The sequence below is a fragment of the Gallintestinimicrobium propionicum genome, assembly GCF_025567525.1.
In the GTDB taxonomy this organism is placed as follows: Bacteria; Bacillota; Clostridia; order Lachnospirales; family Lachnospiraceae; genus Gallintestinimicrobium; species Gallintestinimicrobium propionicum.
The window spans coordinates 1-57,239 of sequence record NZ_JAOQJY010000018.1; the positions used below are offsets into that span (position 1 = coordinate 1).

Consider the following 57,239-nt stretch of genomic DNA (forward strand, 5'->3'; position numbering starts at 1 on the left):
GCAGCACCTGTGGAATACAGAATGCAGACATCTGCATCAGAGCCGGTACAGGGAAATGGAAAAAGCACAGGATACAAGGCTCCCGTACAAGGACATTTTTATCAGGTAGTAGGTCAGGACGGAAAAAACATGATTTTTGCTACTGCGCAGAAGAAAGACGTGCTGGCAATTGCGACGGATTCCGATTTTGCCATGCTGACGGGAAAAATGGAAGACATCGAAGCGCTCAGAAAACAGGGCGTGAGAAGGATTATCTTCGCTACAAAGAGAGCAACCTCGACCTTCCTTCTTTCGGAGCTTCTTGAAAAGAGAGCATACGGAGAAATCTGGAGCCTCATCCACGATGGAGAGAACGTTGCGTTTACTGCAGTCGAAAAGAAGATGGATATAAGCAGCATCCTTACCCGGTTACAAACGAAATAAAACCGGATATAACAGGTACCGGTATTTGAAAACCGACATGACAGAAACAGGAAAGAGGACATGATTGGAATGTGTGGAGATCATGCTTTGCAGACTTTGCACAGATGATTTTCCGGTAAATTTTATAGAAGGATATCAGAGGGAACCCGGCAGTGGTCAGACAGCAGTCCTGATGCTGCCGGGTTGCTGTCTGAACAGTAACCATTTAGAGAAATTTCAGAAATTTATTTTCTGAAATAGATAACTCGTTTTAACTCGTAAATATGAATTAGAAAAAATTTTTAACTCGACAAATCGTTAATGAAAGCCGCTTGATGACTAAGCGGCTTTTCTAATACGTCATTGGATATTTCAGGTAATTACTGTATAATTGATATAAATAGTGATTTGTATATGGTTTCAATGTCTGATGGGCTACGTGTAGATTCTTTTTATGAAGACCAGCTCGAAAGAGCATGGTAGAATGGTTTGAAAAAATGCAGATATTAGTAGATGCTGATGCTTGTACAGTCATTTGAAAAACTTATATTGATGGCGAAGGAAAGATGATATGAATATACAGATATTCGGGACAAAGAAATGTAGTGATACAAGAAAAGCAGAGCGTTTTTTCAAAGAGCGTGGCATAAAGTATCAGTTCATTGATATGAAGGAAAAGGGCATGAGCAAAGGGGAATTCAATTCCGTAGCTCAGGCAAATGGTGGATTGGATAACATGGTCAACTGGGATGGCAAGGACAAGGATTTGCTTGCCCTTATAAAGTATATTGCTGCTGATGATAAGCTTGAAAAGGTTCTTGAAAATCCCCAGGTGATTAAGACACCAGTGGTTAGAAATAGTAAGCAATCAACCCTGGGTTATCTGCCGGATGTTTGGAAAAACTGGAATTAGAGGACAAGAATATGGTAAAAAAAATTATGCGGGATCCATTGTTTCTCGCTCAGAAATCTACAGATGCAACGGAGGCAGACCGACAGGTGATTACAGATCTGCTTGATACATTAAGGGCAAATCTGGATCATTGCGTTGGCATGGCAGCCAATATGATCGGTGTAAAGAAAAATATCATTGTGGTGGCAGCAGGTCCATTTCAATTTGCTATGGTAAATCCGGTTATTACAAAGAAGACCGGAGCATTTCAGACAGAAGAAGGATGCCTATCTCTGGAAGGGGTGCGTCCGTGTACAAGATATAAAGAAATTGAAGTGGATTTTTTGGATGCAGATTTCAAGAAGCAGCATGGCAAATATTCCGGTTGGACTGCACAGATCATCCAACACGAAATAGATCATTGTAATGGAGTTGTAATATGAAACCTAAGTCGCCTAAGAGCCTGGAACTATATGACATTATGATAAAACGGGGATATCCAGCGGAGTTTTGCGATCAAATAACGAAAAATCTTAACACCGACTGGACAGCCGGACGGATGATAGGTTATTTGTCCCATTACAAAAAGCTGCCGCTTGAGGAAATTGCAGATGAAATGCTTGCAATACTAAGTGACCGCAACAGAATTATGCAGAAACATGAAATGGAAGAAATCAATGCCAGATGGAATGAATATTTGAATGGATAGAGGATAAGGAGTAATACATGGACGGATATAAACCACCTTTTACAATTACAAACAGTATATTATCTCATGTGGCATCTGTATCTGAAAAAGTCGGGCGTATTACTGTAATGAGTAATATGGAAAACAAACCTCATCTAAGGAAAAATAACCGGATCAAATCCATTCATTCGTCTTTAAAGATCGAGGCAAATTCTCTTTCGCTAAGCCAGGTGCGTGATGTTATTAACGGGAAATTGGTTTTTGGAGAGGCAAAAGAAATACAGGAAGTAAAGAATGCATATAATGCCTATGAAAAAATAGCTGAAATAGATCCTTACAGCATAGAAGAATTAAAGAAATTTCATGGTATTATGACAAAATACATCGTAGAGGAATCCGGTGATTTCCGCAGTGGTGAAGAAGGTGTATTTAATGGTAAAGAGTGCATATTCATGGCTCCACCGGCACGCTTTGTTCCACAATTGATGAATGAATTATTTGGCTGGATGAAGAAAGAGAAAGATCAGATGCATCCGCTGATTTTGAGCAGCGTATTTCATTATGAATTCGTATTTATTCATCCTTTTACAGATGGCAATGGCAGGATGGCAAGGCTGTGGCATACAGCTATATTGGCTAAATGGAATCCTATTTTTGAATATATTCCGATAGAAAGCCAAATTGAAAAATTCCAGGATGATTATTATGATGCGATTGCAAAATGCCATGTAGAGGGAGAATCTACGGTATTTATTGAATTCATGCTGACTCAAATAGATAATACTTTAGCGGAACTTTTGAATCAGATGACAGATAGCGCCACGGATGACGCTATTCTTGACGCTGATGGCGCTAATCATGGTGCTGATCATATGGAAGGCAGATTGTTATCAGGCTTGAAACAGAATCCGTATATTACACAGACAGATTTAGCTAAAGAATTATCGTTGTCAAGGAGAACTGTCCAGAGAATCATGAAAGAACTGATGAATGACGGCAAGATAAAGAGAGTTGGTTCAACCAGAACAGGTCATTGGGAAATAAATGATTGATGCAGAGGCATAGTCTGCAAAAACTATGCCATTTCGTTTCCATTTCAGGAGATAGTATAGTGGCTCAGTTGTCAAGACAAAAATCTGAGATTTTTATAATGAACTGATAGGGTTAATAAGTTACAGGGAACTCAGGGAAAGTAGTGGAACTCTCCCCTGTCCCATTTATGCTAAGCTACATATGGCAACAGCATTGCCGGATAGTAGCATTCAGCCGGTGTCTGATAGTCAAGTGCAGAATGATGCCGCTCAAAGTTGTAAGTGCGGATATACTGTCCGATAGCGGTTCTGGCTTCTTTGATGTTATTGTATTGAGTCAGATAGGCTTCTTCATACTTGAAGCTGCGAAACCAACGCTCAATCATGATATTGTCTGCCCAGCGGCTATGCCAATCAATAACGGCTGTCAGATATAAAAAGCCCCGTTTGATTGGAATATATGTAATGTCAATAGACCGTGCCTGATTTGGTTTGTCTATGACAGCATTACGGAGCAGATAAGGGCATACCTTAGCCTGTTGCATACGCTTGGAAAGATTCATTTTAGGATAGATTGGGTAAATATCCATTTCGTTCATGTAACGTCGTGCTTTCCGACGTCCTACATGATATCCTCTAGCCTTTAGCTGTGCAGACATTTGCCTTGCACTCCAGGCCGGATTATCTGTATGGAGATGATCAATGATCTCTTTACAAGCCAGTTCTTCATCGGATATAGGCGTACCTTTGTAATAAATACTTGTATTCACCAAGCCGGTTGAGGAAACAAAGCCGGAAGCGGTTGAAACGGTTCCTGAAATTACAGAACCCACTCCAGAGGAAAAGCCGAAATCCACGAATATGCTCCCGGAACTTCTGACTCTGATTGTGTTTGCCTGTGGCGGCGGATTCTTCGTATTCAAGAAAGTCCAGGAAAAGAAGAAGGCACAGGAAGCGGCAAAGCCTGATCCGGATGCAGATTATGTGGACGATGACGAGGACTATGGGTACGATCCGGAACTTCGTTACAGGGACTCCTATCCACGCATCCGCAAAAAGGTAGTACGTTGCAAAACAGATTCGTTTCTCACTTGTCAGACTTGGAATCTGTGTCAAGCATGACAAACCACGTTTCGGGAAAAGCAAGGGCAAGATTGAAAAGTTCCATCAAGTGGTGGATGACTTCATCCGTGAATCAAAGTTCAAAAATATCAGGACACTGGAAAAACTATCATTACAGAGTATCAGGAAGTATATATCTTTCTGTATTCCTTGGGAGTAACGCCAACAATCTGACGAAAGCGTTTAATAAAATATTTTGGTTCTGTGTATCCAATTTCTGAACAGATCTCATATATTTTTTTGTCTGTATTGATCAACAGTTCTTTTGCATGTAATATTCTTATAAAAGTCAGATATTCAATGATAGTCTGTCCTGTAGCAGAGCTGAATATATTGCTTAGTGAGGAATAGTTTATACCGAAAATCTCTCCTAAGTCTGAAAGTGTGATATTTTCATTCATATGCTGGAAAAGGTAGTTTTGTACCTGTTCAACAAGATAGGCATTTGTGCTGCGTGTCTGTTCAGCAATTTTCTCAAAAATGCTCTCGATCATGGACAAAATGGTACTTTCAATTTCTTCAAGAGAGTGATAATTGTAAAGAAACTGCAGACTTTCTGTATAATCGATATAACAAGATGCCGGTATTTTTTTATCATTACAATATTTTATGATGATCAGAGTAATCTTGTTTAGCCAGGAATGCAATTCATAATAGGAAGGTTGTTCATTACGCACGTAATCCATAAAGGAATAGACAGCATCTCTCGTATTCAGTAAATTGCTGCCGGTCAGCTGCAACTGTAAATTCTGGTATATAGAGTATGGAAAGGTGCACAAAGTTTGATCCTGATATATGTGTATGGGATCCTTTGAGTAAAAAAATTGTGTCAAGGCTGAAACGCCACTGTAAAATGCATTTTTAAGCGTGTCATCATGATCGCTGTGGTATATTCCCGCGCAGATTTCCAATCCGGGGTTAAATTTCCATAAGAGTCTTTGTACCTGTTTTTTCAGAAACTTATCATCTAAATCCTCTTTTTTTAATAAAATACAGTAAATCTTTTCGCAGAATAGAAAAACATGATGCTCGGATGAAATTCCGGCAGCAAACTTTTGCAGCACCGTTCTGTAGTTGAAAATCTGGCTGCTGAATTCGCTGTTGCCAGTCAATAGTAAGAACCATGCTTGCGGAAATGTAAATCCACATTGTTTTTCCAGTATTTGAATCTTCTGCTTTTTATTCGAAGCAATGGCTTCAGAAAACAACAGATCTAAAAACTGGTCGTATTCTGACTGGGTGAGATTATATTCACTAAGAGGATCCGCCAGTCGGAAAAAATTTTCTACGCTTGTAATGACTGCATCGAATTCGGAGGGAAGAATAGGCTTCAATATATATCGAAATACATGATGCTCAACTGCTTTCTTGGCATAGGAAAATTCCGAGTATCCGCTTATGATAATGATAGGAATGGTTCCGTTGTTTTTGCGAATTCTGCTAATTAGCTCAAGACCGTCAAATTTGGGCATGCGTATATCGGTAACAACCAGATTTACTTCCGGATGTTGTTGAAGATAGTCTAATGCAAGGCTACCATCTTCAAACAGACCATCTATCTCCCATCCTGGGGAATGATTTTTAAAAATTTCGGCAATTCCATTGCGACTTTGTACTTCATCATCAATGATAATCACATGATTCATAGGTTTTCCTCACTTCTGAACAGGCAATTTTATGATTACTTTTGTACTTTCCATAATGCGTGATGTAATTTCTATACCATATGACTGACCAAACCGCTGTTTTAAATAGGTATTTGTATTTCCAATTCCTATGCCATCATTTTTACCATGAAGCACGGAATGTATCAGAAGATCTGACATGCCCTTTCCGTTATCTTCTATAGTTATGAAAATGGAATTATCCTTAGTAAATATGCTGAGGATAATAATACCACCCTGATGAATTTCAGAAAAACCGTGCAGCAATGAATTTTCTATAAACGGCTGCAAAATAAAACGGGGTATTTTATACGATTGCATATCCGGTTCAATATGATAATGTATTGTAAAAGAATCCTGAAACCGGATCTTTTGAATATACATATAATTTTTCAACCAGGATAATTCATCATTTATAGTGACAAAATCATTTTCTTTGATAATGCTGTATCGCAAAATATCAGAAAGCGCATTTATAATATAGGGTACTTTGTCTGCATTTCCATTTTGGGACATCCAGCTGATGGAATCCAAAGTGTTATATAAAAAATGTGGATTCAGCTGTGCGTGGAGCAGAGCAAGCTGCTGTTTTGCTTCTTTTTTTGAGTATTCTTTTAACTGCTCCACCAGAGTCAGAGTACGCTGGCTCATAGACTGGAAAGAATCATATAAATTGCCGATTTCGTTGTGGACAGGATAAACTGGTGAAGGAAAGTAGTTCAAATAATCCTGTTCCTGCATAATAACGGAAAGACGGCGAATCGGCGTAATAAACTGTTTGGTGAGCATGAAGAAGATCAGGCATAAACACAAAAAATCCACACCACAGATCAATAACAGTAAAGTTTTAATGAACTGTGTTTTGCTTTCTATATTTGAAAATGGTAGAAAAGAGTAACAATTATATTCTAGTGTATCAATCTGTGAATTAAAACGATAATATTTCTCACCGTTTATAGTTACAACAGAGTAAGAATATGGGGGCGTACCAAGCACGTCGGTGGAAATAATGTCTCCAATATGATAATTCAGATTCTCCTCCTGATAACCCCATATTAATGTATTGTTTTGGGTTGTCAGGAAAAATGTGGAATCGGAACTGAAATTGGAAAATATAAGGATATCTTCAAAGGAAGCGATATCGACTTCAACTAACAAAATTCCAATAGGCCGGAAGTTGTGTGTCAAACTTCGTAAAAGGCGACCATAATAAATGGACGTATTTGAAGCAGGGTATTTACGCTTACTGGTATGTGTAATGGGATTAGATAAAACACCTGATCCATTATGTGCATATATTTTCTGTAAAAAATCAGGATCCAAGGAGTTTATATGTATAGCATTACTGTACCCGTCATTCCAGTATAAAGTATCTCCTGCCATTGTTGTAAGAGATACTGACAAAATCATGTCATCTGTTCTCATTAATGAATCAATAGCAGGCTGGATTCTTTTTTTATCAGGAGAGGATAATAATGTTGCTTGTCCTTTTTCCAGACAGCTCATAATATCATCATTGTAGTAAATTGAAGCGGTGAGATTGTTAAAGTAGGTGAGTTTCTGATAAATATTGGATGTAACTAATTTTAATACCTGGATCTGGGATTCGATTTCAGCATTCAGGGCATTTTGAGTTTGGAAATGATAAAGTAGCAATGCTGTAACTGTCATAGGAATGAAGGCTATAAACAGAAAAATGATGAGTAATTGCTTTTTTAGTGAAATGCCTGCTTTTTTCATGTTATATTTCCCCATATAGTCAATCATTGATTCATCTGATGAAATTATTATCCTATCTGAGATCATTATACTATATCAAATCAAAAATAAAATCTAGAAAAAAGTGCACCATTCAAAAAAAGTGGTATTTTATGCAATAATCCGGCAAGGTACAATAAGCTCACAAAACAAAGCCGCTGCGTCGGGGGTATAAAGGTATAAAGGAGGTACTTATATGAAGAGAAAAGTAGCAGCATGTTATCTGAAAAAGGGAATGGCGTATTGTCTTATGGGAGCCATGCTCTTAGGTCTGAGTATCGGGACTGCCGGATGTGGAAAAGAGCAAAAAGGAACCCAGGAAGCAGAAGGAAATACTGAGATCCAGGAAGTGGAAGGTAATGATGGACCAATAGAGATTGTTTACTGGAATCAGTGGACACAGGAAGATGAGACTGCCTTTTTAAAGAAGTACGTAGAAGAATACAATAGTTCCCAGGATAAATATCATGTATCGTTTCTGGCTATTCCGTATGAAGAGTATACGACTACAAAGCTGGCCACTGCATTTGCTACCAATGAAGCTCCGGATATCTTTGAGTGTAGTCCGGCAATCATTAACCAGTACCTTGATGCAGGTGTATGTGAACCACTGGATGATATTATTACCGATGAAATAAGAAATGATTTTACAGATGCAGCATTTGACCGGGTGTCGAGAGATGGGAAAATTTATGGAATTCCGTTAGACAGTGATCTGGTGGCATTATACTACAATAAAGAAATACTAGAGCAGAATGACATTGATCCACCGACAACGTGGGCGGAACTCAAAGATGCGGCAGCAAAGCTGAATACAGCTGATTATGCCGGATTTACCTTTGAAGTTGATAAGGGTGATTGGCAGTGCTTTACCTTCTATCCTTTTGTGTGGATGCAGGGTGGAAGCCTGTTTACATCGGATGGTATGGCGAATTTAAATTCTGAAGAAGTTGTAAATGCATTGCAGTTATGGAAGGATCTTCTGGATTCCGGAGACTGTAATGAGACACCTGGAAGATCTGTTTCAGATATTTCAATTCTGACAAATGGAGAGACAGCAATGCAGATTAACGGCAGTTGGTCGGTTCTTCGTGTGGATTCAGAAAAGTATGGTGTTGTGCCATTACCAGCAGCAACGGCAGGAGGTGATACAGCCAGTGTTGCAGGTGGGTGGAACGTACTGGTAAGTAATCAAAGCAGTGAGGAAAAGATAGCAGGAGCCAAAGATTTTATTTCATGGATGTGGCTGAATGTAGATCATGTGACGGAATTTGATACAAAAGCCAAGTTTTCATATTGTATGAGAAACTCTGTCATTGAGGCAGGTGCGGAGGTATATCAGAGCAATCCAAATGCCATAGTATTTTCTGATGAGGTATTACAGACAGCAAAACCTGAAATTGCATTATCCGGAGAAGCAAAAGAAATTGTATCTACCATGATTCAGGATGCACTTTACAATATGAGTGCAAAAGAAGCGGCAGATATTGCACAGGAAAGTATGCTGAAATATCAGGAAGCAAACGGAGCAAGATTCGGCGGCTGAAATAACAGGAAAAGCAGACATTGCAGGCAACTAGATATTTGATTTTTGTCCTGCTGTGAATAACAGCAGGACAAGATACAGGAGGTTTGAGTTAATGTGGGAAAAAAGCATAAACGTATAAAACGGGAGACTCTGATTTCTTATCTGATGATTGCGCCAGAAATGATACTGATGCTGATTTTTATTTTCATACCGATCGTGTATGCATTTTATATAAGCCTGTTTGACTGGAATGCAATGGGAACAAAAACATTTGTCGGAATCAGTAATTATTTAAAAATGATGCAGGACTTAACTTTCAAAAGCAGTCTGCTGGTTACTGGAAAATATGCTTTGATATATGTTCTGACTGTCTATGTTCTTTCTCTTGCGGCAGCAGTTTTTGTAAACTCGATCAGAAGCAATAAGCGGCAGCAGGCATGCAGAATAGGCATATACCTGCCCAATACAGTTTCGACAATTGTCGCAGCGACCTTATGGACATTCCTGTTCAATTCAAGAAATGGATATATCAATAAAATTTTAGATGGAATAGGAGTCGGAAGACAACTCTTTCTGGGATCAAGGTCACAGGCACTGATATGTGTTGCGATTGTAGGAATATGGGTAGTTTTTGGCTACAATATGATCATCTTTTTATCGGCTTTAAAAGATGTGCCAAGTGAATATTATGAGGCAGCTAAAATAGATGGAGCAAATGCTGTGCAAAGATTTTTCAAAATAACTCTTCCATCTATAAAGGGAACGACTATTTTTGTATTGGTTACATCACTGATTGCATCCTTTCAAGCGTTTGATCAGATCAGAGTCATGACATCCGGGGGGCCGGGCAAGACAACGGAGGTAACGGTGTACTATATTTTCCAGTTGGCATTTGAACAATATAGATTTGGATATGCTTCCACGATTGCTGTGTCCTTGTCACTGATCATTATGGTGGTTACTGTCATACAGATGAAATTGCTTAGGTTTAAGTAGGTGATATAGTGAAAAAATATGGAATATTGTTAGTAAAGAGTTTGGTCGGATGTGTATTTCTGGCTTTTACATTGTTCCCGATCGTTTTACTCATAAGCAGCTCGCTTAAAATAGATACAGAAGTATTTGATTATCGGATCATCCCCAAACATATTACTCTTGATGCTTATAAGCAGGTGTTTAGAATTCTAGATATTTTTACGGGAATTAGAAACTCGTTGTTTGTGGCAACTATGGTGACGGTATTAGCCCTGATTGTACATTCGATGGCTGCTTTTGCATTTGCAAGACTGGAATTTCCAGGGAAGAAGGGAGCATTCATGTGGGTTCTGAGTACCATGATGATTCCTTTTCCGGTAATCATAATTCCTTTGTTTTTTATAATCAAAAGTCTTGGACTGGTGAATTCGCTTTGGGGCATGATACTTCCTATGGTTCCGCATGCATATGGCGTATTCCTTTTTAGGCAATACTTTATGGAAATGCCGGATTCTCTGTATGAGTCAGCCAGAATCGATGGATGTTCGGTATTTCAGACTTTTAGAAAAATATATGTCCCGCTTGCAAAGCCCATGTTTATTACATTAGGTGTATCCTTTTTTGTCACAAACTGGAATTCCTATTTATGGTCTACTATTGTAGCGCAGGACGAAACTAAATATACAATCCAAATACAGATTGCAACTTTGATGGGATCTCTGAGAATTTCATGGAACCAGATTTTAGCAGCATCTGTGATTGCGATTGTTCCGACTGTTCTGTTGTTTGGTGTACTTCAGCGTTATTATCTTGAAGGCATTAAGACAACCGGGATGAAAGAATAAATTATATTATTTATATACATAAAGGAGGATTTTTATATGTTAGGAAACGAAATGTTTAAATTTCCAGAGGGCGTTGTATCAAGATGGGCGAGTTATGAGAATCCAGATGGAGCAAAAGGCGCGGGAGGAAAGGAAAGAAATGGCAGAAAAGGGGCTGCCTGGTTTACACTGAATCCCGGTGAAGAATTTGTTTTAGCTCATGCTGAAAATACAAGTGGCGTTATTCGTCGTATCTGGATTACGATCAACGATCAGACTCCGGAGACTTTAAGGGGACTGAAACTGGAGATGTTTTGGGATGGCTGCGATAAGCCGGCAGTGAGTGTTCCTTTTGGTGATTTTTTCTGTGTTGGACTTGGAAAAGTTGCAACTTTTAAGAATGCATTATTCTCAAATCCGGAAGGACGTAACTTTAGTACCTATATTCCAATGCCATTTAAGACAGGTATGAAGATTACGGTTACCAATGAATCCAGTGTCCTGATCAAGCATTTTTATTATGATATTGATTATACTCTGGGGGACAAATTTACGGAAGATACACTGTATTTTCATGCTTACTTTAACAGAGAGAATCTTACAAACTTGAAAAAGGATTTTGAACTTCTTCCGTATGTGGAAGGAAAAGGCAGATATCTGGGAACGAATATGGGAGTAAGATGTAATACAAAATTATACTCCGATACATGGTGGGGAGAAGGCGAATTTAAGGCATATATTGATGGAGATACCGATTACCCGACCATCTGTGGAACCGGAGTGGAAGATTATATCGGAACGGCATGGGGACAAGATTATTATTATGATCTGTATTGTGGCTGTCCGGTATATGATAAGACAAATATGGAGTTATGTTTCTATCGGTTCCATGTTCCGGATCCGATCTACTTTAACAGTAATTTTAAAGCAACTATACAGCAGATCGGAGCTGTTGATAGAGATGATTATTTCCATCATGCGCAGCTGTTGTATAAAAATCAGATGGCAAATAATCAGGTGATTTCGGTGGATGGAGAACCTGTAGATTTTACCAATATTCCGATGCTGGATGGAAGACCACTTTTATTTGAAAGAGAGGATGACTGGTCTTGCTGTTCCTATTTCTATTTGGATAAACCTATGAATAATTTGCCGGAATTAATGAATGTTTCGGATCGGACAAGGGATTTGGTTGGCCGCCCTGGCTTTATGGGAAAATATCCTCAGGAAATGCCGCTTTTTGATTGATGGGAGAAAATTAGTATGGTTAATAATAAAATTAAGGTTGGAATGGTTGGAATAAGCTTTGGAATGGAGTTTATTCCGATCTATATGAAGCATCCGGATGTATATGAGATAGCGATTGCTGACACGAATTTGGAACTGATTAAAACAGCCCAGGAAAAATTTGGAATCAGCAGTAAGGATTGCTATGATAATTATGATGACATGCTGAAAGATGACGCAATAGATGCAATCCACATTGTTACACCTCCGTCTACGCATGCTGAATTTTCCATAAAAGCTCTGAAGGCAGGAAAACATTGTGGGTGTACAATCCCGATGGGAATGAGTATTCAGGAGTTGGAAGATGTCATTAAGGCGAGAATAGAAAGCCAAAAACAGTATATGTTTATGGAAACAACTGTATTTGGGAGAGAGTATTTTTATGTGAAGGACTTGCTGGATCAGGGAAAGTTTGGAAAGATACAGTATATGACATGTGCTCATTATCAGGATATGGAAGGCTGGCCTTCTTACTGGGAAGGATTTCCACCATTGATGCACCCGACACATGCAATTGGAACCTGCCTTATGTTACTGAACGACTATCCAAAAGAAGTATATGCAAAAGGCTCAGGAAGAATCAGAGACGAACTGATATCCCAGTATCATTCACCATTTGCATTTGAAGCGGCTTTTGTAACAATGGAACACAGTGATGTTGCAATAGAAATGGAACGTTTTCTTTATGGTGTCGCCAGAAGCTATTCAGAATGTTTCAGAATATATGGAAGGGACATGAGCTTTGAGTGGCAGCAGCTGGCTTCTGAGAATCCGGTTATTTATACACGCACCGGAGAAATCCAGCAGGAAATGATGGATATTGATGGTGATCCGAACAGATATAACCGAGGCGGAGAAATTGTCGAAGAAAGAATAGAAGTCCCGGATTATGGATGCAGACTGCCGGATAGTATTGCCGGATTTACAACAGAAACTGTATATAACGATGAAAATACACATCTTTCATTTAAACAGGGAGGTGGGCATGGAGGTTCCCATCCTCATATGATACATGAATTTGTCCGTGCTATCATAGAAGATAGAAAGCCTGTAGTAGATGACATTGTTGGCGCTTACTGGACTGGCACAGGGATATGTGCTCACCAGTCAGCGATGGAAGGCGGAACGGTTGTTAAAGTGCCGGAATTTAAAAAATATCTCTAATACGTAATAGAATTGTAATCAACAGAAACTGGGGAATTCCTGTAGGGGATTCCCCTTTATTCTTTTGCTGTTCCTATGGGAATAGTATTTACATTTGCACAGGCGAACAGCCGTATATTGTGCAAGTTTTTCAATAAGAAAGCATTTGCATTAGAATGCTATTTCAGGTATAATAATTCGAGTATAAGTCTGCAAAATGGGCAGACGTTTCTACCAACCGCCAAACGGGTTGACTACATTTTACGTAGTCAACCTTTTTTTATGACAATAGAATGTTCGCAGAGCGTGCATTCTATTGTTTATGAAAGAATATTTTATGGGAGGAAACATAATGTATGATGTTGTAATTGTAGGTGCAGGACCGGGAGGAATATTTACTGCATACGAATTATTAGAGAAAAGACCGGATTTAAGTATTGCTGTTTTTGAAATGGGAAATGAATTAACAAAACGCCACTGTCCGATTGATGGTGACAAAGTGAAATCTTGTATTCATTGTAAAAACTGTTCTATCATGAGTGGTTTTGGAGGCGCAGGTGCATTTTCTGATGGTAAATATAATATCACCAATGATTTTGGCGGGACGCTATACGAGTATATTGGTAAAAAATCTGCATTGGAATTAATGGAATATGTAGACAAGATCAATCTTGCTTTTGGTGGAGAAGGAACAAAACTGTATTCTACTGCAGGATCAAGTCTGAAGACACGCTGCATGCAAAATGGTTTACATTTATTGGATGCTTCTGTTCGCCATTTGGGAACAGATATTAACTATATTGTGTTGGAACATTTATATGATCATCTGAAAGAAAAGATTGATTTTCATTTCAATTGTTTCATTGATAAAGTAGAAAAACTGGATAGCGGATATCGAATCTATCATGAAGATTCCTATTATGATGGTAGAGAATGCGTTATTTCCGCAGGGCGCAGTGGAAGTAAATGGATGGAAAATGTCTGTCAGGATTTGGGCATTAATACGAATTCGAATCGTGTGGATATCGGAGTTCGAGTGGAACTTCCGGCAGGAATCTTTGCACATCTGACGGATGAATTATATGAAAGCAAGATTGTGTACAGAACCTCAAAGTATGAAGATTTGGTGCGTACCTTCTGTATGAATCCAAAAGGAGAAGTTGTAAACGAAAATACAAATGGCATTGTTACTGTTAACGGACACAGCTATGAGGATCCGGCAAAGCAGACAAATAATACAAACTTTGCGTTGCTTGTTGCAAAGCATTTTTCAGAGCCTTTCAAAGATTCTAATGGATATGGAGAAAGTGTTGCTCGATTAAGCAATATGCTGGGTGGCGGCGTGATTGTCCAGCGTTTTGGGGATTTGATCAGAGGCCGTAGAAGTACAGAAGAAAGAATCAGCGAATCCTTTACCGTTCCGACTTTAAACGCAGCGGCAGGTGATCTGAGTCTTGTCCTTCCGAAACGTTTATTAGACGGTATTATTGAAATGATCTATGCCCTGGACAAAATCGCACCGGGAACTGCAAGTGATGATACCTTACTGTATGGTGTAGAGGTGAAATTTTACAACATGGAAGTGGAGCTGGACCACAACCTGATGACTCGCCATGAAGGACTTTATATTATTGGTGATGGCAGCGGTATTACTCATTCTCTGTCTCACGCTTCGGCAAGTGGAGTATATGTTGCGAGACAAATTATTTCAAAAATGTAGAGGTGACTATGACAGAAAGAGAAAAAATGCTGGCTGGAGAATTGTATGATTGCGGAGACGAGGAACTTTTAACACAGTGGCATAAAGCAAAAAATGTTGTGATTGGAGCAGGCAGTGTTGTAACAAAGGATATTCCTGACAATGTGATTGCAGTAGGTAATCCCTGTAGAGTGATCCGTGTAAATCAATAAGTGAATTTAAAAAAAGCTAGCCCAATGTCTATGCAGATCTCTGCTGGCTGCCCCTTATCAGCACATCGGCAGCGAAACGATTCCTGCGGGAAGCGCTGGAGATCGGTGGAAGCAATCGCATCCTCTGGGGCTGTGATACATGGACCTCTGAGGAAAGTTACGGTGCTGTTTTGGCATTCCGTCGGGTGGTGTCGGAAGTGCTCTCAGAGATGTGTCAGGAAGGCTACCTCAGCTGTGAAGAGGCCTGCTATACGGCTGGGCAGATCTGGCGCGGCAATGCGCTCAAGCTATTTGGCTTTGAAGACTGATGCAGGCAAGCGCAATCAGTTTGGCTGAATATCCTCATTTGTAAAATCAATATTGGTTCAGAGTTGGCGGAAGCTGAGAAAACCGATGGTGTAGACTGATAACAGTCAAAGCCATCGGTTTTCTTTATCCAAATATCGTGGAGCAGATGCTGCTGTGAAAAAGAATACACAATGTTGTGGTAACAAAAATAGAAATCGGATTTTAGGGAAGTTATTTATGACAATTTATTATAGGTAAGGTATAATAAAGAACAAGAGATTCTTTTTAATAGACATTTAGAAATTTGAAATAAGAGGAAGAATTAGATCGGTGAATGCGAATGTGATCAATGAATTGAAAAGCGGCCTGAGCGCCGCTTATATAAATGGTTCCTCTGCGGCAAATCTGGCGTATAAGCCGGCATTTGTATCGAATAATCCGGAAGAGGGGAAGAAGGTTATTTCATCCGTGGAGGATGAGCTGTTGCGCTGCGAAGAATTTCAGATCAGCGTTGCATTTATCACGATGGGCGGTGTGACACCACTTCTGCAGACGTTAAAAGAGCTTGAAGAAAAGGGCGTTCAAGGGCAGATCCTTACGACAAATTACCTGAATTTCAGCGAACCGAGAGCACTTGAAAAACTCAATGGATTAAAGAATATTACATTGAAGATGTACGATGTGGAAGCAGCAGGAAATGGGTTTCATACGAAAGGATATATTTTCAAAAAAGAAGAAATTTACCGGATCATCATCGGAAGCTCCAATATGACAAGTGCGGCGTTGACGGTAAATAAAGAATGGAATACAAAACTGATTTCTACAGAAAGCGGAGAGATTGCAGAAGAAATTGTAGACGAGTTTCAGAATCTTTGGAACAGTGAGTATGCTTTACCCTATGATGATTTTTATGAAGTTTACAAAGAACGTTATAATATCGTAAAACACCAGAGAGAAATTGCCAAAAGCGAAGAAATCCTGTCGCTGGAGAAATATTCAATCAGCTGACCAGTGATGAGCGAGTAAGGCATATCATTGAGCAGTCAGAGTATTACGGATATAGCGGTGAGCGTGTAAAAGGACTTATTTTTTGCAGTCGTGTAAAAGAGTGCGAAGAATTGTCGAGAAAGTTTAATGCGCGCGGATATCGAACAGTTGCTCTTAGCGGTAAGGACAGTGAAGAAAAACGGCAGGAAGCATTTGAGAGACTTGCAATGGAGGAAACGGATGCAACGCAAGAGATGCAGCCTTTGGATTATATTTTTTCACGAGATATATTAAATGAAGGCGTGGATATCGTTGAGGTGAATCAGGTTATTATGCTTAGGCCGACCCAGTCTCCGATTGTATTCATTCAGCAGCTGGGGCGAGGACTTAGAAAGGCGCCTGGGAAAGAATACGTTGTTATTTTGGATTTTATCGGAAACTACAATAATAACTTTATGATTCCGGTAGCTTTATCAGGAGACCGTTCCTATAACGCGGATGTAATCCGCAAATATGTAATCAGTGGGAATAGTACAATACCCGGTGCATCAACGGTTCATTTTGATGAGATTTCCAAGGATAAGATATTTAAGTCTATCGACAAGATAAAAGGGATGAAAACACTGATCAAAGAAAGCTATGTTTCTTTGAAGAATCGGTTAGGACGGGTTCCGCTTCTGTATGATTTCTATGAAAATCAGGAAATTGACCCACTGGTAATTATCAGAGAATATAAAACATATGATGCCTTTATGGTGGCGATGGAACAGGGTAAATACAAGAATGTGCTAAACGAACAGGAGAAATTAACGCTGGAGTATTTGTCCAAAACAGTTCTTTCTGGAGTGCGTCCTGATGAGCTTGTAATATTAAGTCAATTGCTCCATAGAGATCATATCGCGGTGGCAGATTTTATAAAAGAGTATCAAAATACCTATGGAATTGAAATCAGCACATCCCGGGTAAAGGAAGCAGTCCAGGTGCTGCAGGGACATTTTGTAAGTAAAGAAGCAGAATATCAGAAATATTGTCAGATTGATATTCTGGAAAACGATCCGGCAGGAATGATCAAAAGACTGCAAAGCTATACGGAGAGACTTACACATATTCCGTTCTATACACAGGTAGAAGATATTATAAAAGTCGGCATTGCCAGATATAAGGAAAAATATTTACCGGGGATAAAATCGGAGGATCCATTTGTATTATACGAAAAGTATTCCAGAAGAGATGTAAGCCTTCTTATGAATTGTGGTAAGGATTTATCTTCTATTATGTATGGTATGAAACGAATTGAAAATGATGTTTTTATTTTTATTACCTATCACAAAGAAGAAAGTCAGGATGAAAAAAACTATGTCGATGGAAAACCGGATTATGCAGATGCCTTTGAAGATAATCTGATTTTTAAATGGGATTCTCAGATTGGGAAAGGTCTGGACAGTTCCTATATGAAGGATGTACTTGGAGCAGATAGAAAGCATTTATTTGTAAAAAAATCAGATGCGGAGACCAGCTTCTACTATATGGGACAATTTGATGTATTAGAAGCCAGAAATGCCCAAAAGGAAGATAATCGTGGCCGCATGCAGCCAATTACGAAGGTCACTATGAAAATGCATCATGCAGTGCGTGAGGATTTATTAAGATATTTACAGTCACATATTACGGCATAATGGTTGGAGGAATAAAAGACATGAAAACGATCAAAGTAGTTGCAGCGGTTATTTGCGACAACATAAAGGAGAAGAATAAAATATTTGCGACGGCACGAGGTTACGGGGAATTAAAAGGGGGCTGGGAATTTCCGGGCGGAAAAGTAGAACCGGGAGAAACACCGCAGCAGGCTCTTGTAAGAGAAATTATGGAAGAGCTGGATACAGAAATTAAGGTTGGTGAATGGATCGATACAATCGAATTTGATTATCCGACCTTTCACCTTTCGATGGATTGTTTTTGGGCGGAGGTTACAAAAGGCCATCTTGAGTTAAAAGAGGCAGAGGCGGCAAAATGGCTCACAAAGGATCAGTTAGACAGTGTTGCCTGGTTACCGGCAGATATTACATTGATAGATAAAATTCAAGGGTATATGAAATAAGCCAGTGCAATTTGACTGGCGATAGATTCAAGGGGAAGAGAATTTTTCTAAAAAATCCAGTAATTACTGATTGATTGTGTATAGACAGTGTCATATAATAAATATACAAGAAAGAGAGGTGCTTTTATGGAAAATATGGGAATTGTTCAAGCGAGAACACCAGAGAGCGTAAAAGAAAACGCGACAAACATTTTAGAAAAGCTTGGCCTTAATATGTCTACGTATATCAATATGGCACTGAATCAGTTGATTATACAGGAAGGAATTCCTTTTGCTGTTAAGCTGGCAAAGTCATCCTATACGGATGAAGAGAAAATAAAGGAAGTAGCCGCAACCTTAAGGATGGAAGGTCTAAAGCTGAGTGACAGTGATCTTAGTATGCTGCAGAAGATTAAAAGTGGTAACATGAGCATTGATGATGCGAGAACGAAAATATTAAGCGAGGTATAATATGCCGGATACAAAATATTGTTATCCTGATACAGATGTACTGATCAATAAGCTTGATATAAGGGATCTTGATAAGCTTCATATATTTGAACGGAAGTTGACAATGCTTAGATTGCTGGAACTGCTGGACAAACCAATAAATGGTAAATTTGATTTCAAGCATTTGCAGGCTATTCATGCTTATATTTTCCAGGATGTGTATGACTGGGCAGGAAAAGTAAGAACCGTAGACATTGCGAAAGGAAATATGTTTTGTAATGTCAGATTTATTTCAAGTCAGGCTGATGTGATTTTTTCTGGACTTAAGGAAGAGCATTATTTAGCAGGACTGGATGAGGATATGTTTATTAAGCGGCTTGCGTATTATTTTTCTGAAATAAATGCGCTGCATCCGTTTAGAGAAGGAAACGGACGCAGTCAGCGAGAATTTATTCGTTCTCTGGCATTGAAAAACGGATATTTAATCTATTTTGACAGAGTATCGGAAGAAGAAATGTTATTAGCCAGCCAGAAGTCTTTTCTGTGTGACTATGAGGATATGGAAAAGATTATAGCAAAATGTATCAAGAAAAAGTAAATATAGAACAGGGCATAAGGCCGACCGGTGAACTACTTACTGACCGGTCTTTTCTTATGCCAAAAACAACAAAATCCGACAAAAATGAACAGCCGGAAATCATGAAAGATCAGGAGAAATTTTATTATGGCATTTTTTCAGAGCGCAGTAGGAACTTTACAGACATTTGTGATCGCACTGGGAGCAGGTATTGGAATCTGGAGTTTAATCAAGGAAAGGGAGTGAATATTACGGTGCGGCGGGAATACTCAATGAATTAAAAAAAGCCATGGCAGAGTCACGATGATGATTCTGCCATGGCTTTTTTTCTTTCATAGGAAAATGCGTCCTATGAAAGAAAAACGCTCCGCAAGGATCGCACTGCGGCGGAATGGTAGAATGTCGCTTACGCGACCCGCCGCAGGCGGAGAATCCTGCAGAGCAGGATTCTTTTTTAAGAAAATTGTTCAGAAAAGGGAGCTTAGTTTTTCTCGCGAAGGAACAGATACCAGTACAGGAAGCCGACAACGATGACACCGCCGAAGATATTACCGATGGTGGCAGGGATCAGATTGTTGAGGATAAAGGTTCCGATATTTAAGCCCTCTGCAGCGATGCCGTATGCAGATGCGGTCATCATACCTGCGGGAATGTAGAACATGTTTGCAACACAGTGCTCGAAGCCGCAGAGAACGAATGCGGAGATCGGAGGGTATACGGCGAGAATTTTGCCGGAAACGTGGGTTGCGCTCATGCCCATCCAGACAGCTACGCAGACCATAACGTTACACAGGATACCGCGGAAAAAGACCTCTGAAAAGCTCAGGGAAACCTTTGTGACAGCGGTATTTACCATGTTTTGTGCGAGCAGTCCGTCATACAGCCCGGGAATATGTCCGTATACGAACAGAACGGACACAAACAGGGAACCGATCAGGTTGCCGAGATAAACAAACAGGTAGTTTTTCATAAGTGCCTTAAAGGTGATCTTATGGTCGAGCAGGGAAATGACCATAAGGCAGTTACCGGTGAACAGCTCACTGCCGTTGCAGATAACCATCGCAAGTCCTGCCGGGAAAACGAGGGCGGATACGATCCGGGCTGCGGACGGATTGGTGATGTCTGCGGAAGCAACAGATGCTGCGGCACCTGCCAGTGCGATAAACATGCCGGCGAAGAAGCCAAGCAGCAGCATGTGCAGACCGGGAAGGTTGGCCTTGCGGACGCCGGCAATATCATAGTTTTTTGCAATTTGATCTGATGAAATCATGGGATTTGCAGTTCCTCCTTTTTGGAACCCACAGGTTCCTGTATTTTCTGCGTTCATTAATGGTAATATTGTAACATGCGCCCCGAAAAGCCGCAAGGAGACAGACTTTCTTGTATGGTAAAAAAAACATTTCAGATTCCTTGCAGAATCATCCGTTCAGCTTTTTCCGGCGGATGCAGCGTTCTTCACGGTTTGCAAGCGCTTTGATTTTTCCTTCCAATAAGATGGCGCGTCCTTTTTCGTTTCTTGTATACACAACATCATAGGCTCCGATATACGGCTTCATACATTTAGCGAAAAGCTGCGCGTCCTCCTTGCGCTTGGAAAAACATTCCGGGACGACGTAAAATCCGTTCAGCCCGCGGAAGCGTTTGGGACTTACCAGAAGGTAGCGCTGGTTATCGACCGCATCGAAAAAATCGTTGACACACTGCGCGAATAAGGCCTTATCACGTCCGCTTCCTCCAGAAAGAAAAATAACATGATGATCAGAACCAGAAGTACCAGATACGACTTTGCAGTGCGGCTCTTCTAAAAGGTTTTGTGTCTCCAATGCTTTTAAAATGCCATTTCCGAATGCTTTGAGGCGGCGCAGCGGGCTTCCGAGCATGAAAAGCTTTGGAAAGGCTGCGATCAGGACGCCGCCTGTATACAGAGCCATAAAAAATCCGATGACGCCGGAGACTGCGGAACGCGAAGCAAAACCGGTTCCCAGAGCGAAAATCAGACCGATCAAAAGCAGGGCAGAGGTCAGAAGCAGCGCCCGGAGCGCATCCCAGAACAGGACAGAGGTCACATATTTATCCGGAATTTCATTGGTATTGACAACTTCCATTTTGTCGTACACGGCGAGAGAACGCATCCAGCGGTCTTTTAGCTCGCTGCGCTTTTGGGAAAGGGCGAGCATTTTCCGGTTCATGGAAGCTGAATTGCTTTTGGTAAAAGGAGGGCGGATGATGGAAAGGCGGTCGATGCCGTTTTCGATGGTATCTTCCGTATAATGCAGTCCGAGAAACTGTTCCATGCGCCGACAGAGCAGCGTGTAGTCCTCGCTGATTGTGTCCTCCGGGTTTTGCTGTACTTCTTTCCGGGGCTTTAGGCAGACGAGATGCCAGATATTGCTCGTTTTGTTCGGGTCTTCTTTCCAGACGCGGATGGCGCGGCCTCGCATCTGGTTGCTGAGCATAAAGGAGCCGACAAAGCTTGCCAGAATCAGGGAATTGATGCAGGGAGAATCCCAGCCTTCCCCGAGCAGGGATTTCGTGCCGATCAGAACCTGCATTGCGCCCTGGGCAAAAATGGCAGTAACAGCTGCGGTGAGGGCGTGCGCGTCCCCCGTGGCGGTCACTTTTAAGTAGTCGTTTTCCGAAAGGCTGCCGATGGCGGAAAACGTGAGTTTGATTTTTGCGCCGGTCTGCTGCAGCAGCGCTTCTTTTGCCTCTGCCGGGATGATGACGACACTTCCACATAAAACGCCCAACCGGATTGCTTTGTGCTGCTTTTCGTTTTCCCTGCGGAGCATTTCAAAAAAGGGAAGAACGCCGAGGGACGCGATCGTCGCTTCGGGATTGCCGATGGCCTTTTCATATTCTTTTCGGATATAATCGGTCAGAATCAAAAGGCGCAGGGAGCTGCCCATCGAATCGTACTCCGAAAATACGATATCCCGGATGCTGTTGGCTTTGCCGAGGGAATTGGTCAGCAGCTTTTCGACTGCTGCACTTTTGGTCAGGATGACTTTTTTCTTTTCGATCAGACCCTGGGATTTTAGCTGGTCGATCAGCATTTCCCGGTAAACCTTATCACATAGATAGGAATCGGTGTCATCGTATAAAAAGCCCTGCAAAAGCCGTTCCATCCACTTCGCGCTCATGGCGGGCAGCTTTTTTGTCCCGAGCAGCCGTTGCAGACGTGCAGGGAATGCTGTATTTTTGCTCTGCAGATAAATCAAAATTGCCTCGAGATATTCCGGGTCATCGAGAAGAAGGTCATCCGAAATCTGACCGTTTAAACCTTTGTGTGTCTCAATCACAGTGAGCAGCTGGGAATCCTGCATCAGGCTTTGCAGCATCTGACTGCTGCGCTCTTCAAAATTTTGAATTTCTTTTGTTTCCGCTGTGGTCGGATAATTGAAATAGACATAATCCTGATGCGGGCAGAGACTTCCCTCTTTTACCAGCTCCGGAATCGTGATTTCCTCATCGATATCTCCGCACATATTCATGTAGCGCGTCCACATCGCAGGCGTGGAATCATAGGGCGGGGTAGCGGTCAGGGAAATGGTTCTCAGGGAAGAAAGCTGCGATTGGAAGGCTTCGAGGGATTTCCACCATTCGCTGCGAAGATGATGGCATTCGTCGAGGCAAAGCAGTTCGATGTTGGCATTTTTCATGGTTCGAACTAAGTCAAAGTCAGAATAATCGACTTCTTCGCTGTCGGTCGGGGCGGTATCCTCGCCGGGCGTTTCCGTGCCGCAAAAACGGGTCATTGCACTGTGAAGCGCCTGATAGGTTGCGACCGTAATGGCCTTCGGCTGCTTCAGGCTCAGGGAGACGTAATCCTCCAGCGAATATCCGTCGCATAGAAAAGCTTCCTGAATCCTGGCTGCCCACTGCTCCCGAATCGTGATGGAGGGTGCTAAAATGAGCGTGTTTGCATTCAGGCGTTTGATCAGCTCGATGCCGAGGGTCGTTTTGCCGGAACCGGGCGCGGCGACGATGTGGATTTTGTCGTCGGACAGATAGCGGCTGACATTTTGCAGAACCCGCGCCTGGTAGCTGCGCCAGGTTCCGTGAAATTCCAAAATTCCTTCATAATTCATAAGCGGTTCTCCTTAAAGAATCAATTCATGAAGCTTTTCCAAAAAGGCACGGTTATTTTATTCTATCTTATGGTGCGTTTATCCTTCCTGTCAACTCATTTCCCAGCTTTACGAAACCGGGAAATGGCGCTATACTGACGGTAATACGACACACGGTCACAGTATTATGTAAACTGGAGAAAAGGTGGAAACAGTATGGAACGACCACAGGCAGAATGGCTGATTGAGTTTTTGGAAAAAGCCGGAAAGTTAAAATCGGTGCCGCGGCATTGCATTACACCGGAAGGCGTGCGGGAAACGGTCGCGGGGCATTGCTGGAGAGTTTCTCTGATGGCGTGGCTGTTGAAAGAGGAATTGCCGGATGTCGATATGGAAAAGGTAATCCATATGTGTCTGCTGCACGATCTCGGAGAAGCGGTAACGGGCGATATCCCTGCATTTGAAAAAAAGGAACAGGATCGCAGCGTGGAGCGAAAAGCCGTGGATGGACTGCTTTCGATGCTTCCGGGCAAAACCGGTGAAGAGGCGAAAGTGCTTTTTGCAGAGATGAATGCGCTTAAGACAGAGGAAGCGAAGGTTTACAAAGCGCTGGATAAGCTGGAAGCTTTGATCGCCCATAACGAAAGCGACATCAGCACCTGGCTGCCGCTGGAATATGAGCTGCAGCAGACCTATGCAGCGGAAAGCGTCAAGGGCTTTCCGATTTTGGAGGAAATTCAGAGACTGGCAGTAGAAAAGACGCTGGAAAAAATCGCGGAAGAAAAAGCGGGGAGGAATCCGGATGATGGAAGAAGAGAAGAATAACGTAGAGAATTCTGCAGAACCCATAGGCGATCAGGTAGCTGATGCGCAGTCGTCAGGCGATCAGGCAGCTGATCTGCAGTCGTCAGCCGTGGTGCCGCAGCAGCCTGACAAACCGCTTTCTGGCAAAGAACTGCGGCGTCAGAAAAAAGAAGCCGCTGCAGCGCAAAAGGCTGAAGCTGCCGCACAGAAAGCACGGGAAAAAGCCGAGGCAGAAGCGCAGAAGGCACGCCAGAAGGAGGAATCGCTCGCTGCGAAGCTGCAGCGCCGCCAGGAGAAAAAAGAATACCGGCAGGGCGTCCGCCAGGAACGCGGACAGGAAATAAGACTGCTTTGGCATATCGTGGAATTCATCATGCTTGTGACGTTTATTGTGCTTGCGATTGATCAGGTGGGATTGTACGGATTTTTGTTTGTATGGTTCTTTATCGCGCTTGCGGCGGCGTCCATCGTGCTGCTGCTTGCAGGACTGATCCGCGTGTTTCGCAAAAAACGCGCCGGAATTATGATTTTGGTATCCCTGATCGGAATCATCGGATGTATCGCGTGGTTTATTTTTCTGGTTTCGTCAAAACTGATCTGAGCACGCCAGAACGAAAATTAGGAGAGTCGCAGGGCTCTCCTAAAATTTTATTCATGACAATAGAATGCTCGCAAAGCGCGCATTCTATTGTTTCATAGGAAAATGCGTCCTATGAAATAAAAACGCTCCGCGCGGATCGCACTGCAGCGGAATGGAAGGATGCGTACTCGGCGCAAGGGTAGATGGTTGCTAAAGCAACCGCGCCTCGGCGCAAGAATGTGCCAAGGCACATTCTTTTTTAAAAAAACAGATTCAAAAAATGGCTGAACAGGGAAACGCCGGAGGAAAATTCTGCGTTTATAAGGAGTAGGAACGTACATTGCGCCGGGAAATGCAGAATTGCGACCCCGCGTGGTTTACACGATCGGAACCCCTGCAGGCAGCATAATTGATTCAGCAAAAAAGCAGGCCGCAGTCGCGGAAGAGGAGAGGAACAATGGAGGACGATAAAATCATCGCCCTTTACTGGGCACGAAAGGAAGAAGCAATTTCGGAAACGGACAGAAAATACGGCAGCTATTGCCGCAGCATTTCTTTCCGGATTTTAAACGATAAAGAGGACAGCGAGGAATGCGTCAACGATACCTGGCTGCATACCTGGAACGCGATTCCCCCCGGGAAACCGGAATTTCTGGCGGGATTTCTGGGAAAAATAGTGAGAAACCTTTCGATCAGTAAATATCGGGCGGGGCATGCCCAAAAGCGCGGAAGCGGCGAGACGCAGGCGCTTTTGGACGAACTGGAGGAATGTATTCCATCCGGCAAAAGTGTAGAGGACGAGATCGAGGGCAGGGAAACCGCCGCAGCGATCAATCGTTTTCTGGAAACGCTGGACGCCGAAAGCCGGAAAATATTTGTCCGGCGGTATTTCTGGGCAGAGCCGGTTAAGGAGCTGGCAGGCAATTTGAATATCAGCGAAGGCAAGGTAAAGTCGCAGCTGTTTCGGATGCGGGCGAAGCTGAAAATGCATCTGGAAAAGGAGGGGATTGCACTGTGAAAAAGAATGAAAAGCTTTTCGACGCCATCGGACAGATCGATGAGCGATATATTGCGGAGGCGCTGGAACCGATGTATCAGGAAAGCGTAGGGACTTCGGATGAAAATAAAGCGGCGATGCCCCAAAAAGGAAAATTGTTTTTTTACCGACAGCGGCGCACAGTGGCGGCAGCAGCTGCTCTCGTTATCTGCATTGGCGCAGCCGGAATTGCACAGTGGCGGCTGCATTCGGAAGAACCCGGACCGGAGATGGCGGCCTATGATATGGAAGGGCTGAGTGCGGAGGATGGAATTGCACTGCAGGCAGAAGATGCAGCGGCTGTTGCTCCGGATGCGGACGAAAATCAGGGGGCGGCAGCCGACCAGAATGCGGTACAGGGACGTATGGCCAACAACGCAGAGACCTGTTTCGCAGAAATTTATCTTGAGGTTGCAACGGCAAACTCCGGAAAAATTACCTGGCGGATTGTCAATGAAAGCGACACAGAAATCGTCGGCTGGGGAACAGATTATACGCTGGAACGTTTTACAGAAAACGGTTGGGAAATCGTTGAAAATTCCGACGCAGATTTAGAAACACAAAAAGAAAGCAGTCAGGCGGTCGCAGGAGAAACCAAAGAAGGAACACTGGATTTGGCTGCTGATGGTATCCGGCTGGAGGCAGGGCAGTATCGTTTGAAAAAAGAATGCCGGATTTTTGACGACGAAAACAGCCGCCAGACCGAGCTGACCGCAGAATTTCAGGTTGAACCGTGACCTTTGGCTATAAAGATTTTATTGTGTGCCACAGGTTGTTTTCGAAACCTGTGATTCTGACATCATGATTGTCACAAAGCTGATTTTGTGGTAAACTGATAACAGTTTAGACACAGCGGTGGAGAACTCTGTGAAGCAGGCTTTAAGGCCGGGGCTTTTGACTCAGACATCATAATTCATGACAATAGAATGCTCGCAGAGCGTGCATCCCATTGTTTTACAGGCAGGAAAAGGAGGACAGACGGAAGATGGACGGAACATTTTTTCTTTTGGCAGGCGGACTGCTGATCATTCTTTTTGCAGTAATTGTGGCGGTTGTTTCCTCTGTGACATCGGCAGTAGCGGCGGATGTAGACGATGAGGAAGAATGATTTTCCTGAGAAAAGCGGCAGAAAAGCGGCGATTCAAAATATCAGACGAAGATAAAAGGGCAGCAGGCGCAATAAAGAGCCTGACTGTCCTTTTTAAAGTTTATGCCCGGATATGTTTAAAAAGCAGAACGAATAAATTTTACGGCAAGACGAGCTTTTTATCTTTCCATTTCGATATCTATACAAATAGTTTGTAAAATCTTGACAAAATACAAACTAACTGATTGTAAAATACTGGAAAATACAAACAGTTAGTTTCTCTTCATCTGTGCAGTCAGAAGGTATGATAAGAATATCAGACTAAATTCTGGAGGTGGACATCATGGAGAAGGATGTTTATGTCAAAATTGGTGAACGGCTCCGAAAGCAACGCAGGATAATGGGCCTGACGCAGGAACAGGCAGCAGAGCTTCTTGGAGTATCAACCACCTATTATGGGGAGATTGAGCGTGGAAACCGCAAACTGACAATTCCGCGGATTCTGACCGTTTATGAAAAGATGAACCTTGAACCTACCTATCTTCTGACCGGAGAAATCCTGACAGACAAGGTTTATGATGAAATTTTTGATGGTTGTCCCAGAGAAAAGGAGCAGGCCCTGGAGGAGGTACTTAGAAGTATTTCACGCCTGTACTGAAGACCGACTGTTTCGAGACAAAGGGGGACCATGATGAGTGGGGAGAAAAATTCGTTTGATAACTTTGAAGAACTGTATACAAACTGTTATTGGCTTGTATACCGATATGTCCGTCATATGATTGAAAAAGATCTGGCGGCAGCAGAGGATGTGACACAGGAGGTGTTTCTGGTTGCATATCAGAAATGGCAGGAGGTGCGCAGACATCCGAATCAGAAAGGTTTTTTGCTGCTGACAGCTAAAAATAAATTGAAAAAATGGTATGAGCAGCAAGGAAAAATACAGACAGAAGGCTCAGGGCAGGAAGAAAAAGCTGCCCGAAGGCCGGATTCCGGTCAGGAAGGATATTATGTACAGGCAGAATGGAACGCCTTTCTGGAGCAGATTTTTTCCATGCAGGAGCTTTTGATCTGGAAGTTTTATTATGAAAACGGATTTTCCTGCGCGGAGATTGGGGAAAAGATTGGAATATCGGAAAGCAACACAAAAGTCAAGCTGTTCCGAATGAGACAAAAATTAAAAAGCTGTATGGAGGAGTAATCTGACAGGCAGGGGTATGAAGAATCCGGGGATGATTTTGGAAGGATAGCTGTTCGCAACGTATGACGGGCAACAAAGAAGGAGGACAGAAACGTGTCTGAAAAGAAGAATTCACTGGAAGAAAAACGTATTCTGCAGAAAAAGCTGCAATGGTATACGCTGGAAGCGGAGGATGGGGAGTTTAACGCGACGGAAGTGGAGGCAATGTTGGAGCGTTTGGATGAGCTGGAATCGCTGCCGGAAAAGGAGGACGGAGCAGATTTTTCGGAGCCCAAAGAAGCTTTAAAGCGATTTTACCAAAAATATGCAGGGGAAAATGTGGAAAATTGAGTAAAAAAAAGAGGGCGGATGTGGAAATCCGGTCTCTTTTGTTTTGACAACGTATAGGCGCTATGTTAAACTTAGGAAAGTAAAAAGTGGGGCAATATACCCGATTTTGAAAAAATATAAGACGGAAAAATGGAACGTTCGCGGAATATTTTGAAATTCTGTACCGAAGACACAGCTGCGGATACCTGACCGATAAGATAAAATCATGAGGTGAGTACCTTGGATAAGTACGAATATAAGCTGCGCCTTGAAGAGATCAAGACGCTGAACAAAAAGGGCCGTTTTCAGGAGTCCGCACAGATCGCGGATACGATCGACTGGAAAAAGGTCCGTAATACCTCCACACTTGGAATTATCAGCGATGTTTATAAGATAAACCGAAGATTTGACGACGCCAGGGAGATCCTGCTTCTGGCAAATGAAAAAAGTCCGCAGAACAGGCGGATTGTCTATGCGTTGTGCGATCTGGCGATCAAGACCGGCCAGGTTGTGGAAGCTGTGGAATATTATAAGCAGTTTGTACAGCTTTCGCCAAACGATAACAGTAAGTATATCCTGTTGTATAAAATTTACGAGGCACAGGATATCAGCCTGGAAGAGCGGATCGCTGTTTTGAAAGAGTACAAAAAACGCGAATATAATGAAAAGTGGGCATATGAGCTGGCATTTTTGTATCACAGGGTCGGACTTGCCACGGAGTGTGTAGAGGAGTGCGATCAGCTGATCCTCTGGTTCGGTGAGGGCAAATATGTGCTCAAGGCGATGGAGTTAAAGCGCCTGTATGTACCGCTTTCGCCTGCACAGCAGCAGCTTTACGACAGTCAGTACGGCGGCAGAAACGCAGTAGAGGAAGAACCGCAGGAAGCGCCTGCACAGGAACAGACTCAGGCAGTCCGGTCTGCTGAAAGCAAAGAAAAAGCAGATCTGGATATCCATGTAAAACCGATGGATATGGGACAATATAATACGATCAATTTACAGGAAGCGCTTGCCGCGAGCATGCGTGACGTGTTTGCGGTTGACAGGGAAGAGGTAAAGACGGCTTCTCCTGAGCAAGAAGAACCTGACCTGATGAAAAATCAGCAGACCGTTTACGCTGCAGAAAATGGAAATGGGGAATATCAGGAAGACATTTCCCGTGTCCTTGAAGAATCTGACCAGTGGGACGCACAGGCAACGGGACAGCTCGATACGGAAGAGACGAAGCTGGCGGCAGATGCAGTGGACGCGGCAGAGTCCGTCAGCGTGCAGCCTACACAAAGCACACCGCAGGTGTATGCTGACGTAGAACCGACATTACCTGTCGCATCGTCCAGCGAGGCATGCGCTTACGTTGCCGAGCCGGTAAACGCGCAGCCTGAGGCACCCATCCTCGCGGCGCAGGCCGCGCCGGAACAGACTCCTGCGGTGACAGATCCTGCGGATGCCGGAATGCAGGAAATCCATCCGGCGGTGGTGGAGACTCCCTGGATGCCGATGGAAACCGACAAAATCGAACACATACAGGGCGTGGAAATACAGGAAAAGGCTGCGGCAGTCCCGGAAAGACAGCCGGAAAGGAAGGCTGTTGTGGGAAACACTAAGATAGAACGCCAGACGACCGGCCAGATGAACATCGAAGAGGTGCTCAAGGAATGGGAACGGCTGAAAAAGGAAAATGAAGAAAAGAGAAAACAGGAAACCAGACAGTGGATGCTCCAGCAGACAGGTTCCCTGTTTGATGATTTTGATGAAAGCTCCAGAAACGGCGTGCTGGAACAGCTGCAGAGAGAAGAATCCCTGCCGGTAGAAGACGAGAAAGCTCCTGCAAATGCTGAAAATCAGGAAGCGCCTGCAGGAGAAAGAGCTGCTGTAGAGACGACTGCAGCAAAAGCACCGCTTGTCGATCCGTCCAGAGAAACCGAGACGGAAGAACTCGAAGAGATCGAGGAAGCGCCGCCGGTGGCGGATGCCGCACAGGGCTACACAGAGCAGAATGCAGAAACAGAAGCGCAGGATGCAGAGCCGGTACAGCATTATGCGAAACAGGCCGCACCGGAAAGGATCGGAGCGCCTGCAACAGAAGAAACCAAAGCACCGCGTCAGGAAGCACCTACAGCGCAGCCGGAGGCCTCCGGCGAAGAAAAGCGACTGCAGGAGCGTGTATCCCAACAGCAGGCAGCCGAGCGTGTGCGCAGCATGACAAAGGCAGAGCGCAAGCTTTTTGCCCAGTTCATCCCGACCAAACGCGCAATGCGCCAGCTGGTCGCAGCGCTGGATGAAATCAGCCTTTCTGCGTACACTGGAAACGTTGTGATTACCGGTATGCCAGGCTCCGGTACACTGAAACTGACAAAATGTATGATCCGCGAAATTCAGGCGTCCGACGGAAACTTCTCCGGCAAGGTTGCCAAAGTGAACGCGGAGCTGATCAATAAAAAAGATGCAAAAGCGCTTGTGGAAAAGGTTGCAAACGGCGCGCTCGTCATTGAGAAAGCCGGAAAGCTTTCCAACGAGGGATGTGAGAAGCTTGCAGACGCATTGAATCAGGAACATACCGGCATCATTGTATTTGTATTGGATGAAAAACGGGCGATCGACCGTTTATATAAGAAAAACGGAAGACTGATGGAAAGCTTTACCGCGCGGTTTGATATCGCGGCGCTGGACAGCGCAACGCTGGTAAAATACGGCTGTCAGTACGCATATACACAGGAGTATTCGATCGACGAGCTCGGCAGGCTCGCCCTGCATACCAGAATCGAGGATATGCAGACCAGTTCGCATGCCGTTACGGTGGGGGAAGTGCGTGACATCGTGGATGAGGCGATTGCTCATGCAAACCGTAAGACGATCGGACACTTTATAGATATTGTGCTTCGGAGACGCTACGATGAAGATGACATGATTATTTTGCGGGAGAAAGACTTTATCTGAGCGTTTCAAATATATCCAAACAGGGGGTTATTATGGCAAAGGCAAAGACAGCGAAAGCAGTAAAAGCGGCGAAAGTGCCGGAAACGGTATACATTTCGGAGGCCGACCAGTATCTGTTTGCTCAGGGGACGCATTACGATATTTACAAAAAGCTGGGCGCACATCAGTCTGTAGAAGACGGGAAGAAAGGAATGAGCTTTGCCGTCTGGGCACCACACGCAGCCAGCGTTTCTGTGATTGGAACGTTTAACAGCTGGAATGAGACTGCAAACCAGATGGAAAAGCTGGGACCCGGCGGAATTTATAAGACGTTTATTCCGGACGTTGGTCTGGGAGAGCTTTACAAATTTCTGATTATCACGCCGGACGGCAGAAAGTTGTACAAGGCAGACCCGTTTGCAAACCAGGGGGAGGTACGTCCGGGAACTGCTTCTGTTACGACAGATATTACCAATTTTAAATGGTCGGACAGCAAGTGGATTGAAGAAAGAAGCGCGCAGGATCCGGAAAAAGCGCCGGTTGCAATTTATGAGTGTCACATCGGTTCCTGGATGAAGCATCCGGAAACGGAGGATGGATTTTATAATTACAGAGAATTTGCGGATCGTATCGTAGAATATCTGAAAAAACTGAAATATACCCACATCGAGCTGATGGGAATCGCAGAGCATCCGTTTGACGGCTCCTGGGGCTATCAGGTAACCGGCTATTATGCACCGACCTCCCGTTATGGAACACCGGAGGATTTTGCATATCTGGTCAATAAGCTGCACCGCAATAAGATCGGTGTCATTTTGGACTGGGTACCTGCCCATTTTCCGAAGGACGCCCACGGTCTGGCAGATTTTGACGGCGAGGCACTGTTTGAATATCCCGATCCCAGAATGGGCGAGCATCCTGAGTGGGGAACAAAAGTATTCAACTATGCCAAGAACGAGGTTAAGGGCTTCCTGATCACAAATGCCCTGTATTGGATTAAGGAATTCCATGTAGACGGACTGCGTGTGGATGCGGTTGCCTCTATGCTGTATCTGGATTATGGCAGAAAAGATGGAGAATGGGTGCAGAACCGTTACGGCGGCAATACAAACCTGGACGCGATCGAATTTTTCAAGCATTTCAATTCCGTAATCCGTGGAACTTATCCGGGTATCATGACGATCGCAGAAGAGTCTACGGCGTGGCCAAACGTGACCGGAAAAATCGGCAGTGACAGCCTTGGATTTACGTTTAAGTGGAATATGGGCTGGATGCACGATTTCTGTGAATATATGAAGCTGGATCCTTATTTTAGGAAGAATGATCATCATGCGCTGACCTTTGCGATGTCTTATAACGATGCGGAGGACTATATTTTACCTCTGTCTCACGATGAGGTCGTACATCTGAAATGCTCGATGGTCAACAAAATGCCCGGCTACAAGGTGGACAAGTACGCAAACCTGCGCGTCGGCTATACTTATATGCTCGGGCATTCCGGCAAAAAGCTTTTGTTCATGGGACAGGAGTTCGGACAGGAGCGCGAATGGAGTGAGGCCCGTGAGCTGGACTGGTTCCTGCTGCAAAATGAGCTGAATCAAGGACTGCAGGATTACGTGGCAGAGCTTTTAAAGCTTTATCGAAAATATCCCTGTATGTATGAGATCGACAACAGCTGGGACGGTTTTGAGTGGATCAATGCGGATGATGCAGATCGCAGCACTTACAGCTTTATTCGTAAAACCAGTGGAGAAAAGACAAAGAGACTGCTTTTTGTATTGAATATGACGCCGGTAGAGCGTAAGGATTACTGCGTTGGGGTACCGGAAAAGAAGAAATATAAGCTGGTGTTAAACAGCGCGGAAAAACGCTTTGGCGGCAGCGGAGAAGAACTGAAAACCGATTATACAGCAACTGCAGAGCCCAGCGACTACAAGCCGTATCGAATCACCTTTGATCTGCCTGCATATGGCGCACTGGTATTTGCATTCTGAGAAATGTGTTGTGCGGGTATTCTGATGTCGCAACCAATAGAATACACGCATTGCAGATATTGTTAGAGAGAGAAAAGGACCAAGGGTTCCAAGGGGAATCCAAGGTCCTTTTTTATTCATGACAATAGAATGCTCGCAGAGCGTGCATTCTATTGTTTCATAGGAAAATGCGTCCTATAAAATAAAAACGCTCCGCGCGGATCGCACTGCAGCGGAATGGAAGGATCTTATGCGCTAAATTACACGTCTCCTGCAGAGACTTTATCAAGTCCGTTCCACTGATTGAGGAGATAACGATAACGTTTCATGGCGGCATTGAGCTGAAAAATGTAGCAGTCGATCAGATCGGGATCGGTCGCGTATTCGAACCCGGCATAGGCATTGTCCAGCTCCCATTTGGCGAGCTGCAGATTGTTTCTCAAGGCTTCTTCTGGCGTTTTTGAGGCAAGCTCAGCGGACGGTCTGCCGCCGATGCGAAAAGAAACTTTCATGTGTGTTCCTCCCGGAAAGATAAAGTGGTAACGTTCGAAATCCCCGGTATTCTGACAGCTTTGGCAGGGGAGTTTGTTACAGTATAGAGAAAAACTGGAAGAAATATACATCCGAACAATGAATATCCGGGCAGGGAGAAAAAATATCTGCGGTTGTTTCCATCGTATGATACGAATATCTGCGTGACAGGCAGGAATATATATAGATCAACGAAGTCCGGGCGGGAGGGCTTATGAAAAAGGGAGCGGAGCTTGCGCTGAATTTTATGCTGCGGCTGGTTTTTGGAATGATCGCCATTTTTCTGATAAACGGATATCTGCAGGAAAAAGGACTGGATGCGTGCGTCGGAATCAATGCGCTGAGTGCGTTGACGTCTGGATTTCTCGGACTACCGGGTGTTGCATTGTTGTACGGCGTGCGGGTGTATTTGATGGGGTAAAAATACATAAAGATTGCATACCAGGTTTGTCAAAACTTCACAAGTAACATTTAAGGTACTATCTTGCGCTGGACAGTACAGAAAATCCGGTCTATACTTTGTCTTACCATCAGGCGGGATCAATGCAGAGGCATCTGATCCCGGTCCATACCGCTGATTAGCGGTTCTTATATTTTCTGAATTCTGTATTCTGTTATTCATGACAATAGAATACTCGCAGAGCGTGTATTCTATTGTTTAGGAAATTACCAGGAGGAATACGAACAATTGAATAGACGGACATTGGCGATTTGCGATCCGGAGGAGGCGTATGCATGCAGGCTGATGGATGCGCTGAGCAGACGGGAGGATTTTCCGTTTGAGGTGTTGGCTTTTACGGGAGCAGAGCGTTTACAGGATTCTCTCGCCCGAAAGCCGGTACAGATTTTGCTGATCGCGCAGGGGCTTTTTCGGGAAGAGATGAAGGACTGGGTACGGCATGTCATTTTGCTGCAGGAGGAAGAAAACAGCCCGGTACAGGAGCTTCCGTGCGTGAGCAAGTACAGCAGTGTGCTCCGGATTGCAAAAAAAGTCACGGAGACGGCGATGCAAACAGAGAAATTGCCATTTTTGCAGACGGTAGGGAAGGCTTGCGTGTACGGATTTTATACGCCGGTAGGACGCAGCCTGCAGACAACGCTTGCGCTGACGATGGGACAGCTTCTGGCGGCAAATAAAAGGGTGCTGTATCTGAATTTTGAGTGCTGTGCAGGGCTGACCGAGATGCTTGGAAAACAGGCGGATAACACAGAGTTTGCAAGTTTGCTGTACTATTTGCAGGAGTCTAAGGAGCAGTTTTTAGGCAGACTGTATCAGGCAGCGGAGTGCATCAACGGAATGGATTTCATTCTTCCGGCGTCATGCGGGTACGATCTGTACGGAATTGCCAGAGAGGAATGGCGGCGTCTGCTGGATTTATTGGATGACGGGCAATATGACGTCATTCTATTGGATCTGTCGGATGGGGTGCAGGGATTATTTGATGTCCTGCGGCGTTGTACGAGGATTTACACGATCGTACGGGAGGACGGCTTTGCCGCCGCGAAGCTTGCTCAGTATCGGGAGACGCTGGAACGGACGGATTATTCGGACGTCTGGGAGCGCTCGAAAAAGTTAAAATTGCCATTTTTCTGCCAACTGCCCAAGGACATCGGAAATCTGTTGACCGGGGAGCTGGCGGAATATACGAAGAAAGTGTTGGATGCAGATGAGCAGGGCGGTGTATGAACAGTTCCGCGTGCAGGTGAAGCAGGAAATTCTGCAGAAGCTGGACTGCGGACAGGATTTTTCGGACGGGCAGGTACGACGGCTGATAGATGAAAGGCTCTGCAAAAGCGACTGCATCGGCAGGCTGGACGTGGCAGAGCGAAGAAAGCTTGGCAGAGAGCTGTTTGCGGCAATTCGCGGTTTCGATGTACTGCAGGAGCTTCTGGAGGACAAGCGGATTACAGAGATCATGGTCAATGGACCGGATCGGATTTTTATCGAAAAGGACGGCAGGCTTACGCAGTGGCAGGGACGGTTCGAAAGTCCTGCACGGCTGCTGGATGTGATTCAGCAGATTGCGGCGGGCTGCAACCGGGTTGTCAATGAAGCGTCTCCGATTCTGGATGCAAGGCTTTCCGATGGTTCACGGGTAAACGTCGTGCTTTCTCCGATTGCGTTAAACGGTCCTGCGATGACAATCCGGCGGTTTCCGGAAGAGGGAATGACGCTGGACAGGCTGGTGGCGCTTGGGTCGATTACAGAAGAATGCAAAAGCTTTCTCGAACTGTTGGTAAAGTGCCGGTACAACATTTTTATCAGCGGGGGTACGGGGAGCGGAAAGACGACGTTTTTAAATGCGCTGTCGCAGGCGATTCCGCCGGAGGAACGAATCGTGACGATCGAGGACAGCGCGGAGCTGCAGTTAAAATATGCGCAAAATCTGGTTTCCCTCGAAACCAGAAACGCCAACATGGAGGGATGCAAAACGATTTCCGTGCGGGATCTGATCCGCAGCAGTTTAAGAATGCGGCCGGATCGGATTATCGTCGGGGAAGTTCGCGGTGCAGAGATCTGTGAGCTGCTGACCGCCTACAATTCCGGGCACGCCGGGAGTATGTCAACCGGGCACGGAAACACAGCACGGGACATGCTGCTTCGGATGGAGACCATGCTCCTGATGGGAATGGACATTCCATTGTCTGCCATACGAAGACAGATCGCATCGGGAATTGATATTTTAGTGCATCTTGGAAGGATGCGGGACAAAACCAGAAAGGTACTGGAAATCGCAGAAATTACAGGATTTTCGGAAGGGGAGATTACGACCAGGACGCTGTATGCCTTTGAAGAGGACGAAAACAGTACGCGGGAAAAGGTCAGCGGTAAACTGGAAAAGAAAGGAGAACTTTATCATGTGGAAAAGCTGGAAGCGGCGGGCTTTGGCCGAAAATAAAACAGACTATTCCAAATACCGGTTTTCCTGGCAGGAATATTTGCTCTGCTTTTTCAAAGCATTTTTTGCAACAGGCGCTTTTACAGGGATGTTCTACCGGTCATGGCTTGGAATGCTGGCGTTTCCGGCAGTATGGAAGGTTTTATACGGACGCGACAAAAAGAACAGAATTCAAAAAAGAAAGGAAAGACTCTCTCTGCAATTTAAGGATACTATCCTGATGGTAACGGCAGGTATCCAGGCAGGGAGCTCCATAGAAAATGCATTCCTGGATGTGGAACGCGAAATCGGCGTCCTTTACGGACAAAATAGCGAGATGGGACAGGAGCTTGCACTGATTCGCAAGGGACTGACAAACCGGGTGGCGCTGGAGCAGATGCTTCTGGATTTTGGCAGGCGCAGCGGCATCGAAGAAATCCGGGATTTTACAGAGGTGTTTGCAACAGCGCGGCATCTGGGCGGCAACTTAAAGGAGATGATTCAGAGAACGGCAGACCTGACGGGACAGCGGATGGAAACGCAGCGGGATATTGCGACGATGCTGGCATCGAGAAAATATGAGCAGAAGGTGATGATGCTGATTCCGTTTTTACTCTACGGCTATATGCAGGTGTCGTCGAAGGGATTCTTTGACGGACTGTACCATAACCCGGCAGGAATCGCGATTATGACGGTCTGCCTCGGGCTGTATCTGGCGTCGTGCGTGCTGGCGGAGAAGATTATGGATATTCGGGCGTGATAGAGGACATGTGGAAACAGAAAAAAGGAAAAAAGGTTGGACTGTTTCATTCGTGTGCGCTGCGGCTGGTAGTGTTGCAGAAAAAAATGGAACGAAACCGAGGCGGCAGGAAAACGGGAAACAGGCAGGGACAGGAAATTTTATGCCGGATCTGGGGACGGGAAACAGGCGCTCTCAAATATCGGGAATTTCAGGTTCAAAAAACAGAGCGCCTGCTGGCGATCCTGTCCGCCGGACTGGCGATGGCACTGCTTTGTCAGATTTTTTTGACGACAGGAGGTTTAGAGCCATTGACAGAACTGCTTCGCCCGGACAGCGGGGAAGGAGACCGGACGTATGTACTGGATGCTGAGGTCGGAGACGAAAAGCTGCGGAAGATTTCGGTATCGGTGCCGGAGCAGGAGCTGTCAGAAGAAGAGGCATCAGCGCTTCTGGATCAGGCACAGGTAGAGCTGGAGCGCTGGGTAGCGGCAATTCCAAACCCGGACAGCGTGGAAGACGATCTGGACTTGCCGGAGAGATTCTGCGGCGGGCTGGTGACGGGAAGCTGGCAGAGTGACTGCTATGACCTGATGGATGCTTCCGGACAGATTCGGAAACAGTGGGTGGAGGAAGGCGGAGAGCTGGTAGTGCTGAGCGTCCGACTGCAGTGTGTTGAGCAGGAGCGGGAATGCTCCTTTGCAGTGCGGATTGTGCCAAAGGGAGACAGTCTGGCAGATCGACTGATGCGCGAAACAGGACGGCAGCTGGAAGCAGAGCGCAGTCTGCAGCAAGCGTCGGCAGCGCTGCCGGAAACACTGGAAGAGCAGCCTGTAAAATGGCGGCTGCATCAGGAACCATATGGGCTGTGGATTTTATGTCTGACGATAGCAGGGGCAGGTTTGATTTCGTTTGCATATGATCACGATTTGGAAAAAGAAGGAGAAGCGAGGCAGGAAGAGCTCGCATTGGCCTATTCGTCCTTTTTAGCGCGGTTGACGCTGCTTGCGCAGACTGGAATGCCGATCCGACAGATTTTTGCGAGACTTTCCAAAGAAAAGAATGGTGTTGTTTACGAAGAGGTGCGCCGGACATTTCGGGAAATGGAAAGCGGAATGACGCAGACCGAAGCGCTGGAACGTTTTGGAAAACGCACCCGTCTGCCGCAATATAAAAAGTGCGCGGCATTGCTGGCCCAGAACATCCGCAGGGGAACAGGCGAACTGATCACTGCACTCGGACAAGAGGCAGAGAATGCGTTCGAGGAACAGAAAGCTGCCGCGCGGAGAAAAGCAGAGGAAGCACAGACAAAATTGTTATTTCCGATGCTGCTGATGCTGAGTGTGGTGATGATTCTGATTTTGGTACCGGCGTGGCTTTCCTTCGGAGGACTGTGACGGTGCCTGGGAAACGTTGCATCGAACGTGCAGTAAGAAACGATAAATGATAGGAAGACGAGGAGGAACAAATATGCTGATGTATTGGAAAAACCGTGCAGTGAATGGAGTATGGAAGCTGCAGAGAAGAGTGTATGAGGTGCTCAGAAATGAAGATGGAGTCGGAACTGTGGAAGTCGTGTTATTGATTTTAGTCGCAACTGGACTTGTGCTGATTTTCAAAGACAGAATTACCGAGCTTGTGACGAATATTTTTGGCAAAATCACGTCCCAGGCAGGGAAGATATGAGGCAGAAAGCAGAAAAGTACGCAGACGTGTATCGTGCTGTATCCTGTGCAGATAAGCCCTGGAGCGAGAGAAAGCAGAGTACGCCTGGCTATATGACGGTATATCTTGCACTTGTTATGGGCATTTTGCTTTCGCTGATTCTGGCCGTCCTGACGGCGGTCAGAATCTCCACGATTCGAATGTATATAGAGTGCTGTGCGGATATGGCGTTGGATTCTGCGCTGGCGGAATATCATCGGGAAATGTTGGATCAGTATGACCTGTTTTTTATCGATACGGCGTATCAGACCGGCGATCCATCCTATCATCGGACGGAAGAACATATTTTCCGTTATATGGAGCGGAATCTGCGTCCACAGGAGGAATTTCCAACAGCAGGGGCAAAAGACCTGCTGGGGCTTTCGACAGAAGCTGTGGAGCTTTTGCAGGCGGGCGTTGCAACTGACGATGGCGGGACGGTGCTGCAGTATCATATCGTCCAGTATATGAAGGATATTTCCGGGCTTTCTTTGGCGGAAACGTTGCTGGAGCAGGGAAACCAGCTGGAAGATTTGCAGGGACGCGATCTGGAAGCAGAGTGGGATGCTGCCGAGGAATCGCTGAAAGAAGAGATTTTTCGCCGGAAAAAGCTTCAGGATAAAGACTGGGATGGAGAAATTCCGGAAACACCGTCGGATGCGGTGCGGGCGACGCGCAGCGAGGGAATTCTGGGAGCAGCGGCGCAGGGAATGCAGCTTTCCAGTGCGTGTCTTTCCGGGGCGGGCAGACCGTCTGTGCGGCATTTAAACAGTGGAACCGGTTTGTCGGATGGAAAGGAAGCTGTGAACAGCCTGGTCGATCAGGGGCTTTTGTATGCTTATATCCTGAAAAAATGCGGCAGCTTCGGGCAGGAGAAAGAAAACAGTGCGCTCGCTTACGAGGTGGAATATATTTTGCAGCAGCAGACGCAGGATCGGGAAAATCTGAAAAAGACGCTGCAGGAGATTTTGTTGCTTCGGGAAGCTGTGAACGCAGCCTTTCTATTTGGAAGCAGCTTAAAAGCGGAGGCGGAAACCGCAGCGGGCGTTATTGCCATACTGCTTGGCTTGCCTGAGATAAAAGACTTTGCAGCGACCGTGATTTTATTTGCCTGGGCATACGCGGAAAGTGTCAAGGATGTCCGAATTTTGCTGCGGGGGGATAAGATTCCGCTTGTCAAAAGCGAGGAAAGCTGGAATACGCCGTTTTCTCAGCTGCTGACCTACAGAAGCCATCTGGATTCCTATCGTTCGTCTGCGGACGGGATGAGCTATCAGGATTATCTCGGCGCGCTGCTGGTATGTCATGGTGCAAAAAAGGCGATTGCAGGACTGATGGATGTGATGGAGAGCGATATCCGGCAGACACCGGGAAACAGCAATTTTCGGCTGGATGGGCTGATCGACGGGATGCAGGCATGTATCCGGGTAGTCAGCGGCTATACCGGAAGCTATGAAATCACAAGGCGGTACGAGTATGAATAAGCGATTAAGAGGGGAGGGTCGGGCCGGATGCCTTTTTGGAGAAACCTATTATCGAATGCGCTGCTGTTTTCTCTCCAGGACAGCAGTATAAAATACGGACAACATGCTCTCAATTCCCGGAAGCCCAAAGACCGAATTGCCGGATGGATACGCAGGTGGATCTGTCCGGGGCGAAAAAAGGCATCTCGCCGGGCGCTTCCGGCTGGCATGACGGTGGAGGCAGCAGTTGTACTGCCGGTTTTCCTGTTTGCAGTTGCCAATCTTTTATCGCTGTTTCTGGTATTTTGGACGTATTCCTCAAAAGAAGCGCAGCTGCATCAGACGGCCCGTCAGCTTGCGCTGTATGCCTATGGGCAGGAGGATGGAGAACCGGATGTACGGCTGATGCGGCTGACGCCGGTCTCTGCGCCATTTGGGAAAGCCGCTTTTCGGAGCAGCTATGTCGTAAACGGGTGCGTGATGCACAAATGGATTGGCTACAGCGGGGACGGGACGGGAGAAGACTGGGAACGGCAGGAAGAAGAGCTGGTTTATATTACAAAATCAGGAGAAGCCTATCACCGGGAACGGAGCTGTCTCTATTTGAATCCGTCCATCCGCCTTGCAGACCGGGAGGAAATAACAGCAGATTATACACCATGCAGCGTATGTGTTGGCAGGGGACGGTTAGAAAATCGGCTGATTTATGTGACGGACGGAGGAAGCAGATATCATAATACAGTAAGCTGCAGCGGGCTCAGACGGACGATTGAAAGCGTCACGCTGATGCAGGCGCTGGAGATGGGCAGACATGCCTGTCCACGGTGCGGATGACAGAGAGAAAAATATGGAAACAGGATTGGCGGTTTTATTTGGAGTGTGTTGTTCGGTAACGGACTGCAAAAGGCGGAAGATTACATTGTCGGTGCTTTTGGCTGGCGCGGTCGCAGGATGTATTCTGTCCGGGATTCGTATCTGGCAGGGAACGGAGAGTGTTTGGGAAATGCTTGCAGCAATTCTTCCGGCGGTATGTCTGGAAAGCGTTGTAATCCTGACTGCCGGAAAGGTCGGGAGCGGAGACGCGGGAATGCTGCTGGTATTCGGGTTGTTGCTGGGGTGGAAAGCATGCGTTTCAATTTTGTGCATGGGCTGTCTGCTGATTGGTGTTGTAGCTGGCTGCGGGATGGGGATCGGTGTGCTTCATCAGAACAGTAGGCTGCCGTTTGCCCCGTTTTTGTTTGCTGCGACGGTGATTACGCAGCTGTTGCAGACGTAAAGATGAGAAAATTATGGAAAAAAACCAATATCAGAAAAAAAAAGAAGCAGACGGTTATGTGGTCGTAGAAGCGGCGGTGCTTCTTCCGCTTGCCTCGATTTTCATTGTGCTTTTGATCGGACTTTGCAGTTATCTGTATCAGGGCTGTTTTCTGATGCAGGCGGCATATACAGCGGCTTTTCGGAGTGCGGCACAGGAACGCCCGGACGCCGGTTATGCGGATGGGCAGTTAAATCAGCTGTTGGAGGGGGAGGTTCTGTCTTTTGGAAAAGAAGAAAGGCAGATCAAAGCCGGAATGCTTCGGGTTGAAGTGACTTTGGAACGGGAAACGCCGCTTGCACGGTTGGCGGCTGTTGGCGACAGAGGACGGCTGAAGGTAAAGCAGACTGCGTATGTCAGGAATGCGGCGGCTTATATCAGAGGAATCAGAAGAGGAAAGGAACTGGGGGATGAATAAGCAGATAGAGCGAAAAAGTGGACAGGATCGGATTGCGGAAAAAGTGATCTATAAACGGGAATTGAACCATAGCTATATGGTATTACCCTGCCAGGACAAGGATATGGCGGAGCGGTATGATTACCGGATTATGCAGCACAATCGAATTGGAAGGCTGCTTCCGTGCAGCCTGCGGTATCTGGATGGGGAAGAGCTTTTATACTATGACATTACTTCCCGCCAGCCGCTTGCACGGCTGTATGAAAGCCGGAGAATGAAGGCGGCAGACCTGGAACGGATTATCCGGGATACAGCAGCGGTACAGGCACAGCTGGGGGAGTACATGTTGGATGAGTCTGGGGTTCTTCTGGAGGAAGAGGTAATTTTTGCAGATGTGGAGACAGGGGAGCTTTATTTTGCTTTTTATCCAGGCGGACTACAGACTGGAAAACAGTATACGGAGTTGGCGGATTTCTTTCTGGAGCATATCGATCATGGACAGGAGCAGGCAGTAAACCTTGCGTATGAATTCTATAAGCTTTCCAAGGCGGATTACTTTGTGCTGTCCTCTTTCCTGCCGTTTCTGGAGAAAGAGATGGAGGCTTCGAAGCAGACCGGGCGGGGAAAGGAGCACGGTTGGTGCGTGTCAGGGGCGTACACGGAAAGCGGTGGACGAAACGGCGGAGAGGGAGATTCGGGAGATTGGAGCTGCAGGAGTACTGTTGGGGCGCGCATAACGCTGCCGGATGGCGAATGGCCTGTAGAGCTGCGAAAAAGTGAAAGTACGTCAGAGTCGGGAACTGTAGGGCAGCGAGGTGCTTTGACAGGCGTTTCTTATCAAGACGCTGAATACGCCTCAGATATCATGACAGAGGGGGATGAACAGAAAGCAGCGCACAAGCCCTGGTGGAAGCGGTTGTTTTCAGGATTTCGGAAGAGCAAGTCTGTCGGGGAGGAATGCGAGGAAGTGTCGGTCAGCAGGATGGATCAGATGGTATGGGACAGCTATGAGCAGCAGCTGTATGAAAATGGCAGTCAGGAGACGGTCTATTTTGCCGATCTGGACAGCATGACAGAGCAGTACGATGGGCTGTACTGCCTGAATGCGCAGGGGAAAGAGCAGCGTCTTGTGCTAAAGGGACTTCCGCTTACGATCGGAAAGCTGAAAGGAAGAGTTTCCGTCGTGCTGTCAGACCGATCGGTCAGCAGAATCCATGCACGGCTGGAGGGATACGGAGGAAGAATCAGCGTGCGCGACCTGAATTCCAGAAATGGAACGAGCGTCAATGGACATAAGCTTTCTCCGAACGAAAGCGTGCAGTTACAGGAGGGGGATATGGTATGCTTTGGAAGAGAGCGCTTTCGGTATGAAAGAGTGCAGGAACAGCGTTGACACCAGGACAGGTAAGTGATACCCTCATTTCAGGAGGAAAACGGCTATGGCATACCGGGAAACGATGGAAAACAACGGGATGGAAGCTGGTAGAGCAAAGAACCAAATCCCTTATTGTACAGTGGTGCTGGTAGCGTTGAATGTCATTCTTTTTCTGATCGGACTGATCCTGCCCAAAGCAGGAGAATGGATGGAATCGGAGGGCTGCTTCAGCGTGGTGTATCTTCTCTATGAGCACAGCGGGTTTTATCGACTGATTACGGCTGCATTTCTGCATGCCGACGTCGAGCATCTGCTCAACAACATGCTGCTGCTCTACTGCTGCGGCGATGTGGTGGAAAGATGCCTTGGAAAGGTGCGCTTTCTGATCCTGTATTTTGGCTCTGCGATTTTCGGAAATCTGCTTTCTGCGGCATATGAGCTTTCAACTGGAAGCTTTTATGAATCGATCGGAGCCAGCGGAGCGGTTTTCGGGCTGACGGGTGCGTTGCTTTTTCTGGTAATTGTCAAAAAAGGAGCGGCTGCGGGAATTTCCCTGAAAAGAGCGGTATTCGCCGTTGTCCTGTCTCTGTATGCAGGGTTTGGCAGTGCGTATGTGAACAATGCGGCGCATGTAGGCGGACTGTTGAGCGGTTTTCTTCTTGGATTTTTATTAAGCATTATACCGCCGGTATTTAGAAAGAAGGGATTTTCACATGAAAAAAGATGATTGTATTTTCTGTAAAATTGCAAACGGAGAGATTCCGTCCAATACGTTGTATGAAGACGACAGCTTCCGCGTGATCCTGGATCTTGGACCTGCGACAAAGGGACATGCCCTCGTGATGCCGAAGGAGCATTTTGGAAATCTTTATGAGCTGCCGGATGACTGGTGTCAGAAAGCATTTTCCCTGGCGAAAAAGATGGCAGGCCAGATGACGGAGAAGCTGCACTGCGATGGCTTTAACCTCGTTCAGAATAATGGTGCGACAGCAGGACAGACTGTTCCTCATTTCCATATCCACCTGATTCCCAGATATGAAAATGACGGACAGACGATCAACTGGAAGCAGACCAGCCCGACCGCAGAAGAGCTGGCAGCTGTAAAAGAAGAAATTCTTGGATAAGACAGACGCACGTTCATCCTCGCAAATATCAGGAAAAAGCGCTGTGCATTTGATGTATCCGGAGTCTGGAAACTGCCGTTCCTAAAAGGAAAGGCTGTTTCCTGCCGAATCGTTCATTTGCACAGCGCTTTTTATTCATGTTCAGTCCGTTATCTCGTTTAAAATTTCAAGAATAGAAGGAATTGCATTGGTCTGGCGGCTTTTTTCCATCGCGTCAATATAGGTCTGTCTGGAGCAGTACAGTGCATGCACTTTTTCTATCAGAAGACCGGGTGACAGGTAGTCTTCGTCGATCACCATGGAGAAGCCCTGTGCCTCAAAGGAGCGTGCGTTTAAAATCTGGTCGCCGCGGCTTGCACCTGCAGAAAGCGGAATCAGCAGGTTGGGCTTTTTGAGGGCGAGCAGCTCACAGATTGCATTTGCACCTGCGCGGGAAACGACGATGTCCGCCATGGCGAAGATGTCCTTTAAATCGTCTTTTACATATTCGAACTGCTTGTAGCCGGGTGTTTTTAATAACAGGTTGTCAATTTTATCCTTACCGCAGATGTGCACGATCTGAAAATCATCCAGAAGCTTTGGAAGCGCTTCGCGGACGGACTGATTGATGACCGCAGAGCCAAGGGAGCCGCCGATGATCATCAGAACCGGCTTGTCGGAATGAAAACCGCAGAGCTTCCTTGCTGCTTCTTTATTTCCGTGCAGCAGTTCTTCTCGGATCGGGGAGCCGGTCAGGATACTCTTTTCAGCCGGAAGCGATTTTAAGGTTTCCGGGAAGTTGCAGCAGACCTTTCGGGCAACCGGGATACAGAGCTTGTTGGCAAGTCCGGGTGTCATATCGGATTCATGGATAACGCATGGAATTTTCAGGGAAGCGGCAGCGCGCACAACCGGGACAGATACGAATCCGCCTTTGGAAAAAACAACGTCCGGCTGTAGCTCTTTTAAAATTTTACGGGCTTCGGAAAATCCCTTGAGTACGCGGAACGGATCTGAGAAGTTTTTCAGGTCAAAATACCGCCGGAATTTGCCGGTAGCGATGCCGTAATAAGGAATGTGGTAATCTGCCATCAGGCGTTTTTCCATTCCGTCATAGGAACCGATATAAAATACCTCGTAGCCGGCTTTTTCGAGCTCGGGAAGAAGGGCAATATTCGGGGTAATATGACCGGCTGTTCCGCCACCGGTAAGTACGATTTTTTTACTCATGATGGGATCTCCTCAAAATTACTTTCTGTCGTAAAAATTACTGCGCCTGCACGATTTCTTCCAGCGCGCGGGCGAGCTGATCAGGACATGACGTGGGCTTGAAGCCGCATTTAATGCCCTTTAAACGTGCGATTGCGTCCTCGGCTTTCATGCCGACTACCAGGCTGGAAATGCCTTTTAAGTTGCCGTTGCAGCCGCCGGTAAAAGCGACAGATTTGATTGTATGCTGATCCGGTTCCATCTCGATATCGATCAGGGTAGAGCAGGTACCTTTTGTCTTGTAGGTCATAGAATCCTCCTTGTTTTGCCGTCGAAAATTCGATTTTCTTGTTCCGATAGGGATTATAGCAGTTTTCCTGTGAAAAAGAAAGGCGGAAATTGGAAATCGATTGTGCGCCTGCGAGGATTGCAGCCGGGAATCCAGGGGCCTTATACTAAAGAAAAAGCGGAACCTGCGCGGCATCAGGACGCAGGAAAGCAGGATGGAGGAAAGCATGACAAGATATCTTTTGATGGGAACAGCAGCGGCGCTTTTGTTTTTTAGTATTTTATGCAGATTTTTTCCGGGTATGCGGCTGAAACGGCTGCTTGGGGAAACGGCGAATCTTTCTGTTTCACCGAATACAATTTTACGGCAATGCGTGTTGAAATACAGCAGCCTGTGCGAATTAAACGGCGGCAGGATGAATACATCGGTTTATGTGGAAAAATTTCTGCGACAGTTGAAATTCGGACGGTTCAGCCTGCGGTTCTGGGACAGACTTGGCGGGCAGCTTTTGCTTCTGTCTGTTTTTGCAGACGGAATCGGAGCCTGCATGGGGCTGATGGGCGGACAGACGCTTGGGAATGTGATCTGGTTTTATCTGCAGGCGTTTTTGAGTCTGTATCTGTATTTTGCGGTGATTGGGATGATCGATACGGCGTCGACGGCAGAGGAACTGAAAATCACGCTGGCGGATTTTCTGGAAAACCGTATGTCGGAGCGGCTGGCGCAGGTAAAGCGGGATAACGACTATCTGGATGAGCAGGAGCGAGAGGTGCGTAGAGAGGTCGAGAGCGTGGGGCAAACCGCTGCTGTCCGCAGAATGCAGGAGCCCAGGGCAGCTGAGTCCGAGTTGACAGAGCTTTTGCGGGAGTTTCTGGCTTGAAGTGCTGTGCGTTTTTTGCTACTCTTATAGGAAAACAGCAGACGGCGCGAATACGCCGGATGAAAAAGAACCCAGGCGGTCGAAGGAACGAGCCGCAGAAATGAGAGGAACACATGAAGATTGTAGTATTAGACAGAAGCAGTGTCGGTGAGGATGTCTCCGTCGAAGCGATAAAGCAGTTTGGGGAGGTGGATTTTTACAATAGCACGCCGGATGAGCTGGTGGCGGAACGGATCGCGGACGCAAATATCGTTGTGGCAAACAAAAGTCCGATGAATGAATCCACAATGAAGGATGCAAAGCAGGTGAAGATGATCTGTCAGCTTTCCACCGGCTATGATAACGTAGATATTGAATATTGTAAAAACAGAGGTATCCATGTAGCAAACGCGCGGAATTATTCGACGGCTGCAGTTGCGCAGCATACAGTTGCCCTGGCGCTCTCTGTGCTGGAAAACCTGCCGTATTATGACAATTACGTAAAATCCGGCGCGTATGCATCACAGCCCCGGTTTGCTCATTTTAAACCCTGGTATGAGCTGGAGGGAAAGACCTGGGGCATCGCCGGAATGGGAAATATCGGGAGACGGGTTGCGAAGGCGGCAGAAGCCCTGGGCTGCAAGGTTATTTTTTTTGCAACCTCAGGACACAGCGATTGCAGGGACTATGAACGGGTGGATTGGGATACCCTGCTGGCACAGTCAGATATTTTGTCTCTGCACTGTCCGCTGAGCGACAGAACGTTTCACCTGATGAATGCGGACGCCTTTTCCAAAATGAAAAAGAGCGCAGTGTTGATCAATGTGGCGCGCGGTGCGGTTGTGGATACGGATGCGCTGTATGAGGCGTTGGTAAACGGAGAGATCAGAGGAGCGGGCACGGATGTGTTCGAAAAGGAGCCGATCCTTGCAGATAACCCCCTGGCGACGCTGAAAGAAACCGGAAAGCTGCAGCTGACGCCGCATATGGCCTGGGCGAGCATCGAAGCGCGGGAACGCTGCGTGGAGGAGACCTGTAAAAATATCGCAGCATTTATCAGCGGAGAGGGACGCAACCTGGTTGTGTAAATTTTTTACAACACTTTGCCCCTGCCATTCGTTTTCCTAATGAAAGCAGAATTACAAAGCTGCTCCTGTACAGGATGCCGGAAGACGTTCCGGTTAAGGGACGGAATAAGTCCATAATTGTAGTATCTATTAAAATCCTGGACACAGCCGCTTTCCGGCGCTGTCAGATGCGGCAGCAGGGAAGCGGCTGTGAAAATTTTATTACTGTTTTACTTTTTCAATGGAAATAATTTCACCGGTAAAGCTTTCGATTTCGGATAAAATACCGGTATAAGTGACGGTCACGCGGTCGCCGGATTTGATCTGGTCGAGCCCGTCCGGTCGCTTATCGGAATCATAGGAAAATGCGTGGGGTGTCCCGTCATCGGAAACGACGACGAACATAAAGTCCTTCATTTCCTGAATTTTGCCGGTTACGGTGGATGTTTTGCCGGACATCAGACCGTCCTGTGTTTCGGCGGCAGTTCCGTTGGCTGTGCTGTTTCCATTGGAGTTGGAGCCGGACGCCGTTTCGGAAGGAGCGTTTCCGATAAGATCGGTGGCACTGCTCTCCGGCGTGATGGAGTCGGTCTGTCCGTTCATCGAAGTTTCTTCGGAAAAATCAGATTCCGAAGCGATCTGGGTCTGCGGCGGAACGGTTTCGGTCGCAGTGTTTTTGCCGCATGCCGCAGCGAACAGCAAAATCGTGGTTAAAAGAATAGGACCTGCAAAAGAAAGTTTTTTCATAATTTCCCTCATTTCTGCGCACATTTTTTGCGCATGTCGAGTTTGTGTCAAGTGCGCACAGACACAAAGCTCGCGATTGAAAAATTTTCTTTTTCAATCTTTATACCTCTGTTTTTTTATTATGTGCAGAAAAAAATGAGATATGCGGTATGATTAAAAAAAGGGCTTTTGGGGGTTGGGCTTGAAAAAGCGGGAAGCTTTTGTTACGATGGGAGCAGAAAAAACGTCGGAGAGAGGGGACGACATGACAGCGCTGGAATTTATTCACAAACATCAGAACGACGAGGATAACGGGGAATGTCTGATTCTGCCGGACGGCAGTGTGGAAGAGCCGTTGCCTTCGCATATTGGCAGGCTGGTTGAACTGACCGGGATGGATGCCGGCGCTTTGCACGGCAGAATGGAAAAAAATATGGAGCCGCTGTTCTGGCTGGTGGAATACACTGGCTGCATGTCCGTGTGGCAGACGCGGGTAGTAGCGCCGACAGTGCCGACGGGGCAGCAGCAGGCTGCGCTTGAAGAGCTCCATGACGCTGCATTTCTGGCGCCGAAGTATCTGATGCAGACGCCGGGACAGGAATATGTGGAGAGCGTGCACCAGGCGAAGGAGGAGCTTGGGGGTAGATAAAAACAGCCGCTGCTGCCGGAAAACCGATGCAGAGCGGCTGAATCTATAGGATGGGTCTGGAGCCTTACAGTGCTTCAAACATATCGGAAAGTCTTTTTGCGGATGCCGCGAGGTCGCAGAGCCCTTTTTGGGTCGTTTCCGGTGTAAATGCTTCGAGGTAGCTGCTCGCCTCCAGTGTAAAGTAACCGGAGTAGTTGATGTCCTTGAGCGCCTTTACGACAGCGTCGAAGTCGATGGACATGGAAAACGGAATCTGATGGGAATCGTGCCAGCAGTCGTTATCGTGGATATGCAGCGCCTGCAGACGGTTTCCGAGTGCGCGGATCATGTTGGCTGCACCTTCTCCGGAACCGCGCATTTCTGCATGTCCGATATCCAGGCAGGCAACGAAAAAGTCGTCGTTTACGACGTCGAGGTGCTCGTTAAAGCTTGCAGAGGTCGCACATGCCGCGAAAGAGGACTGATCCTTTTCCGTGTCCCAGCCCCACATATTTTCGGTTGCGATCTTAACGCCGCATTCTTTTGCAAACGGCAGCAGATCAAAGTACATTTCCGCGTTTTCCTGGGCGGACAGGTAGTTGTCCGGATGGATGATGCAGATTTTGCCGCCTGCCTCTGCGGTGCATTCCAGCGCGCGTTTTAAGTAAGGGATGATCGGTCCGCGGGACGGGAACGGTGCGTGCGACTGATTGCAGAGGATGCCGTTGTCGAGACCGATCTGTCTTAATCTACGCGCGAAGGCGAGATAATTGTCGGAAGCGAGCGGATTGTCATTGGGTAAAAAGCATCCGGCGCTCCAATCATATTTGCACATGTCGAACATGGAAAAATCCCATGCGTCAAAGCCTGCTTTGGCGGTATATTCTACAGCCTTTTCTTCGCCGACCAGTGCTGCAGCCGAGGCGATTTCTGTCGATATTTTCATAAGTCCCTCCCGTTTGTAACGCACGCGAAAAAAGGATGGCGTGCGGTAATATGGAGCCGAGGCACGGCTCGTGTCTACGCACAGTATAGCATAGCAGAGGGGGGAAAAACAGAGGAAGTTTGCGAATTGAGAAAGAGTTTGAAAAAATGAGGTGTGGCTTTTGATGCCACACCTCAGAATTTTTGTAAACCTTGGTAAATACCGGATTTTTCATTAACCGAAGTATCTCTTTAACAGACCCTCAAATGCTTTTCCGTGTCTTGCTTCGTCACGGGCCATCTCATGAACGGTATCATGGATTGCATCCAGGTTCAGAGCCTTTGCTCTCTTTGCCAGGTCGGTCTTACCAGCGGTAGCGCCGTTCTCAGCTTCTACTCTCATCTCCAGATTCTTCTTGGTGGAGTCGGTAACAACTTCGCCTAACAGCTCTGCAAATTTTGCAGCGTGCTCAGCTTCTTCGAAAGCTGCCTTTTCCCAGTACAGACCGATTTCGGGATAGCCTTCTCTGTGTGCAACTCTTGCCATAGCCAGGTACATACCAACTTCAGAGCACTCGCCCTCGAAGTTTGCTCTCAGGTCAGCGATGATATCTTCCGGAGCGCCCTGTGCAACGCCTACAACGTGCTCAGCAGCCCAGTTCATTTCGCCGGACTGAGCGACGAATTTGGAAGCGGGAGCATGGCAGATAGGACATTCTTCCGGAGCCTTTTCACCTTCATAAACATAACCACATACAGAACATACGAATTTCATAATTTTAATCCCCTTTCTTATTCATGACAATGGGTTTCATTGTCTGATTTGTTGTGAAAAATTAACTGTGCTGTTTGTTTAAACAGCAGTGGCGGATCCCCTGAAAATACACTGCATGTCCGTCGATCCGGTTTCCATCCACGGATGTCCCGTGAAGAGAATCGAAGGAATCCGGAAATTCGGTGTGCAGGTCGAGAACGCTGCCGCATTCCGAGCAGATAAAGTGATAATGACGGCTGGTATCGGCATCGAAGTGATCCACACCGTCCCCAAGCCGAAGCCTTGCGATCTCACCGAGGTCAGCAAGCAGCGTCAGGTTCCGGTAGACAGTTCCAAGACTGATGTTTGGAAAGTCTGCACGGAGAGAGTGATATACCACATCTGCGGTCGGATGATCTTTGCGTGTCATAAGGAAGCTCTTGATTGCTTCCCGCTGACGGCTGTACTTCAAAGCCGGCATTGCTTCATCTCCTATCCGATAACGATAATTGTTATTATTATCATGGCTTTATTATAGGTCGCCGATCCGGAAATGTCAACACCATTTTTTAGATTTATACATTTTTTAGAAATATATTCTTTCTATTTTATAAAAAGAAAAAAAGGATGTGGTATACTGAAAACAGTAATGCAGTGCAGTCGGGAAATGCAGACTGTCTGCAGCAAAAGACAGGGAGTTGTCAGATCATGAAATTTAAGACAAAGCTTGCAATCACATTTTTGACGATCATCCTGCTTCCGGTTTTATTGTCCCTGTGCGCGTTTCTGGGTATTGGGACGGTCATGATGCGGTCGGGAGGCCAGACGACCTACGGCGAAGGTATGCGGGCGTACAGTATGATGTCGGAATCGATCGATGCGTTCAGTCAGGCGACGGATGAGCTGTTCGATACGATTCAGGAGCAGGCGCGGGAAAATACGCACCGGCTGGAGGACAAGGCGTATCTGGATAAATTAAATGAAGAAGCGACGGATAAATCTTCCTATATTATCATCCGAAAAGGGGATCAGATTTACTATGCCGGAAATGCAGCTGCCGCGCAGCAGATTTTTTCCAGGTTGCCGGCGTATGGGCTGGAGAGCGAGGAAACGGATTCCGCATATTACTTTAATGATATGCGCAAGCTGGTAAAACAGATTGATTTTCAGTTTGCAGACGGGACAGAGGGCAGCGCATTTATTGTAACGCGGATCACGAGTATATTTTCCAAGACGTTCCTGTTGGATATGTTTCTGGCGATCATATTTATTCTGGTGCTTACGGCGATGGTGCTGACCCAGTGGATCCATAAGGATGTATTTGCTCCGATCAACCGGCTGAATCTGGCGATGCAGAAAATCGCGGAGGGAAACTTCGATTATATGCTGGAATCCGAGGACGACAACGAAATTGGCGAGCTGTACCGCAACTATGAGGACATGCGTCTTCGGTTAAAAGAGTCCACAGAGGAAAAGATTCAGAACGAAAAGCAGAACCGCGAGCTGATCAGCAATATCACGCATGATTTAAAAACTCCGATCACGGCGATCAAGGGCTATGTGGAAGGAATTATCGACGGTGTGGCGGACACACCGGAGCGTCGGGACAAATATCTGCGCACGATTTACACAAAAGCGAACGACATGGATCGGCTGATCAATGAGCTGACCTATTATTCCAGTATTGATAATAATCGTATTCCGTACAATTTCCACCGGATAAACGTTGCAGAATTTTTCGCAGACTGCGTAGAGGACGTCGGGCTGGACCTGGAATCGAAAAATATCCAGCTGAACTATTCCAATCTGGTGGAGCCCGACACCCGGATTATCGCAGATCCGGAGCAGCTCAAAAAAGTCATCAACAATATCATTGGCAACAGCATCAAATATATGGACAAAGAGAAAGGCGTGATCGATATTCGTCTGCTGGATGAGGTGGATTCCATCCGGGTAGAAATCGAGGACAACGGCAAGGGAATCGCGGCAAAAGACCTCGGCAATATATTTGAGCGGTTTTACCGGACGGACGCATCCCGCAACTCCATGAAAGGCGGAAGCGGAATCGGGCTGTCCATTGTGAAAAAGATCATCGAGGATCATGGCGGATACATCTGGGCGACCAGCAAAGAGGGCGAAGGAACATGTCTGCATTTTGTGATCAGAAAATACAGGGAGGCGGAAGCAGATGAGTAAAATTTTAATTATCGAAGATGAAGTGGCAATTGCAGATCTGGAAAAGGATTATCTGGAGCTGAGCGGATTTGATGTACAGATCGAATATGCGGGTGACAAAGGACTTACGCGCGCACTGAAAGAGGATTTTGACCTGATCGTGCTGGATCTGATGCTGCCCGGCATTGATGGGTTTGAGGTATGCCGCAGGATCCGGGAGGAGAAAAATGTCCCGATCCTGATGGTGAGTGCGAAAAAGGATGACATTGACAAAATCCGGGGTCTGGGTCTGGGCGCAGACGACTATATGACGAAACCGTTTTCTCCGAGCGAGCTGGTAGCGCGCGTCAAGGCGCATATGGCGCGGTATGAAAGGCTGACGAGCAGCCATCAGAAAACAAACGATATTATAGAAATCCGTGGTCTGAAAATCGACAAAACGGCAAGGCGTGTATGGATTAACGGCGAAGAGAAAGCATTTACGACAAAGGAATTCGACCTGCTGACCTTCCTTGCAGAGAACCCGAACCATGTTTTTACCAAAGAAGAGCTGTTTCGGGAAATCTGGGATATGGAATCGATCGGCGACATTGCGACCGTAACGGTCCATATCAAAAAAATCCGTGAAAAAATCGAAGTAGACACCGCCAATCCGCAGTATATCGAAACAATCTGGGGTGTTGGATATCGCTTCAAGGTCTGAAGCATATCCGGAAATGAGGGGAACGTGGCAGTAAAAATTATATACGAAGATAAAGATATTCTGGTTTGCGAAAAACCGGCGGGACTGGCGGTTCAAAGCGCCCGGATTTCCGAGCCGGATATGGTCAGTGAGCTGAAAAACTACCTGACGGGGAAGCAGTCGGCGGGCGCGCCCGGCAAATCTGCGGAAATCTCGGCGTTTGGCGGCACCCGACAGCCGGCATCGGCAACGGCGTCCGTCGGAGTGCGCAAGCCGCAGTCGGTCTATCTGGGTGTCGTGCACCGGCTCGACCAGCCGGTTTCCGGTCTTTTGGTTTTTGCCAAAAATAAAAAAGCTGCAGGTGCGTTAAGCACCCAGACTGCGCAGCATCAGATGAACAAGATCTATTACGCAGTCGTGTATACGAAAGAAGACCTGACCGGAAAACGCGGAACACTGACAGACTGGTTGGTAAAGGAAGCTTCTATTGCTCGCGTCTGCGATGCTTCGCAGAACGGTGCGAAAAAGGCGGTTTTATCCTGGAAATGTCTGGCATGTCAGGGAAACCGGGCACTTTTGGAAGTGGAGCTGGAAACGGGAAGATTCCATCAGATCCGGGTGCAGATGGCGCATGCGGGGATGCCGCTTCTTGGCGATCAGCGCTACGGCAGCGAAGAGAGTCGGGAGGTATCCACGCAGCTCGGGATTCGGACAATCCGTCTGCAGGCAGTAAAACTTGCGTTTTGTCATCCGACAAGCGGGAAAAGAGTATGTTATGAGCTTACGGACAAACTTGCGCTTTGAAAGCAAATCTGCGGTTTCGTGGCTGACCGCCCTGTGGATTTTTCTGATGACAGCGGTTTTTCCTTATTATATGAAGGATCACTATTCCCAGATGGGCGTGCGGAAGTTTTCGTTTTTCCTGACGGTCAGTCTGGTGTGCCTGATTCCTGCAGGCGTGCTGGCGGCTGGAAGCTGGGGAAAAGACTGCGCAGCGAAGGTGTTTTTGCGGATGCACAAGCCAGAGTCAGACGCAAAGACGCAGACAGGTGTGCAGGCACAGGCACACCCAGCCGCTCGTTCTCTCAGCAATTTAGATATTGCCATGCTGTGTTACCTTGCAGCGATTTTCGTTTCGTGGCTATTTAGTGTTGACCGTGCGGCGGCATGGACTGGCACAGATGGCTGGTCGATGGGGCTGCGGACGCAAGTACTTCTTGTGCTGATGTATTTTCTGGTATCGAGGTATCTGATCTGGTGGAAAGGGCTGCTGGCAGTACATATGCTGGCGTCCGGCGGCGTGTTTTTGCTGGGGATCCTGCACCGGTTTTCGATCGATCCCCTCGGAATGTATCAGGGCCTGGATGAGTCGTGGCAGCTGTTGTTTCTTTCGACCATCGGGCAGGCGTCCTGGTATTCCGGATATGTTTGCGTGGCGCTGACAGCTGGAGCTACGGTGTTTTTTATTGCAAAAGACAATAGAATCCGCACGGCAGCAGGGCTGTACTGCATGCTGGGCTTTGGAACGGTTGTGACTCAGAACAGCGACAGTGCGTTTGCTGCGATGGTGTTTTTGTTTCTGGGATTGTTTCTTGCAGGCTGCGACAGCTTCGATCGGATGGAACGGTTTCTGGAAACGCTGCTGTTGATGTTTGGAAGCTTTAAATTGATCGGGATTTTGCAGGAGTTATTCCCTGAGAAAGCAAAACAGCTCGGCAGCCTTTCGGAATTTTTCTCAAAAAGCACGGCGACATGGGTATTTTTCCTGATCGTGTGCATGGGATACATTGTTCTGCTGTTGTACCGGCAAAAGCATGAAGCTGCAGAAATTATCCGCTGTGGGCGGACTTTGCGAAAGATTGCAGTGATCGGTGTGGTCGGTCTGATGCTTCTTTTTGTGGTGACGATTTGGGCGAATACAACCGGTCTGATGCAGAAATGGTTCGGGGTTTCCAGTACGGGCCAGTATCTTTTATTTGATGAATATTGGGGAAATTCCCGCGGCTTTTCATGGAGCATCACGGCGGAAACGTTTGCAAAGATGCCGTTGTGGAGAAAGCTTACGGGCGTTGGACCGGACTGTTATTCGGTTTACTGCTATGCAGACACAGATCTTGCGGGCAGACTGCATCATTATTTCGGGCAGAATCAGACGTTGACGAATGCGCACAATGAATTTTTAAACCAGCTGTTCTGTACCGGCGGGATCGGATTTGCAGCGTTTGTCGGATTTCTGGCTGCTGCGGTGTGTCGCTTCTGGAAAAACAGGGAAAAAGAACCAATGGCGTTGATGGGGCTTCTGGCGGTACTCGTTTACGGTGCGCACAACTTTTTCTGTTATCAGCAGGTTTGCTGCATTCCGTTTCTGTTTCTGCTGATCGCTATGTTAGAAAATCTGGTGCGGGAAGCGGCAGAAAAATAGTAGAAAGGAATGCTCAATATCACGAATCGCTTTTTGAATCCTGATATCATAATAATGTCGAAATTACTCATACTAAGTCTCAATGGAGATGGGAAAACATCTGCGGAACGGAGAATGGTATGGGTAATTTTTTTGAAAAAAACAGCTGTTTGGAGAAGAAGGATAACGCTGCGGATGCAGAGGAAAATAGAGAGAATGCCTGGTCTTGCAGGAAAAAAGTGCTCTATGCTGCAGGGCTTGCAGGCGGGTTATATGCAGTGCTTCGATATTTGCTGCCGCTTGTTGCGCCGTTTGTGTTTGCTTTTTTCATTGTCCGAATTTTATATCCGCAGCTTTGCCGGGCAGAGAAAAGGCTGCGGATTCGCAAAGACATCCTGATGGCAGGATTTTTGCTGCTTTTGACCGGAATCCTTGCGGCTGG

At 46.2% G+C, this 57,239-nt stretch carries 62 protein-coding genes and 1 riboswitch (1 of these 63 running past the window's edge); of the genes, 50 read left to right on the forward strand and 12 right to left on the reverse strand.

Features of this window, described 5'->3' with window-relative positions; all coding sequences use genetic code 11:
* The 5 genes from OCV62_RS12870 to OCV62_RS12890 form a co-directional block, all read left to right on the forward strand.
* On the forward strand, positions 1-423 hold a 423-nt coding region (locus OCV62_RS12870), incomplete at its 5' end, for a hypothetical protein (protein WP_262587099.1).
* Between the two features lie 550 nt (positions 424-973).
* A complete protein-coding gene (locus OCV62_RS12875) occupies positions 974-1,315 on the forward strand; it encodes an arsenate reductase family protein (protein WP_021914345.1) in 342 nt (113 codons plus the stop codon).
* A gap of 11 nt (positions 1,316-1,326) precedes the next feature.
* Complete coding sequence (locus OCV62_RS12880) at positions 1,327-1,737, forward strand: peptide deformylase (RefSeq protein ID WP_021914346.1); 411 nt, start codon at positions 1,327-1,329, stop codon at positions 1,735-1,737.
* Positions 1,734-2,003: a hypothetical protein gene (locus OCV62_RS12885; RefSeq protein ID WP_262587101.1), complete on the forward strand. Its 270-nt coding sequence runs from the start codon at positions 1,734-1,736 to the stop codon at positions 2,001-2,003. Before OCV62_RS12880 ends, OCV62_RS12885 begins: the two co-directional genes overlap by 4 nt.
* A gap of 17 nt (positions 2,004-2,020) precedes the next feature.
* Entirely contained in the window at positions 2,021-3,034 is a 1,014-nt protein-coding gene (locus OCV62_RS12890; protein WP_262587103.1) for a Fic family protein, read from the forward strand.
* A gap of 170 nt (positions 3,035-3,204) precedes the next feature.
* On the opposite strand, the gene OCV62_RS12895 is transcribed toward OCV62_RS12890, so the two are convergent.
* A complete protein-coding gene (locus tag OCV62_RS12895) occupies positions 3,205-3,870 on the reverse strand; it encodes an integrase core domain-containing protein (protein WP_262587105.1) in 666 nt (221 codons plus the stop codon).
* On the opposite strand from OCV62_RS12895, the gene OCV62_RS12900 reads away from it, so the two are divergent.
* Entirely contained in the window at positions 3,833-4,135 is a 303-nt protein-coding gene (locus OCV62_RS12900; RefSeq protein ID WP_330667386.1) for a hypothetical protein, read from the forward strand. The genes OCV62_RS12895 and OCV62_RS12900 overlap by 38 nt on opposite strands.
* 122 nt (positions 4,136-4,257) lie before the next feature.
* On the opposite strand, the gene OCV62_RS12905 is transcribed toward OCV62_RS12900, so the two are convergent.
* Positions 4,258-5,781 (reverse strand): response regulator, encoded by a 1,524-nt coding sequence (locus OCV62_RS12905; RefSeq protein WP_262587109.1) that lies wholly within the window; start codon positions 5,779-5,781, stop codon positions 4,258-4,260.
* 9 nt (positions 5,782-5,790) lie between these two features.
* The gene (locus OCV62_RS12910; protein WP_262587111.1) at positions 5,791-7,566 is read right to left on the reverse strand and encodes a sensor histidine kinase; all 1,776 of its coding nucleotides are present in this window, start codon (positions 7,564-7,566) and stop codon (positions 5,791-5,793) included.
* Between the two features lie 187 nt (positions 7,567-7,753).
* Here OCV62_RS12910 and OCV62_RS12915 point away from each other — a divergent pair, with 187 nt between their 5' ends.
* The 13 genes from OCV62_RS12915 (at position 7,754) to OCV62_RS12975 (ending at position 19,850) form a co-directional block, all read left to right on the forward strand.
* Positions 7,754-9,103 (forward strand): ABC transporter substrate-binding protein, encoded by a 1,350-nt coding sequence (locus OCV62_RS12915; protein WP_117963175.1) that lies wholly within the window; start codon positions 7,754-7,756, stop codon positions 9,101-9,103.
* A 96-nt stretch (positions 9,104-9,199) separates the two neighbouring features.
* Entirely contained in the window at positions 9,200-10,081 is an 882-nt protein-coding gene (locus tag OCV62_RS12920; protein WP_117963177.1) for a carbohydrate ABC transporter permease, read from the forward strand.
* A gap of 8 nt (positions 10,082-10,089) precedes the next feature.
* Entirely contained in the window at positions 10,090-10,905 is an 816-nt protein-coding gene (locus OCV62_RS12925; protein WP_117963179.1) for a carbohydrate ABC transporter permease, read from the forward strand.
* 36 nt (positions 10,906-10,941) lie between these two features.
* Entirely contained in the window at positions 10,942-12,132 is a 1,191-nt protein-coding gene (locus tag OCV62_RS12930) for a glycoside hydrolase family 172 protein (RefSeq protein ID WP_117963181.1), read from the forward strand.
* Positions 12,133-12,147: 15 nt separating this feature from the next.
* The gene (locus tag OCV62_RS12935) at positions 12,148-13,335 is read left to right on the forward strand and encodes a Gfo/Idh/MocA family protein (RefSeq protein WP_117963410.1); all 1,188 of its coding nucleotides are present in this window, start codon (positions 12,148-12,150) and stop codon (positions 13,333-13,335) included.
* 159 nt (positions 13,336-13,494) lie between these two features.
* Positions 13,495-13,591: riboswitch (purine riboswitch) on the forward strand.
* A 45-nt stretch (positions 13,592-13,636) separates the two neighbouring features.
* A complete protein-coding gene (locus OCV62_RS12940) occupies positions 13,637-15,034 on the forward strand; it encodes an NAD(P)/FAD-dependent oxidoreductase (protein ID WP_262587113.1) in 1,398 nt (465 codons plus the stop codon).
* 26 nt (positions 15,035-15,060) lie between these two features.
* Positions 15,061-15,225: a maltose acetyltransferase domain-containing protein gene (locus OCV62_RS18715; RefSeq protein WP_412410030.1), complete on the forward strand. Its 165-nt coding sequence runs from the start codon at positions 15,061-15,063 to the stop codon at positions 15,223-15,225.
* A gap of 618 nt (positions 15,226-15,843) precedes the next feature.
* The gene (locus OCV62_RS12950; RefSeq protein ID WP_262587117.1) at positions 15,844-16,521 is read left to right on the forward strand and encodes a phospholipase D-like domain-containing protein; all 678 of its coding nucleotides are present in this window, start codon (positions 15,844-15,846) and stop codon (positions 16,519-16,521) included.
* Positions 16,522-16,631: 110 nt separating this feature from the next.
* Positions 16,632-18,176 (forward strand): DUF3427 domain-containing protein, encoded by a 1,545-nt coding sequence (locus OCV62_RS12955; RefSeq protein WP_262587119.1) that lies wholly within the window; start codon positions 16,632-16,634, stop codon positions 18,174-18,176.
* Between the two features lie 20 nt (positions 18,177-18,196).
* Complete coding sequence (locus OCV62_RS12960; RefSeq protein ID WP_021915081.1) at positions 18,197-18,598, forward strand: (deoxy)nucleoside triphosphate pyrophosphohydrolase; 402 nt, start codon at positions 18,197-18,199, stop codon at positions 18,596-18,598.
* A 126-nt stretch (positions 18,599-18,724) separates the two neighbouring features.
* Positions 18,725-19,048 carry a type II toxin-antitoxin system RelB/DinJ family antitoxin gene (locus tag OCV62_RS12965; RefSeq protein ID WP_262587122.1) on the forward strand — a complete coding sequence of 108 codons (324 nt, stop codon included), beginning with the start codon at positions 18,725-18,727 and terminating at the stop codon, positions 19,046-19,048.
* A gap of 1 nt (position 19,049) precedes the next feature.
* Entirely contained in the window at positions 19,050-19,625 is a 576-nt protein-coding gene (locus tag OCV62_RS12970; protein WP_021915079.1) for a Fic/DOC family protein, read from the forward strand.
* Between the two features lie 126 nt (positions 19,626-19,751).
* Complete coding sequence (locus tag OCV62_RS12975; RefSeq protein ID WP_021915078.1) at positions 19,752-19,850, forward strand: Maff2 family mobile element protein; 99 nt, start codon at positions 19,752-19,754, stop codon at positions 19,848-19,850.
* Between the two features lie 235 nt (positions 19,851-20,085).
* Here the strand turns inward: OCV62_RS12975 and OCV62_RS12980 are convergent, their stop codons facing one another.
* Positions 20,086-20,874: a formate/nitrite transporter family protein gene (locus OCV62_RS12980; protein ID WP_262587124.1), complete on the reverse strand. Its 789-nt coding sequence runs from the start codon at positions 20,872-20,874 to the stop codon at positions 20,086-20,088.
* A 148-nt stretch (positions 20,875-21,022) separates the two neighbouring features.
* A complete protein-coding gene (locus OCV62_RS12985; RefSeq protein ID WP_262587125.1) occupies positions 21,023-23,695 on the reverse strand; it encodes a DEAD/DEAH box helicase family protein in 2,673 nt (890 codons plus the stop codon).
* A gap of 195 nt (positions 23,696-23,890) precedes the next feature.
* On the opposite strand from OCV62_RS12985, the gene OCV62_RS12990 reads away from it, so the two are divergent.
* The 10 genes from OCV62_RS12990 to glgB all read left to right on the forward strand — a co-directional run bounded on the left by OCV62_RS12990 (position 23,891) and on the right by glgB (position 33,598).
* Positions 23,891-24,499, forward strand: a complete 609-nt coding sequence (locus tag OCV62_RS12990; RefSeq protein ID WP_262587127.1) for an HD domain-containing protein — start codon at positions 23,891-23,893, stop codon at positions 24,497-24,499.
* Entirely contained in the window at positions 24,477-25,079 is a 603-nt protein-coding gene (locus OCV62_RS12995) for a hypothetical protein (RefSeq protein ID WP_262587129.1), read from the forward strand. The genes OCV62_RS12990 and OCV62_RS12995 overlap by 23 nt, the downstream gene beginning before the upstream one ends.
* Positions 25,080-25,515: 436 nt before the next feature.
* Complete coding sequence (locus tag OCV62_RS13000) at positions 25,516-26,076, forward strand: RNA polymerase sigma factor (protein WP_021915072.1); 561 nt, start codon at positions 25,516-25,518, stop codon at positions 26,074-26,076.
* Positions 26,073-26,831: an immunoglobulin-like domain-containing protein gene (locus tag OCV62_RS13005; protein WP_262587131.1), complete on the forward strand. Its 759-nt coding sequence runs from the start codon at positions 26,073-26,075 to the stop codon at positions 26,829-26,831. Before OCV62_RS13000 ends, OCV62_RS13005 begins: the two co-directional genes overlap by 4 nt.
* Positions 26,832-27,079: 248 nt before the next feature.
* Positions 27,080-27,202 carry a hypothetical protein gene (locus OCV62_RS13010; protein WP_021915070.1) on the forward strand — a complete coding sequence of 41 codons (123 nt, stop codon included), beginning with the start codon at positions 27,080-27,082 and terminating at the stop codon, positions 27,200-27,202.
* A 322-nt stretch (positions 27,203-27,524) separates the two neighbouring features.
* A complete protein-coding gene (locus tag OCV62_RS13015) occupies positions 27,525-27,839 on the forward strand; it encodes a helix-turn-helix domain-containing protein (protein WP_021915069.1) in 315 nt (104 codons plus the stop codon).
* Positions 27,840-27,869: 30 nt separating this feature from the next.
* Complete coding sequence (locus OCV62_RS13020; protein ID WP_262587134.1) at positions 27,870-28,379, forward strand: RNA polymerase sigma factor; 510 nt, start codon at positions 27,870-27,872, stop codon at positions 28,377-28,379.
* 93 nt (positions 28,380-28,472) lie between these two features.
* Positions 28,473-28,709 (forward strand): hypothetical protein, encoded by a 237-nt coding sequence (locus OCV62_RS13025; protein WP_262587135.1) that lies wholly within the window; start codon positions 28,473-28,475, stop codon positions 28,707-28,709.
* A 219-nt stretch (positions 28,710-28,928) separates the two neighbouring features.
* Positions 28,929-31,625 carry a hypothetical protein gene (locus OCV62_RS13030; protein ID WP_262587137.1) on the forward strand — a complete coding sequence of 899 codons (2,697 nt, stop codon included), beginning with the start codon at positions 28,929-28,931 and terminating at the stop codon, positions 31,623-31,625.
* A 32-nt stretch (positions 31,626-31,657) separates the two neighbouring features.
* Positions 31,658-33,598 carry a 1,4-alpha-glucan branching protein GlgB gene (gene glgB / locus OCV62_RS13035; RefSeq protein ID WP_262587139.1) on the forward strand — a complete coding sequence of 647 codons (1,941 nt, stop codon included), beginning with the start codon at positions 31,658-31,660 and terminating at the stop codon, positions 33,596-33,598.
* Positions 33,599-33,837: 239 nt separating this feature from the next.
* Here the strand turns inward: glgB and OCV62_RS13040 are convergent, their stop codons facing one another.
* Entirely contained in the window at positions 33,838-34,089 is a 252-nt protein-coding gene (locus OCV62_RS13040; protein ID WP_021915064.1) for a DUF2508 family protein, read from the reverse strand.
* A 233-nt stretch (positions 34,090-34,322) separates the two neighbouring features.
* Here OCV62_RS13040 and OCV62_RS13045 point away from each other — a divergent pair, with 233 nt between their 5' ends.
* The 13 genes from OCV62_RS13045 (at position 34,323) to OCV62_RS13105 (ending at position 45,104) form a co-directional block, all read left to right on the forward strand.
* Entirely contained in the window at positions 34,323-34,529 is a 207-nt protein-coding gene (locus tag OCV62_RS13045; RefSeq protein WP_021915063.1) for a pro-sigmaK processing inhibitor BofA family protein, read from the forward strand.
* 267 nt (positions 34,530-34,796) lie between these two features.
* A complete protein-coding gene (locus tag OCV62_RS13050) occupies positions 34,797-35,795 on the forward strand; it encodes a P-loop NTPase family protein (protein ID WP_262587142.1) in 999 nt (332 codons plus the stop codon).
* Positions 35,776-37,008 carry a CpaF family protein gene (locus OCV62_RS13055; RefSeq protein ID WP_262587202.1) on the forward strand — a complete coding sequence of 411 codons (1,233 nt, stop codon included), beginning with the start codon at positions 35,776-35,778 and terminating at the stop codon, positions 37,006-37,008. Before OCV62_RS13050 ends, OCV62_RS13055 begins: the two co-directional genes overlap by 20 nt.
* Positions 36,968-37,747 carry a type II secretion system F family protein gene (locus OCV62_RS13060; protein ID WP_021915060.1) on the forward strand — a complete coding sequence of 260 codons (780 nt, stop codon included), beginning with the start codon at positions 36,968-36,970 and terminating at the stop codon, positions 37,745-37,747. Before OCV62_RS13055 ends, OCV62_RS13060 begins: the two co-directional genes overlap by 41 nt.
* An 8-nt stretch (positions 37,748-37,755) precedes the next feature.
* Complete coding sequence (locus OCV62_RS13065) at positions 37,756-39,123, forward strand: type II secretion system F family protein (protein ID WP_262587144.1); 1,368 nt, start codon at positions 37,756-37,758, stop codon at positions 39,121-39,123.
* Positions 39,124-39,196: 73 nt separating this feature from the next.
* A complete protein-coding gene (locus tag OCV62_RS13070) occupies positions 39,197-39,412 on the forward strand; it encodes a Flp1 family type IVb pilin (RefSeq protein ID WP_262587145.1) in 216 nt (71 codons plus the stop codon).
* Positions 39,409-40,914 (forward strand): DUF5702 domain-containing protein, encoded by a 1,506-nt coding sequence (locus tag OCV62_RS13075; protein WP_262587147.1) that lies wholly within the window; start codon positions 39,409-39,411, stop codon positions 40,912-40,914. Before OCV62_RS13070 ends, OCV62_RS13075 begins: the two co-directional genes overlap by 4 nt.
* A gap of 27 nt (positions 40,915-40,941) precedes the next feature.
* Positions 40,942-41,727 carry a TadE/TadG family type IV pilus assembly protein gene (locus OCV62_RS13080; RefSeq protein ID WP_262587149.1) on the forward strand — a complete coding sequence of 262 codons (786 nt, stop codon included), beginning with the start codon at positions 40,942-40,944 and terminating at the stop codon, positions 41,725-41,727.
* A gap of 13 nt (positions 41,728-41,740) precedes the next feature.
* Complete coding sequence (locus OCV62_RS13085) at positions 41,741-42,169, forward strand: prepilin peptidase (RefSeq protein WP_262587150.1); 429 nt, start codon at positions 41,741-41,743, stop codon at positions 42,167-42,169.
* Positions 42,170-42,182: 13 nt separating this feature from the next.
* A complete protein-coding gene (locus tag OCV62_RS13090) occupies positions 42,183-42,626 on the forward strand; it encodes a hypothetical protein (RefSeq protein WP_262587152.1) in 444 nt (147 codons plus the stop codon).
* Positions 42,619-43,998 carry an FHA domain-containing protein gene (locus OCV62_RS13095; RefSeq protein WP_262587154.1) on the forward strand — a complete coding sequence of 460 codons (1,380 nt, stop codon included), beginning with the start codon at positions 42,619-42,621 and terminating at the stop codon, positions 43,996-43,998. The genes OCV62_RS13090 and OCV62_RS13095 overlap by 8 nt, the downstream gene beginning before the upstream one ends.
* A 46-nt stretch (positions 43,999-44,044) precedes the next feature.
* Complete coding sequence (locus OCV62_RS13100) at positions 44,045-44,707, forward strand: rhomboid family intramembrane serine protease (protein ID WP_117962535.1); 663 nt, start codon at positions 44,045-44,047, stop codon at positions 44,705-44,707.
* Positions 44,694-45,104 (forward strand): HIT family protein, encoded by a 411-nt coding sequence (locus OCV62_RS13105; protein ID WP_021915051.1) that lies wholly within the window; start codon positions 44,694-44,696, stop codon positions 45,102-45,104. The genes OCV62_RS13100 and OCV62_RS13105 overlap by 14 nt, the downstream gene beginning before the upstream one ends.
* Positions 45,105-45,245: 141 nt before the next feature.
* On the opposite strand, the gene OCV62_RS13110 is transcribed toward OCV62_RS13105, so the two are convergent.
* Both OCV62_RS13110 and OCV62_RS13115 read right to left on the reverse strand, forming a co-directional pair.
* Entirely contained in the window at positions 45,246-46,313 is a 1,068-nt protein-coding gene (locus tag OCV62_RS13110; protein ID WP_262587157.1) for an undecaprenyldiphospho-muramoylpentapeptide beta-N-acetylglucosaminyltransferase, read from the reverse strand.
* 37 nt (positions 46,314-46,350) lie between these two features.
* The gene (locus OCV62_RS13115) at positions 46,351-46,602 is read right to left on the reverse strand and encodes a TIGR03905 family TSCPD domain-containing protein (RefSeq protein WP_021915049.1); all 252 of its coding nucleotides are present in this window, start codon (positions 46,600-46,602) and stop codon (positions 46,351-46,353) included.
* Between the two features lie 205 nt (positions 46,603-46,807).
* Between OCV62_RS13115 and OCV62_RS13120 the strand changes: the two genes are divergently transcribed.
* Both OCV62_RS13120 and OCV62_RS13125 read left to right on the forward strand, forming a co-directional pair.
* Complete coding sequence (locus OCV62_RS13120; protein WP_262587159.1) at positions 46,808-47,461, forward strand: hypothetical protein; 654 nt, start codon at positions 46,808-46,810, stop codon at positions 47,459-47,461.
* Positions 47,462-47,574: 113 nt separating this feature from the next.
* A complete protein-coding gene (locus OCV62_RS13125) occupies positions 47,575-48,528 on the forward strand; it encodes a D-2-hydroxyacid dehydrogenase (RefSeq protein ID WP_262587161.1) in 954 nt (317 codons plus the stop codon).
* 201 nt (positions 48,529-48,729) lie between these two features.
* Here the strand turns inward: OCV62_RS13125 and OCV62_RS13130 are convergent, their stop codons facing one another.
* A complete protein-coding gene (locus OCV62_RS13130) occupies positions 48,730-49,266 on the reverse strand; it encodes a hypothetical protein (protein ID WP_262587162.1) in 537 nt (178 codons plus the stop codon).
* A gap of 196 nt (positions 49,267-49,462) precedes the next feature.
* Here OCV62_RS13130 and OCV62_RS13135 point away from each other — a divergent pair, with 196 nt between their 5' ends.
* Positions 49,463-49,882, forward strand: coding sequence for a hypothetical protein (locus tag OCV62_RS13135; protein ID WP_262587163.1), 420 nt, complete (start codon positions 49,463-49,465; stop codon positions 49,880-49,882).
* 64 nt (positions 49,883-49,946) lie between these two features.
* On the opposite strand, the gene OCV62_RS13140 is transcribed toward OCV62_RS13135, so the two are convergent.
* The 3 genes from OCV62_RS13140 to OCV62_RS13150 form a co-directional block, all read right to left on the reverse strand.
* On the reverse strand, positions 49,947-50,807 hold the full coding sequence (locus tag OCV62_RS13140) for a sugar phosphate isomerase/epimerase family protein (protein ID WP_262587164.1): 861 nt from the start codon (positions 50,805-50,807) through the stop codon (positions 49,947-49,949).
* 213 nt (positions 50,808-51,020) lie between these two features.
* Complete coding sequence (locus OCV62_RS13145) at positions 51,021-51,563, reverse strand: NADH peroxidase (protein WP_117962559.1); 543 nt, start codon at positions 51,561-51,563, stop codon at positions 51,021-51,023.
* A 58-nt stretch (positions 51,564-51,621) separates the two neighbouring features.
* Positions 51,622-52,020 (reverse strand): Fur family transcriptional regulator, encoded by a 399-nt coding sequence (locus OCV62_RS13150; protein WP_262587166.1) that lies wholly within the window; start codon positions 52,018-52,020, stop codon positions 51,622-51,624.
* 227 nt (positions 52,021-52,247) lie between these two features.
* On the opposite strand from OCV62_RS13150, the gene OCV62_RS13155 reads away from it, so the two are divergent.
* The 5 genes from OCV62_RS13155 to OCV62_RS13175 form a co-directional block, all read left to right on the forward strand.
* A complete protein-coding gene (locus OCV62_RS13155) occupies positions 52,248-53,735 on the forward strand; it encodes a sensor histidine kinase (RefSeq protein ID WP_262587168.1) in 1,488 nt (495 codons plus the stop codon).
* On the forward strand, positions 53,728-54,417 hold the full coding sequence (locus OCV62_RS13160) for a response regulator transcription factor (protein ID WP_021915040.1): 690 nt from the start codon (positions 53,728-53,730) through the stop codon (positions 54,415-54,417). The genes OCV62_RS13155 and OCV62_RS13160 overlap by 8 nt, the downstream gene beginning before the upstream one ends.
* 24 nt (positions 54,418-54,441) lie before the next feature.
* On the forward strand, positions 54,442-55,200 hold the full coding sequence (locus OCV62_RS13165; protein ID WP_262587170.1) for an RluA family pseudouridine synthase: 759 nt from the start codon (positions 54,442-54,444) through the stop codon (positions 55,198-55,200).
* Complete coding sequence (locus tag OCV62_RS13170; protein WP_262587172.1) at positions 55,172-56,818, forward strand: O-antigen ligase family protein; 1,647 nt, start codon at positions 55,172-55,174, stop codon at positions 56,816-56,818. Before OCV62_RS13165 ends, OCV62_RS13170 begins: the two co-directional genes overlap by 29 nt.
* 149 nt (positions 56,819-56,967) lie before the next feature.
* Positions 56,968-57,239: the 5' end (the start) of an AI-2E family transporter gene (locus OCV62_RS13175; RefSeq protein WP_262587174.1), read on the forward strand. Its footprint extends 796 nt past the window's final position; the window shows 272 of its 1,068 coding nt (coding positions 1-272); it begins with the start codon at positions 56,968-56,970; its stop codon lies beyond the right edge, outside the window.

Coding starts and splice junctions, on each gene's coding strand:
- OCV62_RS12875 (WP_021914345.1), top strand. CDS start 974: ATGAATATACAGATATTCGGGACAAAGAAATGTAGTGATACAAGAAAA.
- OCV62_RS12880 (WP_021914346.1), top strand. CDS start 1,327: ATGGTAAAAAAAATTATGCGGGATCCATTGTTTCTCGCTCAGAAATCT.
- OCV62_RS12885 (WP_262587101.1), top strand. CDS start 1,734: ATGAAACCTAAGTCGCCTAAGAGCCTGGAACTATATGACATTATGATA.
- OCV62_RS12890 (WP_262587103.1), top strand. CDS start 2,021: ATGGACGGATATAAACCACCTTTTACAATTACAAACAGTATATTATCT.
- OCV62_RS12905 (WP_262587109.1), bottom strand. CDS start 5,781: ATGAATCATGTGATTATCATTGATGATGAAGTACAAAGTCGCAATGGA.
- OCV62_RS12910 (WP_262587111.1), bottom strand. CDS start 7,566: ATGATTGACTATATGGGGAAATATAACATGAAAAAAGCAGGCATTTCA.
- OCV62_RS12915 (WP_117963175.1), top strand. CDS start 7,754: ATGAAGAGAAAAGTAGCAGCATGTTATCTGAAAAAGGGAATGGCGTAT.
- OCV62_RS12930 (WP_117963181.1), top strand. CDS start 10,942: ATGTTAGGAAACGAAATGTTTAAATTTCCAGAGGGCGTTGTATCAAGA.
- OCV62_RS12935 (WP_117963410.1), top strand. CDS start 12,148: ATGGTTAATAATAAAATTAAGGTTGGAATGGTTGGAATAAGCTTTGGA.
- OCV62_RS12940 (WP_262587113.1), top strand. CDS start 13,637: ATGAAAGAATATTTTATGGGAGGAAACATAATGTATGATGTTGTAATT.
- OCV62_RS18715 (WP_412410030.1), top strand. CDS start 15,061: ATGCTGGCTGGAGAATTGTATGATTGCGGAGACGAGGAACTTTTAACA.
- OCV62_RS12960 (WP_021915081.1), top strand. CDS start 18,197: ATGAAAACGATCAAAGTAGTTGCAGCGGTTATTTGCGACAACATAAAG.
- OCV62_RS12965 (WP_262587122.1), top strand. CDS start 18,725: ATGGAAAATATGGGAATTGTTCAAGCGAGAACACCAGAGAGCGTAAAA.
- OCV62_RS12970 (WP_021915079.1), top strand. CDS start 19,050: ATGCCGGATACAAAATATTGTTATCCTGATACAGATGTACTGATCAAT.
- OCV62_RS12975 (WP_021915078.1), top strand. CDS start 19,752: ATGGCATTTTTTCAGAGCGCAGTAGGAACTTTACAGACATTTGTGATC.
- OCV62_RS12980 (WP_262587124.1), bottom strand. CDS start 20,874: ATGATTTCATCAGATCAAATTGCAAAAAACTATGATATTGCCGGCGTC.
- OCV62_RS12985 (WP_262587125.1), bottom strand. CDS start 23,695: ATGAATTATGAAGGAATTTTGGAATTTCACGGAACCTGGCGCAGCTAC.
- OCV62_RS12990 (WP_262587127.1), top strand. CDS start 23,891: ATGGAACGACCACAGGCAGAATGGCTGATTGAGTTTTTGGAAAAAGCC.
- OCV62_RS12995 (WP_262587129.1), top strand. CDS start 24,477: ATGATGGAAGAAGAGAAGAATAACGTAGAGAATTCTGCAGAACCCATA.
- OCV62_RS13000 (WP_021915072.1), top strand. CDS start 25,516: ATGGAGGACGATAAAATCATCGCCCTTTACTGGGCACGAAAGGAAGAA.
- OCV62_RS13010 (WP_021915070.1), top strand. CDS start 27,080: ATGGACGGAACATTTTTTCTTTTGGCAGGCGGACTGCTGATCATTCTT.
- OCV62_RS13015 (WP_021915069.1), top strand. CDS start 27,525: ATGGAGAAGGATGTTTATGTCAAAATTGGTGAACGGCTCCGAAAGCAA.
- OCV62_RS13020 (WP_262587134.1), top strand. CDS start 27,870: ATGATGAGTGGGGAGAAAAATTCGTTTGATAACTTTGAAGAACTGTAT.
- glgB (WP_262587139.1), top strand. CDS start 31,658: ATGGCAAAGGCAAAGACAGCGAAAGCAGTAAAAGCGGCGAAAGTGCCG.
- OCV62_RS13040 (WP_021915064.1), bottom strand. CDS start 34,089: ATGAAAGTTTCTTTTCGCATCGGCGGCAGACCGTCCGCTGAGCTTGCC.
- OCV62_RS13045 (WP_021915063.1), top strand. CDS start 34,323: ATGAAAAAGGGAGCGGAGCTTGCGCTGAATTTTATGCTGCGGCTGGTT.
- OCV62_RS13055 (WP_262587202.1), top strand. CDS start 35,776: ATGAGCAGGGCGGTGTATGAACAGTTCCGCGTGCAGGTGAAGCAGGAA.
- OCV62_RS13060 (WP_021915060.1), top strand. CDS start 36,968: ATGTGGAAAAGCTGGAAGCGGCGGGCTTTGGCCGAAAATAAAACAGAC.
- OCV62_RS13065 (WP_262587144.1), top strand. CDS start 37,756: ATGTGGAAACAGAAAAAAGGAAAAAAGGTTGGACTGTTTCATTCGTGT.
- OCV62_RS13070 (WP_262587145.1), top strand. CDS start 39,197: ATGCTGATGTATTGGAAAAACCGTGCAGTGAATGGAGTATGGAAGCTG.
- OCV62_RS13075 (WP_262587147.1), top strand. CDS start 39,409: ATGAGGCAGAAAGCAGAAAAGTACGCAGACGTGTATCGTGCTGTATCC.
- OCV62_RS13080 (WP_262587149.1), top strand. CDS start 40,942: ATGCCTTTTTGGAGAAACCTATTATCGAATGCGCTGCTGTTTTCTCTC.
- OCV62_RS13085 (WP_262587150.1), top strand. CDS start 41,741: ATGGAAACAGGATTGGCGGTTTTATTTGGAGTGTGTTGTTCGGTAACG.
- OCV62_RS13090 (WP_262587152.1), top strand. CDS start 42,183: ATGGAAAAAAACCAATATCAGAAAAAAAAAGAAGCAGACGGTTATGTG.
- OCV62_RS13095 (WP_262587154.1), top strand. CDS start 42,619: ATGAATAAGCAGATAGAGCGAAAAAGTGGACAGGATCGGATTGCGGAA.
- OCV62_RS13100 (WP_117962535.1), top strand. CDS start 44,045: ATGGCATACCGGGAAACGATGGAAAACAACGGGATGGAAGCTGGTAGA.
- OCV62_RS13105 (WP_021915051.1), top strand. CDS start 44,694: ATGAAAAAAGATGATTGTATTTTCTGTAAAATTGCAAACGGAGAGATT.
- OCV62_RS13110 (WP_262587157.1), bottom strand. CDS start 46,313: ATGAGTAAAAAAATCGTACTTACCGGTGGCGGAACAGCCGGTCATATT.
- OCV62_RS13115 (WP_021915049.1), bottom strand. CDS start 46,602: ATGACCTACAAGACAAAAGGTACCTGCTCTACCCTGATCGATATCGAG.
- OCV62_RS13120 (WP_262587159.1), top strand. CDS start 46,808: ATGACAAGATATCTTTTGATGGGAACAGCAGCGGCGCTTTTGTTTTTT.
- OCV62_RS13125 (WP_262587161.1), top strand. CDS start 47,575: ATGAAGATTGTAGTATTAGACAGAAGCAGTGTCGGTGAGGATGTCTCC.
- OCV62_RS13130 (WP_262587162.1), bottom strand. CDS start 49,266: ATGAGGGAAATTATGAAAAAACTTTCTTTTGCAGGTCCTATTCTTTTA.
- OCV62_RS13135 (WP_262587163.1), top strand. CDS start 49,463: ATGGGAGCAGAAAAAACGTCGGAGAGAGGGGACGACATGACAGCGCTG.
- OCV62_RS13140 (WP_262587164.1), bottom strand. CDS start 50,807: ATGAAAATATCGACAGAAATCGCCTCGGCTGCAGCACTGGTCGGCGAA.
- OCV62_RS13150 (WP_262587166.1), bottom strand. CDS start 52,020: ATGCCGGCTTTGAAGTACAGCCGTCAGCGGGAAGCAATCAAGAGCTTC.
- OCV62_RS13155 (WP_262587168.1), top strand. CDS start 52,248: ATGAAATTTAAGACAAAGCTTGCAATCACATTTTTGACGATCATCCTG.
- OCV62_RS13160 (WP_021915040.1), top strand. CDS start 53,728: ATGAGTAAAATTTTAATTATCGAAGATGAAGTGGCAATTGCAGATCTG.
- OCV62_RS13170 (WP_262587172.1), top strand. CDS start 55,172: ATGAGCTTACGGACAAACTTGCGCTTTGAAAGCAAATCTGCGGTTTCG.